Below are 56,991 nucleotides of genomic sequence, written 5' to 3' on the forward strand. Positions count from 1 at the left end.
GTCCGCCGAACACGGAAAACACCCTCAGTAGTTCAGTCAACGGGGCGTCCTCGAGGACCTTCTCGATCCGCTGCACCGCCCTGCCGCGGTCGCGGGTCAGCGCGGTGCGAGCGCGGGTGAGATCACGCAGCCGGCGGATCGGAGGCGGCGGCACCAGTGATCCTCGCAGCAGCCCGTGCGCGCCCAGGTCGGCCAGCCAGGCAGCGTCGGAGACGTCGGTTTTGCGGCCTGGCATGTTCCGAGCGTCGTGGGCGTTGACCAGCATCACCGGCAGCGTGTCCTCGAGCAGGTAGTAGTAGGGCTTCCAGTACTCGCCGGTGGCCTCCATCACCACACAGGTGACCTTCTCGGCCAGCAAATGCTCACACAACGCCAGGATCTGGTTGGTCATCGCACCCCAGGTCGTCACCGTCGCGTTCGTCGGCCTCCTCCCGGAGCCCTGGATCCGGACACATACCTTCGCGTCCTTCTTCGAAATGTCGATTCCCGCGCACCGCGGGTGCACCACTTCCATCACCGATCACTCCCTCGCCCTTCATGTGCGACACTGCCCGTTGCAGGCGTGCGCGTTGAGGGGAGGGCGGGATGAAAACAGAACTCTCCCACTCGTGCTCGAAGGCAACAATCCACGGTTCCCGCGGATGAAGATTGGCCCTCCGCCACCATGCTGACACGCAGGCTCACCGGCACCACAGACGGATCGGGGTCGACCACAACACGCACCCTGAAATCGTGCGCCTCCGCCGCGACGCAGGCCAGGGGTGCCCACCCGCCCAGGTGAGATCAACGCCCAGATTTTCCGTCCCCACGGAGGGGCCAGCGAAGCGCCCCTGAATTGCTGACACGGAGTTGTCCACTCAATCGCGTCGCCGGTGTGGCCGCGACTACGACCGCCCAGCAATAGCAGGGGACTCGGCCCGTCTTCGACCAGGGGACTCGCGATCCGGCCCCCGCGTTAGGGGGGACACCAGCGCATCGAGCCCCGCCGCGTCGGTCCTACATCGACCTTCCCGACGTCGCCGCGGTGCGCTCCACGCACCGAGCAACAGGGACATGGCTGAGGTCCGGTTCACGCGACTACGGGTCGAGTCGCCTGCCCCGTCCCCGCTTCACGACCTTCCGTATGCCCCTGTTTCTTGCAAGGCCTTTGGCTGCCCGGGCCGCGCGCATCGGGTCGCCCGATCGACGACTCGAGTCGCCGGCCCGCTCGCCTCCGGGACCTGGAATCTCGCTGGTCGGCGGGGGCATCGCCGGACGTGGACGGACGAGTTGGTCGGCCGGCACCATATGGGCGACGCGATCCATGCGACGTTGGATTGCCGAGACCTCACGGACGGTCCGTTCGACGACGCTGCGATCGATCGGCGAGATCTCGTCGCGGGCGAGGAGGTCGTCAGGCACTTCTCCGGCCTCAGCCTGCCGGAGTTGATGTTCGAGGCGCAGAAGCTGCAAGACCTCGAATGCCTCGATGAGCCGGTCGGCATCGCGTCCGGGCAGCAGTGCCGAGCCGGAGGCCGCTCGGAGACGTCCAATGGTCTGCAGTTCGGCGGAGCCGACACGGAGCGCCACCCAGCGGGCAATGTTGATGATCGGTGCGAGCCCGCGGGCCTTGACATCGAAGGCGTCGCCGCGGCCGGCGAGCTTGTCGCGCATGGTGGTCAGCTTGGCCCGGCGGGCGAGCGACTCGTACAGCAGCATCTCCACAGCGGCCGGGTGGCTGTTGAAGTCGGCGAATACGCGCGCCGGTTCGGGCAGACTCGGGTCGCCGAAGATCGGCCGCGCGTCGACGAGGATCGACGCCATGATCGTGCCCTGATTCTCACGCGGCCGCGCGAGCCACCCCCTGGCCGCAGCCCGCCACTGTGAGTGGGTCCGGGCAAAGCCTTCGTGCGAGGGGAAGGCGCGGTGGGCGTCGACGCTGATCCCGCATCGGGTGAGCACTTCGCCGACCACTGCGAATGCCTCCCGGTAGCGCGGTATTTCGCCGGCGTACTCGTCGTCGAAGGTCACGGCGGCATCGACATCGGAGGAGAGTACCGCCTCGCGGCGACCGTTGCTGCCGAGTGAGAGCCAGGTGAACGCCTCCATGGTGAGGTCTGTGTGGTCCTCGAAGACCAGGGTGACCGCGCGCCGGATGATGGCGTCGACGATGGTCGAGTTCACTGCGATGACACGGTCCGCGGCGAGCCCCCGCTCGAGGAGATCGCCGAGCACGGTGGGGACCCGGAGGGCGCGGACAACGAGATCGTCGACGGTTCGCGCCTTGCGGATCTGCTCCTTGATGCTGACACCGGCTGTGGTGGACGAGGACATGAAGTCCCGCTCGCCCACCACACCGGTCAGCGCGCCATCTTCGCTCGTGACGAGCAGGAACTGGGCCTCGTGATCGAGCATCTCGATCAGTGCGTCGGCCGATGACGTGCCCAGCGAGGTGGTCGTGGCCGGGTACGTCATCACCGCGTGCGCGGGCGAGTCCACCGGTAACCCCTCGGCGAGGATCCGGCGGCGCAACCCCTCGTCGGTGACGAGGCCGTATCGGCCGTCCCCGACGTCGACGGCGGCGCAGGGAAGGCCACGGCTGGTCATGTCGCGGGCGATGGCCATGGCAGGCGCATCGGCCGCGACGATCAGTGGCGCCTGGCGCACCAGATCCGCCATAACCGTGTAGGTCGGGGGACCGGATGCCAGCCGCCGCGCGTGGGAGATGTGTTCGGCGAGGAACCGCGCCCCGCCCCGAGAGGCGAAGGCGGGAATGATCACATCGGCGGGGAATCGGGCGATCTTCGCCGCCGACCGGGCGACGACCCGAGGCCCGATCGCCCTTTCGGTCAAGGCTGCGGAAAACCCGAGGGCTTCGCCGCGACCGAAGCTGTCGCCCGGTGGTTCGCCGATCCGGTCGGGATCGAGCCACAGATCGACTTCGCCCGAAACGACCACGAAGATGTCCGCAGGCACTTCCGCGAATGCGTCCACCACGAGGTCGCCGGCCGCGAAATTCTGCACGTTGGCGGACGCGACTGCGCGTGCACGGCCCTCGGGCGTCAGCGAGTCGAACGGACGGCAGCCCGCCAGGAGAGCCAACAGATCGGTGGTTTCGGCGCGCTGCGCTGACTCGTCCACAGACAAGAGTCGTCCTCTTCGTTCAGGTCGGTCCGAATGTACGGTGGCATTGTGGACTCTGGGGGCCGGGGCACCTCGCACGAAACAAACCCCCGGCCAAAGGATTACGCGGTGGCACGGTGTTCATATGCGATTCGTGGGGGCTCGGTTGCCGTCAGCACGAGAGACCGCCAGTTCCGCTGCGGATCGGCGCGATGCCCCGGGTCGATGCCGATGATTCGGCCGCCTTCGAGCAACGTCACCTCGTGGCGTTGCCGGGCATCGTAGAACGTCCTCTCGTCGGCGCAGTCGCCGTGGGAGCCGCTGTGGCCGTGCACCTGGCTGAACGGCATCGGGCGATCGCGCCAGCCCGGAAGTAGTTCGAGCTCGCGGTCGGCCCAGATCGGGCCTACCCGGGGGTTCGGTGGGCCGCCTCCGAGGATGCACCCGCCGTCGAACAGGGCGGTGTCTTCGTCCCGGGCTGTGGCGTTGATCCGGGCGGCCGACTCGGCGGCGGAGACGGCGCTGTCGAGCTGATGGCGCCAGAATGGTTCGGTGACGCCGGCGTGAGTGATGAGGAATTCTTCGTCCGTAGTGTGGACCGCGACGGCGGCGTGGGCGATGCCGTCGCGCCACCATCGCCGGACGGTCCGCCGGGAGCCGAAGCTCAGGCGTTCATTCCAGTCGAAGACCGGGGGGCGAAGGTAGTGTGCTTCGTGGTTGCCGATGAGTTGAATCCACCGCTCGGGCTGTTTGCGGAGGTATCGGTCGACGAGGCGGACGACGCCGTCGGAGTCCGGGCCGCGGTGAATGAGGTCACCCACCTGAACGACGACGAGGTCGTCGGGCAGCCGGCCGTTGTCGTCGGCGCCGAGGCGGCGGAGTTCTCGTGCGAGTTCCTCACGATGCCCACCGATATCGCCGATCACGGCGACACGAATACTCAAGTCGCAGCCCTTTCGCATCTGGTCGCCCGGGCATCCGTGGCGGTGTGTCCGCGGATGCCCGGGCGACGTCGTCGAAGTCTCGTCAGTGGCTGACGTTCTCGGCTAGTTCACTCAGAGGCTTTCCGCCGGTCTCGGGTGCCAGCCACTGTGACAGTGCCGCTCCGACGAACGTGATCGCCGCGGCGATCAGGATAGTGGTGGGCACACCCAGATTCTCGATCGAGATCGGAATGAGGAACAGACCGGCGGCCGCTCCTACCCGGCTTCCTGCTGCGGCGAACCCGGTACCGAGCCCTCGAACTTCGGTGGGGAACACCTCGCTCGGGTAGATGGCGGTCATCGCGGTGTATCCGGCATTCAGGAATGAGAAGAGGAGGAACAGTGCGAGCATGATCATCGGCGGCGCACCCGCCCACAGCCCGGCGATCACCAGCACGATCGCCGCGATCCATTGGGGTGGCACCGTGAGCGTTCGCCGCTTGACCCTGTCGACGACGAGGATGGTTGCGGTAACGCCCAACACGGCGAACACCGACAGGCTCACGCCTCCCAGGAGTCCGGTGAGCCCGAAATCCTTCAGAAGATTGTCTGCAAAGGTTGCGATCGCGAAGTACGGGGTGACGGCGCACGCCCAGAACCCCGCCGTGAACAGTGTGGACCGCCAGACCGACGGCGAGAACAACATGGCGATCGAGCCGGCCGGTCCGCCACTCTTGGCCTTGACCATATCGGTCATGTAGTCGGTGTCCAGATACTTGCCGACGATCCCCTTGGCCTGGTCTTGCTTGCCTTTGCTCCACAACCAGAGCGGCGATTCGGGCAGGCCGATGCGACCGATCAGGATGGCGACAGCGATCGGGGTGCTCGTCGCCAGCACGACATTCCAGCTCACCCCGGCCTTGTTGAGGTAGTACCCGACGATGTACGCGACGCAGAATCCGGCGTACCACGCGATGACGGTGCCCCCGAGCAACCGACCGCGCAGGTGCGGGGGTGCGAACTCCGCCAGCAGTGGCCAGCCGACGGCGTATTCGATGCCGACGGCGAGGCCCATCGCCAGCCGTACGAGGAACAGCTCGAGCGGCCCGTCGACGAAGAGTTGCGCGGCCGATGCCACGGCAAACAGGACTATGTCCCAGAACAGGAGCGGCTTGCGGCCCAGTTTGTCGGCGAGCCACCCTCCGATCGGAGATCCGATCATGATGCCGATCAGAGCCGAAGCCGCCTCCAGTCCGATCCAGGCCGTGGTCATGCCTACGACGCTCGTCTCGATCGTGTGGGTGACCGGTCCGATGATGCCGAGGATGTAGCCGTCGAGGAACATACCGCCGACCAGGACGGTGATCAGTCGGATCTGGAACTTCTTCCTGAAGGCCTCGGAAGTCTTGCCGCTTGCGCCCGAATCGGCTGTGGCATTTCGTGTCAATGGCATGGGAATCTCCTGGACGCGCACCAAGTATCGGACTGTGACATATGGAGATCTCCTTGTTACGTCAGCGGATCAATCAGCGCCCGGCTCGGCGCTGGCGGCGGACCTTGCGAGTCGGTTGCTTCACGCGCGGTTCGGGCGGAACTCGCAACCCGGCCATGGGTGCGCCCTCGCCTGTGGACGCGAGCGTTACGGCTCGACGCACCCGGCGACAGTGGCGGACATCACATTCGGGGTTGCATGAAAGCATGCGGCAGAGGAACCCGATTGGGGGAGTGGGGCGGACGATCCGATCTGCACTGAGTGAAAAGTAGATACTATTCAGGTGTGAGACGTGGCCCCCTGCAACTGACCGTCGCTCAGCGTGCCGAGTTGAGTCGCATGGCGACATCCCGCCGAACGACGCAAGACCAGGCCGCTCGCGCGAGGATCGTGTTGAGCTGCGCGGAAATGGGCGCGGCAGAGGTGGCACGCCGGAGCGACGTCACCGTTCGCACGGTCGGGAAATGGCGCAAGCGGTACGTCGAGTACGGCATCGACGGCCTGGCCGACGCGCCTCGAGCGGGCCGTCCGAGCGCTACCGGCGATATGGTGCACCGCACTCTGACGTGCGTGCTCGAGCCCCCTGGGGAAGGTCGTTGGACCACCCGAAGCATCGCCGAACACGTGGGGGTGAGCCAGTCGACCGTCTCCCGGATCCGGCGCGATCACTATCCGGCGGCGGGTTCCGCCGCCGATCCTGACCTGCCGCCCAATGCGGTTCTGGCGTACGTGCACCTCGAGCCGGGAAGCAGCGTGCTCGTCTTTCACAGTGGGCCGACGAAGTCGGGACGGACGCACCGGAGTGCGACGACAACGCGCGAGATTTCGGATGCGGTCGAGGTTCTGTTGTGCGGATCCATCTGCGCCGAGGACGTGCCGCGAGGAATGTCGATCGGTCCGGGTGAACGATTGCGCCACGCGCTTCAGTACGCGCCTCGGGACCGTGCGGTGACCGTGATACTCGACTTCGAGCCGGACAAGACGACAGCAGCGTGGGTGCGCCGGACCCGCAGCATCCGGACGGTGACCGTGGAGAGGCGCCGATGGCTGGAATTGCTGGCTCCCGTGGCATCTGCGATCGACGCACGTCAGCTTCCCGAACTGATCGACCTGGAACGGGCCATCCGCGAGTGGTATGAGGGCCCTCGCGGGGAATTTCACTGGACTCGGTGGGATCGAACTTCTGACTCAGATGCCAAAGTCGCATCGGCGGCGACGGAGGCCCGGCGGGAGACAGACGCGGCGATAGTGGTGGCGGGACTGTGTGAGGCGATTGCAGAGGGCGCCCTGCACGCCGGCCGGGTGATCAATGCGCGGACGATGACCTCGTGGACGGGGCTATCGGCAGGGACGCTCGTCGACGCACTGCGACACCTCGTGGAGGACGGTCTGGTCGACCAGGACCGTGCCGGCAACTTCTATGTGCCGACACCCGCCGAACGCGACGTGCTGGAGTCCTACACGGCGCGCGGCCTGCTCGGCACGGCGCTCGTGCGTCGTCTGGCGGCACGCGGCGGTGGAGTGCCAGACACCGTCGACGCCCTGTACCAACGCATCGGACGCAGCGCCATGGAGGACGAGCCACTGGTCACCGGGTCGCTGGATCTGGACCTTCAAGACGAACTGGCGCGCGCGGCGGACATGCCGCGTATCGAAGCGATGTTCACCCGTCTCACCCTGCAGATCCGCCTGTTCGCGGCCGCACTGGGGGTCACGTATCAACATCCCGTGGAGGGAATCATCACCGATGACGGCCGCGTCCTGGAGGCGATCGGGAATTCCGATCAGGATGCCGCGATAGCGGCGTGGCGCGAGAAGATCGACAACTGCATCAGATACATGGTGCCGCACCTCGGCCAACGCAGGCGCTGACCTGGTCAGATTGCGGCATCGGCGGAAGCAGTCCAGGTCAGCAGCATCACAGCACAGTCCTATGGTGGCTTTCGGGTCGGATTCCGTCGAGGACTCGCCGAGTTGGTGCTGGTCGCAACCGTCTGATCGCTGCGCACCCGCTCCCGGATCTGCGGCCTCGAGGCTGAACCGGATACGTGCGGCGACGGTTCACGGCACCGCCGGCGCGAGGTCCTTCCCTGCCGACAGTAGGCTGCGGGCGTGCAATGGCTGTTCATCCGCCACGGCCAAACCTCCGCCAACGTCCGGGGTGAACTCGCCACCCGGGTCCCGGGACCAGGTCTGACCCCGCTGGGACGACAGCAGGCGGCCGCGGTTCCCCGCGCGCTCGGCGGTCGCGGTGTCGACGCCATCTACGTCTCGTCGCAGGTGCGCACTCACGAGACGGCCGAGCCCTTGGCGCGGCGCGTGGGCTGCGTCCGGAGCAGCTCGCCGGGCTGCGGGAGATCGCGGCCGGCGCGCTGGAAGACCGTTCCGACCCGGACGCGATCGAGCAGTATCATGCCGTCTTCAGCTCCTGGGCCGCCGGTGACAACGCGCCGACCATGCCCGACGGGCCGGACGGGCATGCCTTCTTCGAGCGATTCGACGGTGCGGTTCGCGAAATCCTGCGTTCGGGCGCGGACACCGCCGTCGTCGTCAGCCACGGCGCCGCCATCCGTACGTGGGCGGGAGCCCGCGCCGGCAATCTGGACAGCGACTTCATCCGGGCTCACCCCCTCGCCAACACCGGTCTCGTCGAGATGCACGGCAGCTTCGACACGGGCTGGACGTGCGCGGCGTGGACAACCGACCCGATCGGCGGCGACAATCTCCTCGATTGACGCGCGGCCGACCCCACCGGCGAGGGTTTCGCCTGAGGCGGGCGAATCGCATCGTTCGTGCCGCTCCGGCGATTCATTTCGTCACGGGCTTGACCGCGAGGTGTGATGTGGCCGGTTGTAGGCTACTGAAGATCCTTCACGACAAGAGCGTCTACGTAGATCTCATACTGTCTGCCACTTGCGTGGCGGGTGTGGGAGATGGACGTGTGTCACGGCTACCCGTATCACCGTGTGGTGGTGTGGGTTTGACCGTGTCCCACACCGACGCTTGTGGTGCAGGAACATGCTGTTTCCGAGTCACCCCCGCCCGCGGTGTCACGGTGGGGAGGCTGCGGCGGACCCGGCGGTGCCGCGGCCGAGGTGGTGTCGGACTGGTCTTGTCCCGGGACCTGCGGACTGGTGTGTGCTCGGCGACCCGGATCGCGGGCAGCTGCCCCCGCCGCCGGGTGGCCTTGCTTCTGCCGAGGAGCGCGCGTTTGGCGAGGTTCACCCCGGCGACGTGGTCGCGGTTGCCGCCGACCCCGCAACCCGAACACCACGCAGTGTGATAGCCGCCGGGGCGTGCCAGTGGTGCGTCGCAGCCCGGACACAACGCGGACGATCCGCGGGCCGACACCGACACCACCGTGACACCGACAGCGGCGGCGGTGTGGGCGAGGGCGGCGACAGCCTTTCGGCGGGCGGACTGCGCGGCCCGGTTGTTGTTGACCTTTCCGTGTCCGCGGGTCTCGAGGGTGGTGAGGTCCTCGACCGCGATCACCTGCGCGCCCGCCGCCTCGGCGTAGTCGGTGACCTGGCGGGCGAAGTGGAATCCCAGTTCCCGGTTGATCTTGCCGCGCTTGACGCCCACCGCGGTGCGGTGGTCATTCAGGACGGTGATCTTCGTCTCCAGTCGGGCGCGGACCTCGGGTGGGGCGGTGGCGGCCAGCCGCGTCAACCGGGCCGCCTTCCGGTGCAGCATCTGCCCCTCGGCCTGCAGGCGTGCCAGTTTGGTCCCGAGGCCGCGGTCGTCGTAGGTGAAGCCCCGATAATCCGAGGACAACCCGTCCGGGTTCTCGGTGGTGATGGCGGCGGCACCGAGCGTGGATGGGGACCAATCCACCCCGACCGCGACGGTGGCCGATCCCAGGTCACCCTCGGGGACGAGCTCGGTCGCGGCGCAGCGCCACAACAAACCCCGGCGGTCGACAATTAGGGTCGGCAGATGCCAGTCGATGACAGTTCTGTCATGCAGGTGCCCGGGGATCGCGGCGGTCAGCCGGACCCGCCGCCACCGCGCCCGCCCCGCCGGGGCCGGGCAGGTCGGTAGCTTCACCGTCAACACCAACTCACGGTCTGTCGCGGTGATCTGCGCGAGCTGCCGGTCGGCGGCGGAGAGTCGGGCCATCGCCGCCATTCGGGGAGGTCCCTGCAGGTCGGTGATCCGCACTCGGGTCGGCTGCGCCCCGTCGGTGCGGCGGGCGTGTGCGGCGAGCTGGCGCCGTATGCCCCGAGCGAAACCCAATGGCACACAGTCGCCCGGTTCGGTCGGCGGCGCCAGAGTGCCGGTGACCGCGTCGAATCGCGCCGACAGTGCCGTGATCGCGGTGTCCCGGTAGGTCAGGGTCCGCAGGGTCGCAATCACCTGCGCGGTCACCATCCTGCTCACCCGCGACGGTACGTAGACCCCGTCCGGGTAGTGCGGGTGCCAGCCGAGGCGGGCGGCGGCGACATGACCCTGTGCGGGCAGCCGGCGACCCGCACCGTCCCGTCCGGCGGCGAGCACATCGAACGTGACCGGCTGCCACAGCCGCGCCACCAACTCGGTGCCGGCCGCGGCGACCAGGTCGAGGAGCCACCCCACCCGGGTATCGACGTCGTCGAGACCGATCGGTTCGCCGGTCGCCTCGTCGACCGCCACGTGGGCGCGGGTGGTGAACGCGAACTGCCGCGGCGCAGTCGATCCCGGCCCGCTCACGTCGGCCGACCCGGCGCCAGGCGCAACCCGGACCAACCCGGGCCGATCGGTCTTCCGAGAACAGCCGCCATCCCCGACAAGCTCATCGATCACGCCTCCCTTTCCCCGCCTCTGCCCCGTCACCTCTCGCAGGGCCTCGACCCTAACGCCGACCTCCGACAAGAACCGCTCGATTCGCGCCACCTGTGAACCGAGCCAATCGATCCCGCCACACCGCACCACCGGGTGTCGGCCCCCGGGCCGCGTCGTCGAGCATCCGGCCACGCCCCGCTCGCTGCTCCCCCGAGACACGAACCACTATACCGGCAGATCCGACGTACCGCACCAAGAGCCTTCTCCCACAACATTGTTTCCTGATCAGCCGGCGACACCTCTTGTCCTGCCGAGCCCGACACCCGAGGAAATGCGATGTCTCCGCCCTCTCCTCCTCTCCGCCGTCGCTCCCGCACAGCCGGACATAGTCCTGCCGAGAGGAGCCCCGGTCCGCGCGGCCACAGAGTTGGTGACCCAGACCCGCGCGGCGAGAAGGCAACCGGACCTCCGTCGGATCCCTTTGCGAACACCCCGAAGACCGCCGGCCCACGAATTCCGCAGTCACCAATTCGCGGTGACAGACAGTGTCAGAAACTGATAGAGAATATCGGATATATCAGCAACAGCTGAGAGCATGCCCGAGGCGCCGATATTGAGTGCGAGAACGGACGACGTCGGCGGTGCAGTGTTTCGCGCGGTGGCACTCCGCACGAGCGCAAACGCAGCAAAAAGAATCGTCGCGAGTGCCGCGGCGCGTACGCTCAGGATGGGCCACAGACCTGAGGACGCTTCCACCTGCGCGAGACAGAGGTACGGATGGCAATGCCAGCACTCGCGGCGAGACCGTCATAGACGGAGGCGCGCGAGGCAGAGCCGGACCCGTCGGTGCTCTCGTTCTCGGCCTGCTGGGTGCGGTGTGGTCGGCCTCCGGCTACACCGGGGCGTTCGGGCGGGCCATGAACCGCATGTACGAAGTCGAGGAGGGTCGTCCCGTGTGGAAGCTACGGCCCCTGATGCTGGCTGTGACCGTCGTCGGTCTGGTCCTGGTGGCCGCCGGTGCGGCAATGCTCGCCCTGAGCGGCCCCGTCGCACGCTCGGCGGGAGACGCGGTCGGACTCGGCGACACCGCCTTGACCGTGTGGAACATTGCCCGCTGGCCGTTCGTCCTCGGCATCGTGGTGGTAGCCGTGGCCATCCTCTATTACGTCACACCCAATGTGAGACAACCGAAGTTCCGTTGGATCAGCGCCGGCGCGTTCCTCGCCATCGTCACGTGGATCATCACGTCGGTCCTCTTCGGGCTCTACGTCGCCAACTTCGGCAGCTACAACAAGACATACGGCGCTCTGGCCGGAGTCATCGTGTTCCTCGTCTGGTTGTGGATCACCAATCTGGCGTTGCTCTTCGGCGCCGAACTGGACGCCGAACTCGAACGCGGACGGGAGTTGTAGGCCGGCATGCCGGCCGAGGACGAATAGCAGTTGCCGCCGCGAGATACCCGGGCTTCGGACAAGAACGCGGAGAAGTACGAGCAGTATGTCCAGCAGGGCAGGGCATTACGCGAGAGTGACGGTGACACCGCCGACGTCGATGCGGTGGAGCGGTAACCGGCGTTGGAATTGTCGGTCTGCATCACCCGGCTCGCCGGAATGCAGCGAGTGGAGGATGTCGCGCTTACCCACTCGGACGCGAGGTTCGTTCTCGACGTCGCCGGGCACGGCCGGTGGACCGTCACCGTCGACGACGGTATGGCCGAGGTGACCAGGGAGGTCGCCACCGATCCGACGTGCACGGTTCACACCGACGCCGACACCCTCGCCGCTCTGCTCGTCGGTCGTCGCCGCGGTGTAGACGCGTTCCTCGGCGCGGCGACCTCACAGCGCGCGGCAGCCTTGCGACCGTTCTCCAGAGAGGACAGGTAACGGCTACCTCCGTGCCGCGCCGATCAGACGGGTTCGACGTGCCGATCCGGTGGCATCCGCCAAGAGTGCCGCGGCGATGCCCGTAGAACTTCGCAGGCCGCTGGCCACACCGATCACGGCAGACCGGACAGTGCTCGACCGTTCCGCCGCCGGGGACGAGGGAGGCGGCCACGCCGAGCACGGTGCCGACGGCGATTCCGCCGAGTGCCCCGAACGCCGACCGCCGCGCCGCGGGGGCGTCTCCGCGCGCGGGAACCACGAAGCCCACTGCGGATGCAACGGATTCGACGGTCCTCTCCGGGACGGTGCTCGCGGGACGGCCCCGGATCGCCATGTCCAAGTGACGGCGTCGAGCATCGTGGTGCCTGCGGCGCCGGCGACGATGCCGGCTATGTATCCGGTCAGACAGTCGCGAGCACATACGAGAGCACGAATCCCGCAGTAGTGCTCAACGCGACTGTCGGACCGCCCTTCTCGTAGGCCTCGGGCATGAGGGTGTCTGCCAACGACGCCAGCACCGCGCCGGCAGCGAAGGCGAGCGGCAGCGAGATCGTCTCGGGTGCACTCGATGCGAGAAGACCGGCACCCAACACACGATGGGTGCATTGAACCTGCACTCGAGCCGAGCGAACGCGTTCGACGACGACTCGGTCAGTATCGGCGGCACCCTGGCCACCCATGCAGCCCTGAACATCATCGAACACGGACCCGACCCCGCGAAGTGAGCGACGGTGGGTCTCGGAAACGCGTTGTTCGCTGCCGTTTCTCCCGGGTCGTGGGTTCATCCGGTCAGAGATGGATTGCCCGGGCGGATTTTGGGGAAAGCGGTGAGTCAGGGCAGGTGCTCGACCGGTAGGGACATCGGTCCAGGTTCTGCGGGTTGACCAGCCAGCCCGCGGGACCGTTCCCCAGTCCACTCGCAGCGACGTCGCCACCACTAGCTGCGGTTCGCCCTCCCACCGCAACCGGTCCGCGGTCTCGCGCAGTGTGTCGCGCACATACCGGCGCAGCTGGTTGATCTGCTTGCGTGGTGGTGGGTCGGCGTCGAAGAAATATCGGGTCGGCCGGCCCGCGCCCAGCGGCAACGGCGGTGCACCCGCAGTCGCCTCGACGATCTGCAGCTGCGCCGAGTTCGAAGCGATGTCGAGTACCCCGAGCCGCCCACCGGGCGAGTACTCCGGACCTGCAGAGCGAACCATCGAGCGGCATCGTTTCCGTGCCTCCCAGGCCGCCATTCTCAGGCTCTGGGTGTTCGGATCCGCACGGGTGAGGAGTCCGGCGCCGGGACGCGCTCCCTGGGTCGGGCGGCCGCGTGGCGGGTTCGTCGGGTGTGGCGGGCGCGTTCGGTTTCGGACATGCCGCCCCAGATGCCGTGACTTTCGGCAGTGAGGGCGTGGGCGTGGCATTCGGTGAGGACGGGGCAGTCCTGACAGATGAGTTTGGCAGTGTGCTCGCGCTGGGCACGGACGCGGCCGCGTTCACCGTCAAGGGAGAAGAACACCTCGGTGTCGGTTCCCCGGCAGGAGGCGCGGCGCTGCCAGTTGCGGTCGATGTGGTGGTGCGAATGATCAGGCATTGCGAGAGGGGTCGCTTTCGGGGTCGAACAGTGACGCGATCCGCCGGCAAGAGCAGGGCACGTAAAGCTGCGGATGGGGACCTGGGCCGGTCGCCGACGGTGTGACCGAAGAGATCGATGTCGGAGCGTGGGTTGGTATGGCCTCCTTGCGGGATCGGATAGTCGTGCCGGGGATGGTCGGGAAGTGTTGTGCAACAGGCATCTTCGCTTCGTCGCGGTTCTACACCTGATGTCTGGGCAAGGGCAGTGGCAGACCGGGGCATGGACGGCGATCTGTACTGCACCGGGTCCGCAGTCGAAAACGAACGGTCTCGGCGCGTGATGCCATGGCTCGACATCGGGGTCAGGGGGCACCCTCCGCATCTCAAAGAGCTGGTGAAGGGGTGTGATGCTGATGCTATCGGCACACCGGTGGACGAACAGGAATCGCTCGACAGTAACTGGCATCACATCGGCCGCCTCGGCCGATGAGCATGAGCGCGCCGGTGCGGTGTGCTTGATGGCACCAACACGGGACACGGACTCGTGAACCGAGACGATCGAATGGGTACAAGTGTTGACATGAGATGGCCATTTTCCGCGTGGGTCGGTACCCGGACGCAGCGACGCCATGCGGGTGGCTGGGGTACCCGGCTGCGCAGGGGGCTACAGCACCCGGGCTTGGTGTCCGCTGTGAAGTGCACGGTGGCGGTGCTGACCGCCTGGTTGCTGGCCGATCGAGTGTTGCAGAGCCCGGAGGCTTTCCTTGCGCCCTACGCCGCCTTGTTCATCATCGGCACCACGGTCCGCAGCTCGGTGTCCGCCGCCGCACGTCAGGTCACGGTCGTGGTTCTCGGTGTGCTCGTTGCCGCGTTGGCGGCAGGCACCCTGCCTGAACTCGCCGCCATCGCAGGTGCGGTAGCAGTCGGGACGATCCTCGGCCGCAGCCGGTGGTTGGCGCCGGACGGGATGTGGGTAGCGATCACCGCCCTGTTGGTCGTGCTGTACGGATCGGCCACGAACGCAGCCCTGGTGCTTCATCGCGTCCTCGATGTCACCGTCGGTGTGCTCGTCGGCGTCGCGGTCAACGCGCTCGTGCTGCCTCCCGACCAGCTTTCGACGGCCCGCGATCTGATTCTGCAACGTGCTCATGAACTCTCGACGCTGCTTGCCGATCTTGCCCACGGCCTCCGGTCCGGCCGTCACGACAGTGACCGAGGACGGCAACGGTGTGGGATCTGCACAAGTCGACCGGCGCCGGGGTTGCGCTGCGCGAGGGCCGGGAAAGTCTGCGCGGCAACCTTCGTAGCCCCGGCTTGACCAAGGTAGGCGGATCGCAGGTCAACGGTTCTCGACGACACCCTGCTGCATGTGTCGGTGCTGGAAGTCGCGGTCGAGGCGCTCACCGGCACCGATGATCGGCCGGCAGGTCTCCCGGCGCCCATACTGGAGCAACTTCGGCACGAGGCGGCGGCACTGCTCGAGGCCTTCTCGGCCGCATTCGACGATCTCACCTGGGACCCGGCCCACCATCGAGAGCCCTACCTGCACGTCGTGCGGACCGCTCTGCCTGAAGCCCGCTCGTGCCTCGAGTCCTTCGAGGAATCAGTTCGACGACACCAACCCTTATCCGGTGCGTGGCCGGCGATCGCCTTGGCCGCGGATTGTTTGTGGGCCGCGCTTGCCGTGCTGGACATTTCCGACGAGCACTGACGCGCGCAACTTGGACCACGTTCGTCGCCGGGCGTCGCACCGATAGAATTGGGGATCCCTGCGCTACAAGAATTTTCGACACTCATGGCGACGGGGATGCCGCGCGACTCCGCTCGGCCGCACCGCAACGAGACAGGCGCAATAACCGGGGATTACCCACTCTGAAGTGCCGCCTGCTCTTCCGTCGAGCGGACCGGGCCGGAGCGGGCCGGACGCACCACGAGCCGGGGTCTCTGGATCAGGAAGAGGTCACGTCCACCGGGAGTCCGGCACGAACCCGGCACCTGCCGGTGGGTCGCTGCCGCCAGGCGACGCGGAGCCGGTGGCACCGCCTGGCGAAGGCCGCACGACCAGCACGAAGGAGAGTCGCGCATGCTCGGATGCAGGAGCTCGACAGGATTGTGTGGGTGCGCCCGAGGCTGGGCACTCTCGGACATGGGATCGAATGTAGGCAGCCCACCAGCTCTTCAGCCGCAGCTCTCGGCGGTCGTCTATTGCAACTGGTCGGTGACCGGGATGCCGCCCGACTCTCGTGTGAGGTATCCCGGATGTGCACCGAACTGCACCCGACCGGGGGCCGGCCGGTATACGGCGATGTGCTCGCGTGGGTTGTCGACGCCCCTGTCGGTGTGGTCATCGCGCGGCTGGGTGGCGCGGGTCCGGAGGAGACGTTGATCCTCGACGTTCGCTTCGCGGAAGGGCGGTACGTCGACGGCGACGCTTTGCCCCCGTCGGAGCGTTGGATGCTGCGGACGGTGTCGGCGTTCCTCGCCGAGGATCTGGTAGAGGGAGAGCGGTCGCTTACCGCCGCTGAACAATTCGACATCATCCTGCGCGCGGAAATCTTGGCAGACGCCCTGATCTGGCTGGACTTCGTTCTCGATGTCGACCTTCCCGACCCACCCGACATTGCCACCGCGCAGGAAAGGTGACGGCTCGCGCACCGCCCCGCCCTCAGCTCGAGCGAGGTGGTCGGTGGTGGGCGGTGAGCAACAAGTGGTCGAACCGGGTGCGCAGGCCGGTGTCGGGTTCGAGTTCGCCGAATCTGGCGACGACTCGTTCGGCCAGGGTGCGGAGCCGGGTATTCGTCTCCTGTGAGCGCCAGGTCAGGATGTCGAACGCACGATCGGCGGGGATACCGTAGACCAGCATCAGGGCCCCTTTTGCCTGCTCGATCGCCGCCCGCGATTGCTCGAGGGCGGCGACGGTTTCGTCGACGGAGTCTTTGACATCGTTTCGGTGGGAGTCGGTGATATCGATGTAGAAGCCGGTCGTGCCGATGACGGCGCCGCTGTCGTCGTGCATGCGGTCGCCGACGACCACGACCTGTCGGACCTTGCCCGTGGTGTCGATGATGCGGTGTTTGCTGCTGAACGGTTCGGCGTCGTTGATCATCCGGTCCAGAACGCGGGCTACGTGCGGGTGGTCCTCGGGGTGTTTGTGGGAGAGCAGCAGTTCGGTGGTCGGGGTCACCTCGCCGGGCCGGTAGCCGTGCATCTGGGCGACGGCGTCGGACCATTCCCACCGCTGCCCGTCCAGGTAGAAGCGGAAACTACCCACCCGCTGTGGCTCACCACCACCGAACACCTGCTCTGAATCCACGACTACTTTCTAGCGCAACGTCGCACGTCGCGCGGGTGCTATCAGACTCGAAACGTGAAAGATGCGAAATGGAACTGCCCAGTTCGCCCTGCCCGGCAGCTGGGCGCGGCTCTGCGGGTCTCCACGGTTCGTGGGGCCGCCCTGTGTCGCGAAGAGGACTCAATGCCCGTCCAGCGGGCTTGCAGTTGAATCCGGCACGGAACGACGGGTTGGACGCGGGATCGTCGGGTAAGCGGTCGTCATGAGCACAGTCACCGAGGCCATCGACGTGGCGGGGCAGGTCGGCGAGTTCGACACCACCATCACCGAGCAGCATGCGGACGAACGGGTGGCCTGGAATTCCGACTCCGGTCCCAACCACGCCGGGGTCATCAGCCTCCATCGACTCGACGACGAGAAGACGCGGGTGATGGCGCGGAGAGGTCGATCGATCCACCCCTGACTCGACAGCGTCTCGTGATGGTATTGCGCTGCAGTAGCTTCCGAGTAAATCGTGACAGCCCGGGCGGCGAAGGGTGCCGAGCATGCAGCGCTCGGCATTCACAGATCGGCGGAACGAATGGCGGAAACGGGGTGAACAAGGTGAGCGCCCGGCCGCAGAGCACCACCGAGTTGCGGGTCGAGGCGACCCGGGATCAGTTGCCGATCGTTCGGGCGGTCGCGCGGACGTTGGCCCACCGGCGCGGCTTCCTGCTCACCGAGATCGCGGACATCACCCGCGCGGTCGACGAGGTGGGTGCCGCGCTGATCGACGCGGCGACGCTCGGTTCTCCGCTGCGCTGTTCGTTCGAGGTGTCGGGGTCTGCCTTCCTGCTGACCACGGCGGTCACCACGCGCCGAGGCCTTCCGCGGTACCCCGGTGCGAGGTGGCGGTCACTGGAGGCACTGACGGACCGCGTGCTGACCACCGACCTCCTGGGGGAGTCGTCGGGCGAGCGCGAAGTTGTGGTGGCGTTCATCAAACAGCGCCGCGGACGCCGCTGAGACGACCGTTGCCGCACGATACGTGGATCGATGGTCCTTGCGGGTCAGCCGGTCGCGACGACCCTCGACGTCTTCAACGTCGGATCGGTGGCATCGGGCGCAGTCGGGCGCTGAAGCCGAGGACTTCCGTGCCGCGAACTCGGCCAGGTGGACGGTGCCTCCGCCGCGCGAAGCGATGCCTGTCCGGCCGGCTACGGCGCTGCCGCAGCAGACACTGATGCGTCCGGCTCGGTCCCGAGTCAGCGGCTCGGGATCGAGATCGGCACCGGCATGTGCAGGGCCAGTTGGGCTTCGGTGGTGACGTCGAGTCGAACGGTCCTGATCGGTGCGAGCGAGCGCACGTCGTCGGCCATGCGGCCCTGCCCGATCCGGAGGTCGATGTTGCGGGGGAGGTACGTGCTTCCGGTCGACAGCACGTTGGTCTGGCTCAGGGTCGAATGCCACGAACCGTTGATCGAGGTGTACGAGGTCAGCGCGCTGACGCGCGCGCCGGTCGGATGGGATGTCTGCGCCGGTGTGGCGACCGACAGCGCCACGTCGGTCTCGCGGTGGTCGTTGGCCACGGTTGCGGTGGTTCGGTCGGCGTCGATGTGGACGTCGAGATCGGTGACCCACTTGGGGAATCCGTAGCCGTCGTGGCCGCGCACCTGAGCGATCTCGGTGCTCACCGGAAGTGACAGCACATAGGACGTGAGGTGGTCGTTCTGGAGGGCGGCTGCGAGGTCGACGAATCCGAGTCGACCGTGTCGCGCGGGCCGGACGGCGATTCCGACGGCGGCCTCGGTGTAGAAGTCGATGTCGCACACGTCGTAACGGAAGAACATCAGCGAGGCCAACCCGAGTCCTGGCGCGACCTCCAGCGGCGCCAACTCCCGGGGCAGGCGGGCGCGGATGGCGCGGGTGGGGGCCAGCATCGTGAGCCGGGCGGTCGAGATGCGGTAGTAGAAGTTCGGGGTGAGCGTCTCACCGATCGCGGAGTCGACCGTGGTCTTGGGGAGGCGTCGGAAGAAATCGACGCTGCGGACGCGAGGATCGCGGGCGACGTCGTCGAGGTCGGTGTTCATCCGGTACCTGTCGTACAGACCGTCTTTCGGGACAGTGACCGTGCGGCCGCCCAGGTCGACCTCGACCGTGTTCTCGTGTGTCGATGGCATCGGCGCAACTCCCTTGCTCGCATGTGAACAGTGCTAACACCAAAGCTAACGGGGGATGTAAGCACTGTCAACAAGTGGCGGGGCGCCCGCTCGGCGGCCTCGGCGCCGTCAGTCGCCGGAGTGTGAGGGAGTGGCGTCCGGAGTCGACGCGCCGAGCACCGCATTCACTGCCGCGCGGACCCGGTCGGCGACGGCCTTGTCGGGCGAAGCCTCGAACTTGCCGTCGAGATGCAGGAACGCCAAACCGTGCACCAACGCCCACATCGCTGTCGCCATCCCGTCCGGATCGGAATTCGGAACAGCCTGCCGCACGACGGATGTGAGGTACTCGGTGATGGCCGACGCCGCGGCCACGCGCTCGGGACTGTTCGGGTCGCACGGCTCGGCGAACATCACTCGGAACAGTCCCGGCCGAGTCAGCGCGAACTGGACGTAGGCGATGGCGACGGCGGTCAGGTCCTCGGCCGTGGTGGGCGCGGGATGCGCTGCGGCCAGGTGTTCGGCCAGTTCGCGGTAGCCGACGGCGGCGACGGCGGACACCAGTGCCGTGCGATCGGCGAAGTGGCGGTACGGCGCGGCGGTGGACACGCCGGCACGACGAGCCGCGGCGCGCAGCGAGAGCTCGCTCGCCCCGTCTTCTTCGAGGAGATCCATCGCGGCGCGCACCAGTGCGCTGGGGAGATCGCCGTGGTGATACGAGGTGGACGAAGTGGGCATGCTTTCAACCTAACGCGTGTTGACAGTGCTTACATGCAACGTCTATGTTAGCACCGCATACCGTGTAAGCACCGCTAACACATCGATCGAAGGGACGTGCACATGACACGGGGATCGGCATCGGAAGACTTGTTCTCGCCCATCGAACTGCAATCTGGGCAGGTGTTGGGCAACAGAATCGCGAAAGCAGCCATGGAAGAGGGGCTGGCGGGGCAGGCGCAGCTACCCGACGACCGCCTGATCAGCCTGTATCGACGGTGGGGGATCGGCGGAGCCGGCCTTCTGATCACCGGAAATGTGATGGTGCACGCCGAAGCGCTGACCGGGCCCGGTGGTGTCGTCCTCGACGCCGAAACGCCGCTGGAGCCGTTCGAGGCGTGGGCACAGGCCGGCAAGGTCGCCGGCGCGGCCATGTGGATGCAGATCAGCCACCCCGGCAGGCAGGTGGAGGCGGCGATGCCCGGGGTGGTCTGGGGACCGTCGGACGTCGCAGTCGACGTCGGCCGGCATTCCAAGCGATTCGGCCGCCCGGTCGCGATGACCGCCGAGCAGATCGGTGACACCATCACCCGGTTCGCCACCACCGCGCACCGAGCCGAGCAGGCCGGATTCGACGGCGTGGAGGTCCACGCCGCGCACGGCTACCTGCTCTCGCAATTCCTGTCTCCGTTGGTCAATACGCGCACAGACGAATGGGGCGGCTCGCTGGAGAACCGCGCGCGGCTGCTGCTCGAGGTGGTCCGCGGCATCCGCGCCGTCGTGTCGCCGACCTTTGCCGTCGCGGTGAAGCTGAACTCCGCAGACTTCCAGCGAGGCGGCTTCGACGCCGACGACGCCCGCCAGGTGATCGCCATGCTCGAACCGCTCGGAGTCGACCTCGTCGAAATCTCCGGGGGCAGTTACGAAAGCCCTGCCATGTCCGGCCGCCCCGCCGACGGACGCACCGCGGCCCGCGAAGCCTACTTCCTCGATCTCGCGGCAGATCTGGCCGCAACCAGTGCGGTGCCGCTCATGCTGACCGGCGGGATCTCCCGCCGAGACACCGCTGAACGAGTCCTGGCCAACAACGTCGCGGTGATCGGCATCGGAACAGCACTTGCCGCGACTCCGGACCTGCCGCACCGCTGGCGCGAGCGCCTGCCGGCCGCCGGCACCCTGAGGCCGGTGACCTGGTCGGACAAGCCGCTGGCGTCACTCGCCGGCATGGCCATGGTCCGGTACCAGATGCGCAGGATGGCCGCTGGGCAGAATCCCGCGCTCGGCGTCCGACCCGCCGTCGCGCTGTTGGTCGATCAGCTGCTGAAGCGCCGTGCGCTGCGCCGCTACTCACGTTGGCTCGCGTCGACGCAGCGAGCCGAAACCGGCAGCCTCGGTGCCGCACTGCGGGTGTGACGCGAGGCAGATTCACACACCGTGTGCCACGAACGATTGGCTCGCGAGGCGAGACGAGGCACGATCACATCAGGAGGAACGTGATGACGAAAGTTCTGTTCGTAATCTCGGCAGCCGACCGCTGGACGCTCAGCGACGGCACCGTGCACCCCTCGGGGTACTGGGCCGAGGAGGTCGCGGTGCCCCACCGCATCTTCTCCGGCGCAGGCTGGGACGTCACCGTCGCGACCCCGGGCGGCAAGGCCCCGACGCTCGATCAACTCAGCCTCGGGATCTCCGGTGGAATGCCCTGGAAGCGTCGGGACGTGAAGCGCTACCTCGACAGCATCGAAGATGTGCTCGCGAGCCCCGCCGCGCTGGACTCCGTCGACCCGGAAGAATTCGATGTGGTGTTCTATCCCGGCGGCCACGGCCCCATGGAGGACCTCGCCTACGACACGACCTCCGGTGCGCTGCTCGCCCATCGACTCGCGTCCGGCAGGCCGCTCGCCCTGCTCTGCCACGCACCGGCGGCGATTCTCGCCGCGACCGACGCCGACAGCACCTCACCCTTCGCCGGCTACCGAATGACCGGGTTGTCCAACCGCGAGGAACTGCTCAACAGGTTCGCGAAAAAGGCACCGTGGCTGCTCGAGGACAAGCTGAAAGAGGCGGGCGTCGACTACTCCAAAGGCCTCCTTCCGCTGCGGCCGCACATCGTGGTCGACAGGAACCTCTACACGGGACAGAACCCACAGTCCTCGGACGAACTCGCCAACCGACTCGTCGCCGACGTCGGGAAGTTCTGACTCCCGGCCGCGCGTTGCGGGGCTTTGGAATGCGAAATTAGTTGCGGTGCATAAGTCTTGCACCCCGACCGAAGAAGCGGGCGACGCAGCGTCGAATGCGCAGAAATAGGGGGTCCGAATCCGATCCCGGGCTAATAGGTGAACCCAACAGGCTCTATCGGGTGAACACGCCGTGGAGCCGATGACGGGAATCGAACCCGCGTATTCAGCTTGGGAAGCTGATGTTCTGCCATTGAACTACATCGGCGCGCACGATATTGGGCGCCCGTAGGCAGGCCCAACACCCTGCGGCGGAAACATTATCAGATGGTGATCCGGACTACGCGGGCACACGCGCGGAGTGTCATACGAGGGGTTTGCCGGTCCGCATTCTGCGTCGGAGGTCGCGCATGAGCAGGACGTAGGGGAGTTCGCGGATGGTGACGGGGAGGCGTCGGCTGACGGCGCCGATGGTGCTCATGGTCCGGTCGAAGCGTCGCTGATCCTTGGCGGTCCAGGTGAGGTGCATCTGGTCGCGGAAGAGCGGTGGCAGGAAGCCGGTGGTGAAGAACAGGTTGAGCCGGCCGAACAGGCGCGACACGACGGCGGGCATGAATTCGACCTTGGCGACGGACACCAGGTATTCGCGGATGGTGTCGTCGATCGACACGTCGGCGAGGGCTTTGTTCCAGTAGTCCTCGAAGGCGGCGCGGGTGGCGGGCCACATCTCCTTCGGCACCTGCAGGGTGGTGCCGAAGGTGGCGCCCTGCTGGTAGAAGTATTCGCTCTCGGTGGCGGTGAGTTCGCCGTGCATGGAGCGGTGGACGTCCTCGAATCCGCGGTAGATGCAGGCGGCTACCCACAGCTGCAGTTCGGGATCGAATGCGTCGTATTGCACGGGGCTGTCCGGCCCCGACTGCACCTTGGCGTGGACGCGGTTGACGCCGTTGCGGAACGCTTCTTTCTCCTCGTCGGTGCCGCGGGCCGCCACGACGAGGTAGGTGAGGGTGGTCCGGGTTCGTTTGATGGGGTGCCGGAAGATCTGTCCGCTTTCGACGCGGCTTTCCACGACGCCGTATCCGACGGCGGGGTGGGAGAGCTGCATGATCACGTTTGCTGCGCCGGCGAGCAGGCCGGCGCCGTCCATGACCAGTTCGAGTCGGTCCGGCACCTCGAGAGATGTCGACATGTGCACTCCTGTCGCAAGCGGTGAATTTCCTATCTGAATACGACCGTACTCACATATATGTGGCGAGTCCAGAGGCAAGTGCGAAGATGTGTCCATGGCAATCGCGTCGGACAGGGTGTACGGCGGCCAGGAGGGTGACCAGCGTCGATCGGAACGACGCGGCCAGCTTATCGAGGCCGGACTCGACCTGCTCGGCAGCGCGGACGGCGACCACGCCCTGACCGTGCGCGGAGTCTGCAAGCAGGCCGGACTCGCCACCCGCTACTTCTACGAGAGCTTCCCCGACCGCGACGCGCTGACCGTCGCCGTCTACGACCACGTCGTGGAACGCATCGCCACCAGCACCTTGGACGCCGTGACGCACGCCGGGCCGGGGGAGCGGGAGATCGTCCGGGCCGGGGTCCGCAACATCGTGCGGGAGGTTGCCGAGGATCCGCGGCACGGCCGGCTGATGTTCTCGGTGGCGCAGTCGAGCGCGGTGCTGGCGCAGCGTCGCCTCGACAGCTCGCGACTGTTCGCGGGCCTGGTCACGAGGCAGACGGTCGGGTACTACGAGGTGGCCGAGAGCCCGCGCCTCGACCTCGCCGCGCACTTCATGGTCGGCGGCCTCGCCCAGACCCTGACGGCATGGCTGAACGGGACCGTGACGCTCCCCGAGGAGGAGCTGGTGGATACCTGCACCGAACTGCTGCTCTCGATGGCCATCCACACCCGTTAACCTCTACCTGTGCTCCTCTCCGATCGCGATCTCCGTACCGCAATTTCCACTGGACGTCTGGGCATCGACCCGTTCGACGATTCGATGGTCCAGCCCTCGAGCGTGGATGTGCGCCTCGACAGCCTGTTCCGGGTGTTCAACAACACCCGCTACACGCACATCGACCCAGCTCAGCGGCAGGACGAGCTGACCACGCTGGTGGAGCCGGCGGAGGGGGAGCCGTTCGTTCTGCACCCCGGCGAGTTCGTCCTCGGTTCCACGCTGGAAGTGTGCTCGCTGCCCGACGACCTGGCGGGACGCCTCGAGGGCAAGTCCTCGCTCGGCCGCCTCGGACTGCTCACGCACTCGACGGCCGGATTCATCGACCCGGGTTTCAACGGGCACATCACGCTGGAACTCTCCAATGTCGCGAACCTGCCCATCACCCTGTGGCCGGGGATGAAGATCGGCCAGCTGTGCCTGCTGCGGCTGTCGAGCGCGGCGGAGCACCCGTACGGCAGCTCGGCCGTCGGCTCCAAGTACCAGGGCCAGCGCGGTCCGACGCCGTCGAAGGCCTACCTCAACTTCGCGCAGCGCTGAGCGTCGGCGGCCCCGCCGAAAAACTGCAAACCGAGTGGTCCGCTACTCGTGTGTATTGCGGCGAGTAAGAGAAGACTGGGATTCGAAGCCGCCCTCTCCTGGGCGTTCGATCCCGGAGGCCGCCATGAAAGACGTCGTCGTGTTGTTGCCCGGTATCGGCGGGTCGGTCCTCGCGCGTGACGGCAAGGACGTGTGGGCACCGACACCGGGCGTGGTGCTGGCGAGTGTGCTCTCGCTGGGCAGGAACATCAAAACACTGAAACTCGACGGCGACGCCCCGGATGTCGACGACCTCGGCGACGGCGTCGTGGCCACCCGGCTGGTGCCGGACTTCCACTTCGTTCCCGGCCTGGACTGGAAGATCGACGGCTACACGAAGTTCCGCGACGACGTGGTCCGCCGATTCGGGGCCGTTCCCGGCGACAACTATTTCGAACTGCCCTACGACTGGCGGCGCGACAACCGGGTGGCGGCCCGCGCGCTGGCCCGGCGATCCCACGACTGGCTGGCGCGGTGGCGCGAGACGTCGGGCAACGCGGACGCCAAGCTCGTGCTGGTGTGCCACTCCATGGGCGGCATCGTCGCCCGACTGTTCCTCGAACTGCTGGACGGGTGGCGCGACACCCGCACCCTCGTCACGTTCGGCACCCCGTACTCGGGTTCGGTCAATGCGCTCGATTTCCTCGTCAACGGATTCCGCAAGGGCTGGGGCCCGTTCACCGTGGACCTCGGTGCGCTGATCGGGTCGTTCACGTCCGCCTACCAGTTGCTGCCGTCGTATCGGTGCATGGCGGGTGACGACGGGTCGTGGCGCGCACTCGACGACACGACGCTCGACTGGTCGGGCACGGGACTCGACGCCGGCCGGATGGGCGCGGCGGTGCGACTGCACCGGGACCTGCGCGACGCCGTCGACGCGCGGCTGAAGTCGGGAACCGTGGGCTACGACATCCGTCCGGTGATCGGCGACTTCCAGCCCACCAAATGGGCCGCCCGGCTATCCGGGTCGAAGGTCGAGACGATGACCGTCCGCGGGCCCGGTGAGAGCGGCGGCGACGGCACCGTGCCGAAGCTGTCGGCCACCCCGCACGAACTCATGACGGGATGGAAGAACGCGGCGTTCTTCAGCCAGCGGCACGGATCCCTGCAGAACGACGACCCGGTGCTCGACCATGTGGGCGGGATCCTGACCACCGCAGTTCTCGCGCCCCCGAACGTGTTTCCGGCGGTGAACGAATCGGTGGCGCTGGAGGTCGACGACGTGACGACGGCCGAGCCGCTGGTGATCCGCGCGCGAACCGGTGCCGGGGGCGCTCGGCTGGTCGCGTCGGTCGAGCCCGTCGCAGGCGGTCCGAGCCGGCAGCACCCGTTGTCGCCGGCCGTCGACGGCTGGCAGCAGGCAGTCCTCGACGGATTATCCGCCCAGGATTACCGGATCACCGTGCGCGCGCCCGGGGTGCACCCGGTCACCGACGTCGCGAGTGTCGTCGACCTCGACGAGATCGCCCGGTCCGTCGACGCCTAGGAGCGCGGAAATATGAGACCCGCAACCGGTTTCGAGGAACTGGAGATCAGCGTGCTCCGGGCGGGCGACCACGTGTGGCTGTCGGCGCAGTCCTGGATGGGCTCGGTGTTCGCGGTGCGGCGAGAGATCCCGGAATGGAAACTGCCGAACGACGTCACGGGAAAGACGATCGACGCGCCGTCCGGATGGCTGACCGACACCGTCCGGCACGCGCGCACCGACGCCGCGGCCCACGCGCTCGACGTCGGGAAAGTGCTGACGGACCTGGTGTTCGGGATCCCCGACATCGAAACGCTGCTGCAGCAGAGCCGGGGAATCGCCGGGCGGGCGGGAACTCAGCTGCTCGTGCGGATCCTCGCCGCGCCGCAGGAAGTGTGCGCCTGGCCGTGGGAGTTGCTGCTGGATCCGCAACGCCCCGACCAGTTCCTCGCCATGGCACGCGACGTCCACGTGGTGCGGTCCGGACGGTCGCGCACCTACCCGATCCGGCACACGCCGATCGAGCCGCCGCTCAATCTCCTGCTGGTGATGTCGAGTCCGCTGCGGGAGGGCCCGGAGGATTCCGAGGCCCCGTTCGACCTGTATGCCGAGAAACGCAGCCTGCTGTCGGAACTGCGGCCCCTGGTCGATCGTGGTCTGCTCCGGGTGGTGGTCGAGGACCGTCCGTCCGTCGAACGTCTTCGCAGTCGAATGGGCATGCAGAGACGAGGGTTTCACCTCTTCCACTATCTCGGCCACGCCAATCCGGACGGTCTGAAGATGGAGCGGCGCAACGGCCGCGGGATGCTGCTGCCGAGCCAGGAGTTCGCGTTGCTGTTGCAGCAGCTGCCGGACCTCCGGCTGGCGGTGTTCGCGGGGTGCGAGACGGCCCGCGCGCCGGACGGGGCCACCGACGACGACCCGTGGCCGGGACCGCTGTCCTCGGCCGACATCTGCGTGCGTGATGCGTGCCCGATGGTGATCGGCATGCAGGCGGTGCTGCCGTTCCGGACGGAGCGACTGCTGACGCGCTTCTTCTACGAGGCGCTGACCGCCGGCCAGCCCGTCGCGGAGGCGTTGCGGCTGGCGCGGCTCGCCATCAACGGCGACGAGAACAGCGGCGACCCCCTGCTCGACTGGGCGGTGCCCTGCCTGTTCGTCGGCGGGAGCGAGCCCGGCGCGATCATCGACCCGGACGCGAAGGCACGGCCGGAACCCTCGCCCCGGCGGATCTCGCGGCGGATCGGGATCCGCCAGGGCGAACTCCGCTTCATCTCCCGCCTCGCGGAGCTGCGCGAGGGTGTGGACGTGCTGTCCGGGCGGACGTCCGCCCGGTTGCTGCACGTGGTCGGGATGCCCTCCACCGGAAAGACCGCCCTCCTGGACCGCGTGCTCGAGGAGCTCGAACCGCAGATCGCACATCTGTTCGTCAGCGCGAAACGGCTGCTCGCGAAACCCGACCCGCTCCGCGAACTGTCCCGGATCGTCGCCGAGTTGATGGACGACGCCGGGGTCCGCGCCGCCCGGCCCGGCAGGCTCAGCGCCGCTGACTGGTGGGAGCGACTACTCGACGACCTCACCGAAGTCCCCACCGCGATCGTCGTCGACGACGGCGACCTCCTTGTCGGCGACGCCCCCGGCGCCTCGGACCTCCTCGACGCCCTGGTCCTGCTGACGCAGCGTCGGGGCGACGCACGGCTCGCCGTGGCGACCACCGGGGAACTCGCCGAACTGACCGAGTCGCTCCGCGCCGCGGAAGTGCGCACGATCCGCCTCGACGCCCTGTCCTGGCCCGAAGTGTGGCAATGGATCCGGCGCAATCTGCCCTCGCTGACGCGCTACCCGGAGCAGGACCTCTCCCGGCTCTACACCGACGTGCGGCACCTGGAACTGTGGGAGCAGCTGGCGGATCTCGCCGCCCAGGACGGCACCTTCGAACCGCGAGACCTGCCGCTGCTCGTCCGGCAACTCGGTGTCGGTGCCGCGAAGGCGGCACCGCCGGTGTCGAACGGGTCCGACTTCTTCGGCGCCGGCCCCGGGGCACCCGAGCCCGAGGCGGCCGCCGCGGCGCCGGTGCGGCACGCACTGCGGTTGGCGGTGGCGGGACCGTTCACCGCCGGTCGCCGTGAGGAGATCGCGGTGGCCGTCACGCAGTGCGCCATCCGGCACGACGTTCCGGGCCGGGTGGTGGCCGGCGAGACGGGGCAGGGCGAATCGGCGCTGGCCGAACTCCTGCCCCAGGAGCTGGCCTTCGCGCACGGTGTCCCGTCCGAGCGCGACGTCTGCCGGTGGATGGAGGACGCCGGCCTCGCCGACGCGGACATCCTGGTGTTCGACTACGGCAACGCGGTCCCGTCCGACGCGCAGAACGCCGTCATCGCACGCCTGGTCCGCGACGGACGACTCGTGATCGTCTCGGGTGACCACTCCGACGACCCGGAGTATCCCGCGTGGAGTGCGGACGCATTCGCCGTCGGTGCCGTCGAGGACGACGGCACCCTCACTCACGAAACCCCGTACTTCCCCGACGCGGGCAAACCCGACGTCTACGCGCCGCGGACGATCACCGGGACGACGTGCGAGCGGCTCGTCGACCGACCGGAAATGGAGGGCACGACCTTCGCCGCGCTGTACGTGGCCGTCGCGGCGATGCTGGTCTGGGCGACCGACCGCGACCTGGCCGCGCGGGACGTCCGGGCGCTGCTGGTCGAGACGGCGACACCGATATCGACTTCGCGGGGTGACACCGCGAAGCAACTCGACGTCGAAGCGGCACTGGACAGAGCGCGGCGGGAGGTCGTCGTCGCAGCACTCGGATCGGACGCACTCGAACTCGGGCAGCTGCTCGCGGAAATCCCGATCCGCCCGGAACTGGCGGTTCCGCTGCTCGACGCCCTGGTGGCCGACGGCACCCGCATTCGGCGGGTCGTCCGGAACGGCGTCGAACAGTACGAACGCGCCGGCGCCGCGGTCGGACCGAGAAACGAGTAGTCGGCTACGCATGACCGGTCCGCCCGCGGCGCGAAGGCTGGCAGGCACAGCACCGAGCCGCCGCCTACGTGAGGACCGAGTCATGACCATCGTCGACAACATCGGAGACGGGCAGTCGCCGCGCGTGACGCCTGCGGGAACGTTCGAGGCGGAACGGCAACGACAACACGATGCGGCAGAACTGCGTGCGCGGGAACGAGCACCCCAGCGCGGCGAGCACGTGGAGGCGCTCAACGGTCCCGGCGGGGTTGCCGCGGCGGACACGCCCGAACGGATCGCGAAGCGGGTGGACCGGCTCGGTCGCTACTACGGCGAGGACGGCTGGGCGTCGGACCCCCTCCCGGATCGGATTCTCGAGAAGATCGTGGGCACAGCCGATTTCGTCGGCGCCCGCTACCTCGATGCCGGCGTCGCCGCCGCCCGGTCCATCGGACGGGTGAACATCCGCGACGCGCGGGGAACCCTGCAGGGCTACGGCACCGGTTTCCTCGTCTCACCTGCCCTGCTGCTGACCAACCACCACGTGCTGCCGGACGCCGACACCGCCCGCAGCAGCGTGATCGAGTTCGACTACCAGGACGGCGTCGACGGAAAACCGCGGCCCGTGCAGATGTTTCCGCTCGATCCGGGGCGGTTCTACCTCGCCGACCGGGAACGCGATTTCGCGCTGGTCGCGGTCGGGGCCGAGCCCGGGACGCTCGCACAGTTCGGTTTCAGCCCGCTGATCCAGGCGGAGGGCAAGGCCGTGATCGGTGAGTTCGTGACCATCGTGCAGCATCCCCGCGGCGAGAAGAAGCAGATCGCGCTGCGAGAGAACCGCATCGTCGACATTCCCGAACGGTTCCTGCACTACTCGGCCGACACCGAACCCGGATCGTCGGGTTCACCGGTCTTCAACGACCAGTGGGAGGTGGTCGCCCTGCACCACGCGAGTGTGCGGGCGCCGCAGCACACCGACTTCGGTGGAGTCCTCAACGAGGGGGTGCGAATCAGCCGCATACTCGAATACGTGCGTGCGCAGAACCTGACCCCGCAGTGGCGGGACCTCGTCGACGAGGTCCTCGGCGCCGAGCGAACGGCGCCGGCGGTCCGCCCGGTGCTCGAACAGGAACGGGAGGTGACCGTCCGGGTTCCCCTCGAGATCACAGTGCGTCTCGGATCCGTCGAGTCAGCGGCCGCCGCGCCGGAAGCGATCTCGATCGATCCGAACTACGGCACCCGCGGTGGGTACGACGAGAACTTCCTGCGGGTGCCGCTACCCCTTCCGCGGCCCGGGACACCGTCGGTCACGTCACCGGAGTTGAAATATCACCACTTCAGCGTCGTGATGCACCGCGAGCGGGCGCTGGCACTGTTCACCGCCGTGAACATCGACGGACAGCAGTCGCAGAGCCCCCGGCGCGACAGCGACAGATGGATTCTCGACCCCCGGCTTCCCGCCGATCAGCAGACGGGGGAGGACATGTACCGCGACAATCCGCTCGACCGGGGGCACCTCGTGCGCCGACTCGACCCGGCCTGGGGCCCGCTGGCCAAGGCGGCGAACGACGACACGTTCCACTTCACCAATTGCACTCCGCAACACCACAGTTTCAACGCGGGACAGACGCTGTGGCTGGGACTCGAGGACTACGTCCTGAAGAACGCGGACAACGCCGATCTCTCCGTCTCCGTGGTGACCGGGCCCGTTCTCGCTCCGGACGACCCGAAGTATCGCGGTGTGGCGCTGCCACGGCAGTTCTGGAAGACGGTCGCGATGGTGAAGCAGGACGGCAGCCTCTCGGTCACCGGATACCTGCTCAGCCAGGCCGCCCTGCTCGACGAGTTCGCCGAGGGGGAGGAAGCGTTCTCCTACGGCGCATACCGCACGTTCCAGGTGCCCGTCCGGCGGATCGCTCGGTTGACCGGTCTGGGCCTGGATCCCTACATCGCGGCCGACCCGCTCGAACGGATCGAGGCGAGCAGTCTGCCCCGCGAACTGATCCGCCCCCAAGACCTGATCCTCTGAAACCGGAAGGAAACCCGACGACATGAGCATCAACGAATCAGCGGCCGATCTGCCGACCCGCCGCACGTGCGGGGCGATGGACGTGCACCGCCGGCTGCTGACCGAGTCGGAGTCGTATCGCATCGCCCGCTCGGAGATCGAGAACCAGAGCATCGAACTCGAGCCGCTGCAGTCGATCGCCGCCCGCGGACCGGTGCGGATTCCGGTCGTCGTGCACGTGGTGTCGACGACCGCGGCGCAGGACATCTCCGACGCGCAGATCGAGAGCCAGATCGCGGTGCTCAACAAGGACTTCCGCGCCACCAACGACGACATCGACACCGTTCCACCCGTGTTCGAGCACCTGATCGGCGACGCCGGGATCGAGTTCTTCCTCGCCGACACCGACCCGGACGGACGGCCGTCGAACGGAATCACCCGCACCACAACCGAAGTCGATTCGTTCGACCAGAACGACGGCGTGAAGTCCGCGGAGACGGGCGGCGCCGACCCGTGGCCGACGCAGAGATACCTCAACATCTGGGTCTGCGCGCTCGGCGGTGGCCTGCTCGGCTACGCGCAGTTCCCCGGCGGTCCCGTCGCCACCGACGGCGTCGTGATCACGCACACCGCGTTCGGCACGACGGGCACCGCGCGGGCTCCGTTCAACCTGGGGCGCACCGCGACCCACGAGATCGGGCACTACCTCAACCTCTTCCACATCTGGGGCGACGACGGCACCGGGTGCCGGGGCTCCGACGAGGTCGCCGACACCCCCAATCAGGGCGGGCAGAACGTCGGGATGCCACGCTTCCCGCACATCAGTTGCGGGAACGGCCCCCACGGCGACCTGTTCATGGATTACATGGACTACACGGACGACGCGGGGATGGTGATGTTCACCCGGGGGCAGGGCGCCCGGATGGGCGCGTGCCTGGACGGCGTCCGGAAGGCGCTGTGGACCGGACGGGCCGCGAGTCCGGCCGTCTCCGCACTGGTCGCACCGGGCGCCGCGGGACGCTGGCGGCATTCCTTCGAGGAGGACCACGACGGTGTCCGGGTGTACCGGCCCGCCGGATTCGACTTCCCCCGGGCGAGGGGGCGGGGCGGTATCGAATTCCGGCCGGACGGCTCGTTCGTCGACTGGGCGATCGGCCGGGGCGACGCCGACGAACCACGGGAGGGAACCTGGGTGCCCGCGGACGACGACGGGAGGCTCGAGGTGACCACGGCGGCGGGCGACACGCGCACCGTTCGGGTGGTCCGGTTCGACGAGGACCGCCTCGAATTGGACGTCGGTGACTAGCGGCCGGTGGTACCTGCGGAGATATAATTCTCGGACCTGGTATTCACACTCAGTGACGCGGTTCCGCCGTACTCGGGGAGACGGATTGGCGCGCCCCGAAAGGAATTCCGATGTCTACTCGAAAAGTGCTGGGTCGGCTGGGAGCAGTGCTCGCCGTCGCGGGCGCATTGTCGTTCGCGGTGCCCGGCGCCGCCTCCGCCGCGCCGTTCGTCCCCGGCTCGATGTCGACGTGCGCTCCCGGTGCCTGGCTCACGTTCAACGCGGAACGCGTCGGACCCGACCGGATCCGGTACACCACCGCCGCGCCGTTCGCGCAGTGGAACGGCGCCGTTGTGCAGTTCACGAACCTCACCACCGGGTTCCGGGGTATCGCGTTCGTCAACGACCCCGTACCGGCCGCCGTGGGATTCGGGCCGGTGCTGAGTGAGGTCGCCGGGCTGTTGCCGTGCTTCGTCAGCGCGGGCGTCACGATGTCATAGCCGCCGTCAGCTGGGGTCGGAGCCGCGGATTGCCGCCAACCACACGGCGACGGCCGCGGCCACACACGTCGCGCCGGCGAACGCGGGAAGCCCGCCGCCCGCGACGTACACCCACAGTGCCCCGGCGAACGGCGCCGCCACCGCGAACTGAGCGTCGAGGAGAAGTCTGCGGGCGGGCCGGACCGCGACCCGGGCGCGCACCGGACCGTCCGGATCCGGACGCGACGGGTTGTCGATCAACCGGCCGGGCGGCTCCGAACGACGCGCTCGACCGGAGGGGAGCAGGCAACGGCCCTCCCACACCACCACAGTGCGACGGCCCGCGTCGTGCACCGTCGCCGCGGTCGGCGTCAGCAGGGTGACCAGAGCGGGATCGAAGAACACCGGAATCCACAGCGAACCCGGTTCCTCACGGACCTCGATCCAGGATCTGCTGGTCAGTCGGTGTTGCTGGCGAACCCGGTGCACCATGGCCGGCCGACCCGGCTCCGAGCGCGTGCGGGTGGCCGCGAACCACGTGTAGCCGGTGACCCCGAGCACCGCCGCCGCCACGACGACCAGGGCGCTGAACTGATCGGCGTCGGCGACGACGGCGAACCCGCCGCACACCAGCAGCGCGCCCACGGCGACGGCCACCGGGTAGCGCACGGCCGCGAACCCGCTAATTCAGGAAACCGATCTTGGTGTAGTCGTAGGACGCGAGACCGGCGGCACCGAAGTTCGCCAGGTTGTCGCGCACCGCGACGTTGCCCGGCGCCTGCATCAGCGGCAGCGAGAACCCCTCCTCGAACACCGCGGTGTCGACTTCGTTGGCCAGTTCGATCGCCTTCTGCGGGTCGAGTTCCGAGATCGTCCGCTCGATCAGCGCGTTCAGTTCGGGCGAACCGATCCGGCCGTAATTGCCCTGCAGATCGTCGGGGTTGTACGCGTAGATCTGCGGCAGACCGCTGAGCGGGAACGGATCACCCACCCAGGAGAATTGGGCGAGGTCGAAGTCGCCGGGCTGGATGACGTCGGTGAAGAACCCGGTGCCGCCCCGGGTGTCGATGTTGAGTTTGGCGCCGATCTGCGCGAGGTTCTGCTGCACGATCTGCGCGATCTGGACCCAGGTGGTCGACTGGTACATCACGTCGCGGATCTCGAGCCTGCGCCCGTCCTTCTCCCGGAACTCGCCGTTCAGTTTCCAGCCGAGCTCGTCGAGCCGCCGCGCGGCCTCCTCCGGGTCGTAGGCGACGGCCGCGCTGTTGTCCTGGTAGCCCTGCTGACCGCTGAGGTAAACGTGGTTGTTCAGCGGCTTCGGGTCGTCGACCAGACCGTTCTGGATCGCGGTCGCGATGCCCTGCCGGTCGATGCCCTTGGACAGCGCCACCCGCAATTCCGGATCCGCGAGGATCGATCCGTCCGCGCCGTTGAACGTGATGTGCGAGAACTGGGTTCCCGGCGCCCGGCGGATCGCGATGCCGTCCGATCCCTCCGCCGTCTTCACCTCGTCGATCGTGCCCAGCCCGGACGCGTCGATCTCGTTGTTCTGCAGCGCGGGAATTCGCGCGGAGTCGTCGAGCACGCTGTACGTGATGGTGTCGAGTTTCGGGGTGTTGCCCCACCACGCGGGGTTGCGACCCAACGTGATCCGGTTCTGCGCCCGGTCGATCGACGCGATCCGGAACGGTCCCGACGTCAGCGAGATCCCGTCGCGCAGGCTCGTGTTGAACGCCTCGGGGGTCGCGGTGGCCGACTTCGGGTAGAGCATCGAATTGCCCGCGAACTGGCCCCGCCACTCGGCGTACGGCTCGGCGAACGTGATCACCGCCTGACGGTCGTCGACGCCGCGCTCTACCCGGTCCACCCGCTCGAATCCGGACGTGTTCGCGATCAGGAATTCCTTGTTCTTCCCGCTGAGCGCCGCGGCCTGGGACTGGATGTCCTCCCACGTGATCGGGGTGCCGTCGGACCACACCGCCTTCGGGTCGATCGTGTACGTGACCTGCTGCGGGTCGGTGCCGGTGAGCGCGACGTCGACGAAGTAGTCGTGGTTCACCGACAGCGCCCCCGAGGCGTCGGTGCCGAACGCGCGGGGCATCATCGGCTTCAGCATGCCGCCGATCTCGGAGTCGTTGCCGTCGTTGGACAGCGTGTTGAAGTTCGGGGGGAAACCCGACAACGCCAACCGCAAATTTCCGCCGTCGCGCAGTTCGCTGGGGTCGTGCGGGTTGATGTCGTTGGTGGTGCCGATCGACCCGGATCCGGTCCCGGTGCCGCCGGTGTCCGAACCCCCGCAGCCGACGAGAACGAGGCCGACGGCCAGGAACGATACCGCGAGGCGGGTGCGCGCCGAACGAATCCTCATGGATGTGCCCTTCCTCGAAGGTCGCTGACCCTAGTGTGCCAAATCGGTCGGATCCGGTACGGGTATTGCCGCGAGCAGTGCCCGGGTGTACTCGTGCTGCGGATCCTCGAAAATCGTCTGCGCGGCCCCCGACTCGACGATCCTGCCCCGGTACATCACCGCGACGTCGTGCGCGATGTTGCGGACCACCGACAGGTCGTGGGAGACGAACAGGTACGACATGCCCCGCTGCTCCTGGAGGTCGCGCAGGAGGTTGAGCACCCCGGCCTGGATGGAGACGTCGAGCGAAGACACCGGTTCGTCCAGGAACAGCAGTTCCGGATCGAGCGCGAGCGCCCGGGCGATGCTGATCCGCTGTTTCTGACCGCCCGAGAAATCGGCCGGATACCGGTCGGCGTGCTCGCGTCGCAACCCGACCAGGTCGAGCAGTTCCGGTACCCGGCGGCCGATCTCCTCGCGCCCGCGGCCGTCCAGCCGCAGCGGCTCGGCGAGCACGTCGAACACCGGCAGCCGAGGGTCCAGGGACGCCGTCGGATCCTGGAAGACGACGGCCATCTTCCGCCGGAGAGCGCGCCTGCGATGGGCGCTCAGCGCCGCGACGTCGGCACCCAGCACCTCGATCGACCCGGATTCCGGCGCGGACAGGTCGAGGACCTGCGTCAACGTCGTCGATTTGCCCGAGCCGGATTCGCCCACCAACGCCAGCGTGCGACCCGCACGAAGGTCGAACGTGATGCCGTCGACCGCCCGGATCTCGCCGCGCTTGCGGCGGAACACCAGACCGCTGGTGATCGGATACGTCTTCACCAGATCGGTCACCTGCAGCACCACCCGGTGCTCGGGTTGCGTCCTCGCAGTGGGGGCGGGGGCCGGATGATCCCGCCGATACGCCGTGAAGAGGTCGCGGGTGCCGCTCTCGTCGACGCGGATGCACGCCGCCCGGTGGGCCGGTCCGGTCGCGACGAGTTCCGGTTCGGCGAGCAGGCAGGCGTCCACGGCGAGCGGGCAGCGCGGCGCGAACGTGCAACCCGGTGGCAGCGAATGCGGTGCCGGCGGGGCGCCGGCGATCGAGACCAGGCGGCTCCGGATCGGCGCGTCCATCCGTGGTACGGATACGAGTAGTCCTGCAGTGTAAGGCATTCGGGGTTCGGCGAACAGTTCCCGCACCGGAGCGGACTCCACCACCCGGCCCGCGTACATCACCACCACGCGGTCGGCGAGGGTCGCCGCGATGCCCATGTCGTGGGTGATCATCACGACGCCGGCGCCGGTGAGATCACGCGCCTTGCGCAGCAGGTTCAGGATCTGTGCCTGCACGGTCACGTCGAGGGCGGTGGTCGGTTCGTCGCAGATGATCAGCGCGGGATCGTTGGCGATCGCGATGGCGATCACCACGCGCTGGCGCATGCCGCCGGAGAACTCGTGAGGAAAAGCCTTGGCGCGCACCGCAGGATCGGGGATCCCGACCAGATCGAGGAGGCCGACGGCGCGCTGCTCGGCGTCCTTCCTGCTGCTCGCCCGGCCGTGAACGAGCAACGCCTCGGCGATCTGGTCACCGACCCGGTACACCGGCGTCAACGCGGACAGCGGGTCCTGGAACACCATGCTGACCGTCTTCCCGCGCAGCGCCGACAGTTCCCGGTCTTCCATGCCCAGCAACTCACGGCCCTGCAACCGGATCGAGCCGGTGACGCGCGCGTGCTCGGGCAGCAGACCCATCACGGCGAGGGACGCCACCGACTTGCCCGAGCCCGACTCACCCACGATGGCGAGCACCTCGCCGTCGGAGACGGTGTAGCCGACATCGCGGACCGCCTCGATCCGGCCTTCCTCGCTGGGAAAACTGACGCGTAGGTTCTCGATGTCGAGCAGCGGTTGCCCGGTCACCGCTTCGCCTTCTTCCTGCTCTTGCGCGACCGGGCGCGCTTCGAGGTGGGGTCGACCGCGTCGCGGAGACCGTCGCCCACCAGGTTGGCCGACAGCACGGTGATCACCAGCAGTCCGCCCGCGAACATGAACAGCCACGGGTAGGTGAGGGCGGATTCGGTACCGTCGGCGATCAGCGACCCGAGAGAGATGTCCGGTTTCTGCACGCCGAACCCGAGGAAGCTGAGCCCGGTCTCGGCGAGGATCGCGGCACCGACGTTCAGGGTTGCGTCGATGATCAGAATCGACGCGATGTTCGGGACGATGTGGCTGATGATGATCTTGTGCGTCGGCGCCCCCATGTACCGGGCGGCCTGCACGAATTCCCGCTCGCGCAGACTCAGCGTCATCCCGCGGACCATCCGGGCGGTGATCATCCAGCCGAACACCGCCAGCAGCAGGATCAGCAGGACGATCGAACTCGACGACTTCAGCCGGGGGGTGAACACGGCGATGATGATGAAGCTGGGAACGACGAGCAGCAGATCGACCAGCCACATGATCACCCGATCCGGCCAGCCGCCGACATACCCGGCCAGCGCACCGACGAGCGCCGCGATGGCGGTGGAGAAGAGCGCGACGCAGATGCCGATGATCAGCGACTTCTGCAGCCCGCGCAACGTCTGGGCGAGAACGTCCTGCCCGATCTGGTTGGTGCCGAACGGATGTTCGGCACTGGGCGGCCGCAGCAGCGCGGTGTAGTCGAGCTGCTGATAGTCGTAGGGGAGCAGGTACGGTCCCACGAAACTGGCGACGAACAGCAACAGCAGGACGCACACCCCGGCGATGGCGGGTTTGTTCCGGAGAAACCGCCGAAACAACAGGGTCCGGCGACCGACGGCCGACACCGCCGCATCGGTGGACGCGATCTGGATCTCGGTCACCCGACACGCACCCTCGGGTCCAGCGCCGCATACACGACGTCCGAGAGCAGCCCCGACAACAGCACGATCAGCCCGGTGAACGACGTGATCGCGACGACGATGTTGGTGTCCTGGTTGTCGATGCCGATCACGATCCACTCGCCGATGCCGTGCCAGCCGAAGATCTTCTCGGTGAACGTGGCCCCGACGACCAGCGCCCCGAACCCATAGGCGAACAGGGTCGCCATCGGGATCAGCGCCGTCCGGAGTCCGTGCTTGAGCAGTGCCGACCGCCGGGTCAGCCCCTTCGCCCGCGCGGTCCGGATGAAGTCGCTCCCCAGAACGTCGAGCATCGCGTTGCGCTGATATCGGCTGTACCCGGCGATGCTGCCCAACGCCAGCGCGATGGTCGGCAGCACCAGATGCTGCACCCGGTCGACGAACTGCGGCCAGAACCCGGTGATCGTGCTGGCCGAGGATTCCCCGGTGTACAGGAAGATCTGGCTGCCGGTGGCCGAGTTGATCTGGAGAGCACCGTATTTCAGCAGGGTTGCCACCAGGAACACGGGCGCGCTGAGGATCAGCAGCGACACGACGGTGCTGAAATAGTCGCTGAACTTGTACTGCCGGATCGCCCCGGCGGCGCCGATCAGCACCCCCAGCACCGCGCCGATGACGGAACCGAGAATCAGCAATCGCATGCTCACCAGGATCCGGCGGCCCAACTCGTCCGACACCGGCTGACCCGTGATGGTGGTGCCGAAATCGCCGTGCACGACGCCGCCCAGCCAGTTCGCGTACCGCACCGGGATCGGGTCGTCCAGGTGCAGTTCCGCGGCCTTCGCGTCGATCACCGATTGCGGCGGCCGGGGGTTGCGTTGTTCCAGGCTGTCGAGCGGGCGGAACGTGAGCGAGGTGAGGCTGAACGTCAGAAACGACGCCAGCAGCAACAGCACCACGTAATTGAGCGCACGTCGTAGCAGGAATCCGGTCATCGGCACCCTTCGCAACTAGGGCTCAACGCTACGAAGTATAGGAGCGCGCCGCCGTCGGTCGGCCCGACTCGGCGAAACGGGTGCCGCATCCGAGATCGCCGCCCGGCATGTCGCGTCGTCGCTTGTTAGCGTTGGCGGTGTGACAATTCGTGCCGGTGCCGTCGAACCGGTGACGCGGCGCACGGCACACCGCACCAGGTACGACGAGTACGCGGTGACGGTCCCGCGGTCCGGTGATCGTGCGGTGGTCGCGGTGCCGCGCGGGGCGACACCGTCGGCAGTCGCGTACTACCTGCACGGGCGGACGGGGGACGAGAGGTCGATCGACGACCGCGCCGGACTGCGGGACGGCCTGTTGGACGCCGGATACGTGGTCGCGAGCCCGTACCTGCACGGCGACCTATGGGGTAACCGGTCGGCGCAGGACGCCGTGGTGGCGCTGGACGAGTGGGTGTCCCGGCGGTGGCCGGTGCTGCGGCGGTTCCTGATCGGCGAATCGATGGGCGGCAACGCCGCCGCCAACGCCGTGCGCCTGCGCGAGGTGCCGTGGGACGGTGCGGTGTTCATCGCCCCGTCGCTGTCGCTGCGCGCGGTGTGGGAGCGGGGCGAGCACGGACGCGACACCGTACGGGAGGCGTTCGACCTGTCCGCGGACGGGCACGACCTCGAACCGAAGACCGAGGGGTGGGACGCCGTCCGGCACCGGCCGGGAGATTATGTGGGAGTGCCCATTCGGGTGTACGCGTCGCGGGAGGACGAGGTCGCGAACATCACCGGTGTCACGGGGCCGTGGGTCGAGATGATCCGCCGCGGCTCGGACTCGGCCGAGTTCGTCGAGGTGAGCGGCCCACACGTGTCGGAAGACCACTTCCGGGCCGCGGAGATCGTGGCGTTCTTCGGGACGATCCGGTGAACGCGGGGAGGCCTTCGCTGCGAAGGCCTCCCCGCCCGTTCACGCCTCGGTGCGGTGCGTGGTGTCGAGACGGAAGATGTTGGTGAAGAAGTCCTTGACTGCCTGGATCTTCTCGTTGGTCAGGTCGATGGCGTGGCGACGCGATTCTTCGAGCGCGGTGGGCATGGAGGCTTCCTTTCGTCGGGGGGGCACAGCATGGCGATCGACAGTCTGCCCCAACATGCTGACGCCCGCATGACGAACAGGTGTCGCGCATGCAACTCGAACAGCAAGCGGGGGAGCGTGTTCGGTTAACCTGGCACGATGACGACGAGCAGCGCAGACGGCCGGGTCGCGATCACCTACTGCACCCAGTGCCAATGGTTGTTGCGTGCAGCATGGATGGCGCAGGAACTACTCGGCACGTTCGGGCAGGAACTCGGCGAGGTCGCACTCGTCCCCGGCACCGGCGGGATCTTCCGCATCACCGTCGACGACGACCTGATCTGGGACCGCAAGGAGCAGGGCGGCTTCCCCGACATCACCGTCCTCAAGCAGTTGGTCCGCGACCGGGTGGCACCCGAGCGCGACCTCGGGCACAGCGACCGGAAGGCCCCCTGACGTCAGATCCCGACCGCACGCTCCAGCACGCGCAGTTCGTGTCCGAGCCGGGCCGGGATCGACTTCAGGTCGGGCACGGCGCTGCGGCAGCCGGTGACACCGAACGAGATGATGTCGTCGTTGCTGGTGCACGTGATGTTCAGGCCCTGGCCGTCGACCGGCACCGACAGCGGGTAGATCGCGTCGAGCCGCGCACCGTTCCAGTACAGCGGTGAGCTGGGGCCGGGAACGTTGGAGATGATGAGGTTGAACGGCGGGCGCACCCGCGAGTTGTGCCCGAACAGCATGCTCGCGCCGATCGGTGCCGCCCCGAGCGCGCTCATCGCGAGGATCTGCGTGGCGGTCATCGAGCCGTAGGCTTCCTTGCCCTCGCGCATGGAGGTCCGGATGGTCTCGAGCCGATCCGCCGGCTCGCGCAGGTGGGTGCCGAGGTTGCACATGAGCACCCCGATGTTGTTGCCGGTCGCCGCCTCGCGCTGACTCTTCAGCGACACCGGCACCATCGCGATCAGCGGGTCGGCGGGCAGGGCGTTCTGATCTTCGAGGTAACTACGGAGCGCCCCCGAGGACATCGCGAGCACGACGTCGTTGATGGTGCTGTCGGACAGCTTGGCGACCAGGCGGAGGCGTTCGAGCGGCCACGACTGCGCCGCGAACTGACGGGCGCCGGTGATCGGCACGTTGAACGGGGTCTTCGGTGCGGACAGCGCGAGCGGTCCGCCCTGGTCGCGGAAGGCGCGGGAGACGGTGCCGGCCAGCGCGGGCACGAGACCGGCGACCTCACCGACCGTCTCGCGGGCGGTGCGGATGGTGGAACCGGCGAGACCCGACAGGCTGAACCCCTTCGACGGCGTCCGCTGCGGGCGCGGGCCGCGCGGCTGCCACGGAGCGGGCACGTCCCGATCGTCGGAGTTCTCGCTGAGCGCGTTGCGCAGCATCTTCATGGCGGTGACGCCGTCGGCGACCGCGTGGTGGATCTTGGTGTAGACGGCGAACCGTCCGTCGCTCAGTCCCTCGATCAGGTGCATCTCCCACAGCGGGCGGCTGCGGTCGAGCAGCGATCCGTGCAGCCGTGAGCACAGGGCCATCAGCTCGGCCTCGCCGCCGGGGGCGGGCAGCGCGTCGTGCCGGATGTGGTGGCCGAGGTCGATGTCGTCGACGGTCTCCCAGCTCCACTGGCCGAGCGAGGAGAAGGACCGGCGGGCCCGCTTGGCGAGCCGGGGTGTGACGATGCCGTCGCCCTCGGCGAGCGCGCGGTCGAGCATCGCGCGCATGTCGTAGGTGTCGGCGCCTTCCGGGAGCTGGAAGATCTCCACGCCGCCGACATGCATCGGGTGCTCTCGGGACTCGCCGAGAAGGAACATCGAGTCGAGGGGGGACATGGGGAGCGGCATCTATTGCCCTTTCCATCCCGTAGACGACTTCCCGGATCGCAGGAGGGCTCGTCTGTGGTCTGAGGTAAACGGGAGATGGTGACGTTCCGTTTGTCAGGGACCACCACCGGATAACTAATTGATATGGGACGGGTCACGAAAGCGTGACGCTCGTATTTCTACAGGTTTCGGGTGAGCCATGCCACTAGACAAGCGTCCAGTTCGGCGGGTGTCATTCGCGTGATCGACACCGAACATGAACTCCGTGTGAACAACCCAAATTTGTGCACTCAGTGCGGAATTCGTCGGCGGCAAAGCTGCCTAGGGCCGAAAGTCCCTACTCGGTAAGAATTGTGGCATGACCAAGCCATGGGCAATTGTTGAACATGTGTCGTTCGAAGGGCCGGCGCTCGTCGGAACTCTGCTGGCAGAGCGGGGAATTCGATTTATCGAGTACCCCACGTACCGAGCGTCGGAACTTCCGGCCGTTCGCGACATCGGCGGCCTCGTGGTGATGGGCGGTCCGATGGGCGCACTCGACGACGTTACCCACCCGCAACTTCCGCGAGAGCGAAACTTCATCAAAGAAATTGTGGAGGCCGGTCTCCCGATGATCGGGATCTGCCTCGGCGCGCAACTTCTCGCGGCCTCGTTCGGCAGTCCGATCCGCCGCGGGCCGAGCCCGGAGAACGGTGCCGGGACGGTGACGGTGTCCGACGACGGAACGCGCGATCCCGTGTTCGGTGCCGTCGGCGCCGAGGTGCCCGTCGTCCACTGGCACGGCGACACCTTCGACCTCCCGGACGGCGCGGTCCGGTTGGCGAGCAGTCGCCTCTACGAGAATCAGGCGTTCGCCATCGGACGCCGCGCCTACGGTCTGCAGTTCCACGTCGAACTCACCCGCGAGCAACTGCCCGTGATGCAGGCCCACATGCCACCCGGTACCGCGCCGTCGGGGGAACACATGGACGCCGTGGAGGCGGCCGGACGGATCATGATCGGTTCGTTCCTCGACCTCGCCGAGAGCTGACAGAATCGGGCGCGCGGGCGCCGATGAGTTTTGCGCACCGCCGTGGTCTGTATCGATGACTTCCGCACTGGGCGGAACCCGAGAAGGAGAATCACATGTCCCGGATGCTCTTCGTGAACCTGCCGATCAAGAACCTCGACGCGACCAAGCAGTTCTTCGGCGGACTCGGCTTCGAGTTCAACGCCACGTTCAGCGACGATTCCTGCACCGCCATGGTGATCAACGAGTCCACGTCCGTGATGCTCCTCGTCGAGTCCCGGTTCAAGGACTTCATCGAAGGCGGCATCTGCGACACCTCGAAGGCCGTCGAGGCGCTGCTGTGTATCTCGGCCGACAGCCGCGAGGAGGTCGACAGCCTGGTCGACAAGGCCCTCGCCTCCGGTGGTTCGGCGTGGGGCAAGCTCCAGGACGAGGGCTTCATGTACGGCCGCGCGTTCCGTGACCTGGACGGCCACGTCTGGGAGGTCATGTGGATGGATCCGGCCGCCGTGCCGGCGTAGGAGTCAGGCGGGCGGGGTCTCCGGCAGTCCGAACTTCTCGAACAGATCGACGTCGAAGAAGCAGACGACGTGGGAGACCCCGTCGGCCGTCACGTCCAGGACGTGCAGCTGAAACGGACGATGGACCCCGTCCTCCCCGCGCATGTACAGGCCGAGCGCCGGCTGTCCGTTCGACACCGTCGGCACCAGTCGCATGTCGCCTCGACCCCTGGCCGGGCATTTCTCGCTGACCAGGGTGCCGATCGCGGTCCCGCCGCGGTACCAGCCCTCGAACGGCGGCATCTCCCAGACGGCGTCCTTGGTGAACAGTTCGACGATCCCGTCGATGTCGTAGTTCTCGAACGCGGCCACGTAGCGGTCGAGCAGTTCGCGTTCCTCGGGGGACTCCGGTTCGACGAGCGTGTCCGCCGACGGCGTGGCCAGTTCGAGTTGCGTCCGGGCACGTTGCAGCAGGCTGTTGACCGCCGTCGTGGTGGTGCCGAGGGCCGTCGCGACTTCCGACGCCTTCCACTGCAACACGTCGCGCAGGACGAGAACAGCGCGCTGACGTGCAGGAAGATGCTGAAGGGCCGCGATGAACGCCAGCCGCACCGACTCGCGCGACGTCACGACGGTGGCGGGATCGCCGGCGTCGTCGTCGATGAGGCGGTTGGGGAGCGGCCCGAGCCACGGCACCTCGTGTCGTTCGACGAGTTCGGCGGTCGGGTCGGAGTCGGGAGCACCCAGCCCGCTCGGCAGCGGACGCTTCGACCTGTTCTGCAACGCCGTCAGGCAGGTGTTGGTGGCGATCTTGTACAGCCACGTCCGCAGCGACGCCTGCTGCTGGTAGCCCTCGTATCCACGCCACGCCCGGATGAACGTCTCCTGCATCTGGTCTTCGGCGTCGTGAAGTGAGCCCATCATGCGATAACAATGGGCGAGCAACTCGCGCCGGTAAGGGTCGGCGAGTGCGAGGAATTTCCCGTCGAGCGACTGCGCAGCCGTCATGGTTGGAGCTTACTGCGGCCATCCGACAGATGTCGGGCCCTCGCGCTCACCGACCCGGTGTTCAGCCCCAGTTCACCATCGGCTGACCCGTCTCGAGCAGCGTCTTCATTCCGCTCAGCACCTCGTTCCAGCCGCCGCCCGCGCCCTCGGGTTCGCGCCTGCCCGCGACCATCTCCGCCAACCCCGGCGCGTTGGTGAGGTCGTGTGTGACAGTCAGTTTCGCGACTCCGGGCCTGCTCGACTGCACGATCTCGTAGGTCAGCGTGGTGAAACCCTCCACGTTGTCGGCGTCCATCAGCATCCGCCACGTCTGGACCAGTTTCTTCGGCGGATCGGATTCGATCACCTCGCCGTCGACGATCACGTCCGGAACGCCGGGGTATTCCTTCATCGCGTCGTCCGCGCGCGTGCGGAACGACCCGCCCGCGCGGAGGTCGTAGTCGACGAGGCCGCCGTACCCGTACTGCTGCGACCACTCGGGTTTCGTGATGGCCTCCCAGATGGCCTCCGGGGTCGCCTTGATGTAGACGGCGTAGATCTGGATCGTGTCGGCGGTAGTCATTTCTCTTCCTCCAGTTCGGATTTCAGCTGAGCGAGCGCCGAGGTGTGACGCTCGGTGTACTTGTCGATCCACCGGTTGTGGATCAGCTGTATCGGCACAGGATTGAGGTAATGCAGTTTCTCCCGGCCGGCGCGGCGCGTGACGACGAGTCCCGCGTCTTCGAGCACACGCAGATGCTTCATGACGCCGAATCGCGTCATCTCGACGTGCGACTCGAGTTCGGTGAGCGTCTGACCATCCTGGGCGAACAATCGGTCGAGTATCAGGCGGCGGGTCGGATCGGCCAGCGCCTTGAAGACGTGATCGTCGTCCATGCACCCGAGAATAGGTGACCATTTGGTCACGTGTCAACGGTTGTGCGGCTTCGCCGCCCGTGAGTACTTGTTAACCGCGGGCGGTTAACAAGTACTCACGGGCGAAGTTCGCACTTGGTTCACGCGCCCGCCACGGTGCGTCCACGAAGCCGGGCACCGCGGTACCTACCGTCCTGAGGATCCGGTACGTCACCATGGAGGTTTCACACTGTGTCCACTGCACCACTCAACCGCCGCGGATTCCTCGGTCGCACCGCGCTCACCGGCCTCGGTGTGGCGCTCGCCGGAAGCGTCGACGCCCTCGTTCGCCCGGCGTTCGCGTCCGCGGCACCGGGACAGGCGATCGGTTATGGACCGCTCGTGCCGGACCCGAACCGCATTCTGTCGCTCCCGGTGGGCTTTTCGTACACCGTCGTCGCCCGGTCGGGTGAGACGCAGTTGGACGGTGGTGTACCGGTGCCGAGCGACCCCGACGCGATCGGGGTGTTCGAGCGACCCGGCGGTTCCACGCTCGTCACCAACCACGAGATCGGCAGCGACGAACCCTTCGGCGTGCCGGCCCTCGACGGATTGACGTACGACACTGGGGCGCGCGGCGGTACCACCACGACTGCAGTCCGTGCCGACGGCGCACGGCAGGGCCAGTACGTCAGCGTCGCGGGCACCGTGAACAACTGTGCGGGCGGCATCACCCCGTGGGGGACCTGGTTGACCTGCGAGGAGACGGAGGCTCGCGCGGGGGAGGGCGGGTTCCTGCTCGACCATGGCTACGTCTTCGAGGTGGACCCCGCGAGCCAGGAGGCAAACAAGGGCAAAAGTCCTGTGCCGCTGAAGTTCCTGGGCCGATACGCGCACGAGGCCGTGGCGGTGGATCCGGCGTCGAGCACCATCTACCTCACGGAGGACGCGTCCGGGCCGAACGGCCTGTACTACCGGTGGACGCCGCCGCAGGGCTTCCGGGGCGGGCCGAACGCGCTGCGCGAACTCGCCCAGTCTCCGGGCGGCGACACCGCAGGCGCACTCCAGGCGATGGCCTGCTTCCAGCGCGGAACGCACGTCCCGGACCTGTCGCAGGCCACCGAGCCGGGCACCGTGTACTCCGTGCAGTGGGTCGGTGTGCCGGACCGCGACGCGACGAGCACGTCGGTGCGCAAGCAGTTCGGGAACGACGCCGTCACCCGGAGCCGCAAGCTGGAGGGGCAGTGGTGGGGCGACGGCGGCGCCTACTTCGTCGCGAGCTACGCACGGACCAGCGACGGCAGCGTCGCCGAGCACGACGGCCAGGTGTGGTTCTTCGACCCGGCGAAACAGACGGTCACGCTGAAGACGCTGTTCGGTGTCAATCCCGATCCGGCTGTCGACACCGGGAACTACGACGGGCCCGACAACATCACGGTCTCGCCGTACGGCGGTGTGATTCTCGCGGAGGACGGCGAAGGAATCAGCCACCTCGTGGGTGTCACGGCGGAGAGGGAGCCGTTCGCGATGGCTCGGAACGAGTTGAACGACAGCGAATTCTGCGGTCCGGCATTCAGCGCCGACGGGAGGGTCCTGTTCGCGAACATTCAGTCACCGGGGCTGACACTGGCGATCACCGGTCCGTGGCACCGTCCCCTGCCGTGAGTACTTATTAACCACGGGCGGTTAAGAAGTACTCACAGGCCGGAGGCAAAAACCCAGCCACGGAGGGCGAGGAACCGCAGGCCGCCGACGACGGCGCTGACGGCGACGACGAGCGCGACCTGCACGAGGCCGTCGGCGCCGGGGAAGAGCGTGTGCAGGACGGCGAGCGCGAGGGAGCTGACGGCCAGCCCGATCAGGGCGAGGGTCCCGCCCTCCCACTGCGCGACGAACCAGCGGACGCGATCCGCGGCGCGGAAGGTGAGCCGGCGGTGGAGTTCGTTGGCCAACATCGAACTCGTCACCACGCCGACCAGGTTGGCGACGAACGACCCGTACACGTCGAGGGTGAAGAACGCGAGAGCGTAGAGCACATTGCTCGCCGTGCCCACCAGGGTGAACCGGGTCAACTGAGCGAACACGCCGCCGGCCCGCCCACGTAGAGGGGGATACGTGGGCGAGCCGACGGCGTCGTGGAACTGAACGATCATCTCATTCAGCGGATGAGGGCACCGTTGCCGGTGTCCGTCACGTGGCCGCCACCGAGGACGCCGGCCACTTGCTCTTCACTCAGTCCCAGCTCGCGCAGGCGATCCCAGACCTCGTCGAATTCGACGAGCTTGGCATTGAGATCGTTACGCAGCCGGTTGACCTCGTCGCGGATCTTCTCCGCTTCGTCGATCGCTTCCAGCGTCCGCTCCGGCTGGGGCAGGAGCATGGACAGGAGACGGTCCCGGGCGTCGGCGCTCAGCCCGGCGAAGGGCTGATGCTGATCGGCGGGAGCCTCGTGCCTGCCGCCGCGGACGTCGGACGACTGGATCGGCGCCGTGTCGGATTCGAGTGCGTACTCCGGGACGGGGGCGTACTCGGGTTCCTGGACGGGCTCCTGCTCGCTCGACAGGTCGATGGTGCGACGCAGCGGGCGGTTGGGGATCAGGATGACGGCGATCAGGGTGACGACGGCGACGACGGCGGCGATCAGGAAGATCCGCCCGGTGGCGTCACCGTATGCGGCGCGGATGACTTCCCGGACGGGGGCGGGCATGGACGTCAGGTCCAGGCTTCCGCCGCCGCTGCTCGATCCGGTCGGGATGCGGAGTTTTGCGAAACCCTCGGCCGACAGGTCGGCGACGCGGGTGGCCAGCACCGAACCGAGAACCGAGACGCCGATCGCGCCACCGAAGGTCCGGAAGAAGGCGACCGAGCTGGACGCCGCACCGATGTTCTGGACGCTGACGGTGTTCTGCACCGCGAGGACCAGGTTCTGCATCAGCATGCCCATGCCGAGACCGACGATCGCGATGTACGTGCCGACGAGGGTCAGGTTGGTTTCGTGATCGATGGTGCCGAGCAGTCCGAAGCCGATGATCATGAGGACGGCGCCGCCGACGACGAACGGCTTCCACTTGCCGAAGCGGGTGATGAGCTGTCCGGATCCGACCGTGCCGAGGAGCATGCCGGCGACCATCGGGATGGTGAGCACTCCGGCCATGGTGGGGGTGTAGCCACGCGAGGTCTGGAAGTACTGGCCGAGGAACGTGGTGGAGCCGAACATTCCGACACCGACGGCGACGGACGCGATGATCGCGAGTCCGGTGGTCTTCTCCGTGACGATCTTGAGCGGGATGATCGGCGACTTGGCCCTGGCCTCGACGAGGATCGTCGCGGCCAGCAGGAGCACACCGGATCCGACGTACAGGGCGGTCTCACGGGAGAACCACTCGTAGTAGCCCGCCTTGCCGGCGAACGAGACCCAGATCAGCAGGATCGACACACCGGCGGTCAGCAGGAGGGCGCCGAGCCAGTCGATGGAGACGTCGTCCTTCTTCTCGGTCGCGAGGTGCAGTGTGCGCTGCAGCAGGAACAGTGCGATGACGGCGAGCGGGACGCACACGAAGAAGCACCAGCGCCAGCCGAGGGGGCTGTCGACGATGACACCGCCGAGGATCGGGCCGCCCGACATCGACACGGCCATGACGGCGCCCATGTAGCCGGAGTAACGGCCGCGTTCCCGGGGCGAGACGATGGTGCCGATGATGGCGACGACGAGCGCCGTCAGGCCACCCATGCCGATGCCCTGGATGACACGCGCGGTCAGCAGGATCGGCACGTTGTGCGCGAATCCTGCGATCACCGAACCGATGACGAAGATGACGATCGCGCTCTGGACCAGGACCTTCTTGTTGAACAGGTCGGCGAGCTTGCCCCAGATGGGGGTCGAGGCGGCATTGGCGAGCAGTGCACTGGTGATCACCCAGGCGTACGCGGTCTGGGTGCCCTTCAGGTCGCCGATGATCGTCGGGAGTGCGGTGGCGACGATCGTGCTGCTCAGCAGGGCGGTGAACAGCGCTGCGAGCAGACCCGTGAGGGCTTCGAGGATTTGGCGGTGCGTCATGGCCGTCGTTTCTTCAACCGGCGGCCGAGTCTGTGTTTCGGTCATACGCTTTGTGTTCCAATCGGGTTCGAACTCGTGACGATTCGGTGTTCTGGATCGACGAGTGTTTCCTTCAGGTGCCGGATGGAGTCGAGGGCAGTTGCTGCCTCGGTCTCGTTCCACCCCGTCAGCAACTTCTGCATTCGTGCGGCACGTCGGGTTCTCACGTGCTTGACGTACGCCATTCCCTCCTCCGAGACGCGTATTCGGAATGCGCGTCCGTCGGCGGGGTCCGGGTGGCGGCTGACGTAGCCGAACTCCACCAGATCGGTGATCTGGCGACTGAGTGACGACTGGCCGACGCACAACTCGGTGGCCAATTCGTTCTGCCGGCATTCCCCCCGGGCCGCGAGGACGAGAAGGACCCCCGTCAGCGCGCGTGGAATGTGGCCGTCGGCTTCGGACATCAGGGCGTCGCGAAGCACTCGGCCGAAGAGGAAGACCTCGTCGATGAGCGCTTCGGTGGTGCCCAGAGATACGGAAGGCACTGACGTGATGGACATGGCAACCCCTGAAGGACGACTTACTTGATGCAAGCAACTATATACATCGTTAGTGCAAGCAAGTAAGCCATTTCGGTGTCTGGTGCATCACAAGGCGAAGTGACTTATTATCTGCGTATGAATGCAGATAAGCGCATTTGCCGGCGCAGGCTCGACGAAGACCAGGTAGGGCTGGTGGTCGAGGTCTTCCGCATGCTGGCCGATTCCACCCGGGTACAGGTGCTGTGGCAGCTGGTGGGCGGCGAACTGTCGGTGAACGAGCTGGCCGAACGGGTCGGGAAGCCGGCGCCGTCCGTCTCGCAGCACCTCGCGAAGCTCCGGATGGCCCGCCTCGTGCACACGCGGCGGGAGGGCACGTCCATCTACTACAGCGTCGCCAACGAGCACGTGCAGCAGCTGGTGACCGACGCCGTGTTCAACGCCGAGCACGCAGGCCCCGGCATCCCCGGGCACCATCGCGCGTCGGGGGACCTGCAGGTTCTCCACGAGGGTACGGATCTGGCGGCAGAGGAAGGTGCCTCGTGAACGGCCACGGCCACGGCCACGGTCACGGCCACAGCCACGGACACGGGCACGGGCATTCGGGCGGCGTCCGCGGGGCGATCCGCGAGATCTTCGCCCCGCACAGCCACGACTCCGCGGACAGCGTCGACGACGCGCTCGAGGCCAGCGAGATCGGCATCCGGGCGGTGAAGATCAGCCTGGTGGTGCTGGGTGTCACCGCCCTGGCCCAGGTGGTCGTGGTGGTGCTGTCCGGTTCGGTCGCGCTCGCCGCCGACACGGTCCACAACTTCTCGGATGCGCTGACGGCGGTCCCGCTGTGGATCGCGTTCGCCCTCGGACGGCGGGCCGCCACGCGGCGGTTCACGTACGGCTACGGCCGGGCCGAAGACCTCGCCGGGTTGTTCGTCGTGGTGATGATCGCGTTGTCCGCGGTCGTCGCGGGCGTGGAGGCCACCCGGCGCCTGCTCGATCCCGTGCCCATCCAGCATCTCGGGTGGGTGGCGGTCGCGGGAATCATCGGTTTCGCCGGCAACGAGTGGGTGGCGCTGTACCGCATCCGGATCGGCCGCCGGATCGGCTCCGCGGCCCTCATGGCCGACGGACTGCACGCGCGCACCGACGGATTCACCTCTCTCGCCGTGGTATTGGGCGCCGGTGGTGTCGCGGCCGGTATTCCCCTCGCCGATCCCGTGGTGGGTCTGGTGATCACGGCCGCGATCCTGCTGGTGCTGCGGACCGCCGCCCGCGACGTGTTCCGGCGGCTGATGGACGGCGTCGACCCCGGACTCGTCGACGCCGCCGAACAGGCCCTCGCCGCCGAACCGGGAGTGGTCGGGGTGCGGAGCGTGAAGATGCGCTGGATCGGGCACCGCCTGCACGCGGACGCCGAACTCGACGTCGACCCCTCGACCAGCCTCAGCGACGCACACCGCGTCGCGCACACCGCGGAACACACGCTGACCCACGCGGTGCCGAAGCTGAGCACCGCCCTCATCCACGCCTACCCGGCGCACGACGTGGAGGCGGCGGGCCGGGCGGGGTGATCCGCCGCTACCGCGGGTCGGGGCCGGTGGCGACCGGACGTCCGGGATCGGACGACCACTGCGACCAGGACCCCGGGTACAGGGCGGCGTCGATGCCCGCGAGCGCGAGGGCCGCGACCTGATGGGCCGCCGTCACACCCGATCCGCAGTAGACGCCGACCGGACGTCCGGGCTCGGCACCCACCGCGGCGAACCGTGCGCGCAGCGCCTCGGCGGGCGCGAACCGGCCGTCGGGTCCGAGGTTCTCGGACGTCGGGGCGCTGTGGGCACCGGGAATGTGCCCGGCGCGGGGGTCGACGGGTTCGGTCGCTCCCGAATACCGCTCGGCGGCGCGGGCATCGAGAAGGTGACCGCGGGCGGCGAATTCGGCCGCCTCGTCCGCGGTCAGCGTCGCCAGGTGGCCCGCGGTGAGCACGACGTCGCCGGGGACTCGCGCCTGTTCGTCGCCGGATCGGACGGGCCGGCCCGCCGACGTCCACGCGCCGAGGCCGCCGTCGAGCATGCTCACGTCGGCGACGCCCGCCCAGCGCAGCAGCCACCATGCCCGCGCGGCGGCGAGGTTCCCCGTCGCGTCGTAGACCACGACCGTGCTGTCCGCCCGGACACCCCACCGGCGCGCGGCGTCCTGGAGGTCCGTCACCGCCGGTAGCGGATGCCTGCCGAGTTCCGGGCGTCCCAGTGCGGCGAGTTCGGTGTCGAGGTCGACGAACACGGCCCCGGGAATGTGCGCGTCGAGATAGTGCTGCCTGCCCTCGGTGTCGCCGAGGGCCCACCGCACGTCCAGCAGGACCGGGGGAGCGTCGCTGCGCACCAGCACCGCCAACTCGTCGATCGTCACCACAGGGCTCATCGCACGTGTCCTTCCCGCGCCGGATTCGGAACCCGACCACTCTCGCACACGGGGGATTCGGTGTGCCGCGGAGACGAGAACCTGGCACCCTGACACGCATGACGGGACGTCGCACGACGGCGCTGCTGCTTGTGGCCGCGCTGTTCGGGCTGGCCGGGTGCGGAACGGCCGAACCGGCGCAGGCGCCGCCGCCGGTGCCGCGGGTGCAGGCGTCCGCGTCCGGGCTGACCCTCGACGGCCGGCCGTGGTGGCCCCCCGCCGGGCTGAACGCCTTTGACGTCCTCTCGGCCGTGAACGACCGAGATTCCCCTCGGGACTCGCGTCCCGAGGTTCCTGTTTCACCGACAGTCGCCTCCCCACACGTCATGTGCGAGGTGGTCTCACACCGTCTCCGCAGGCTGTCACCGTCAGTCCGACGGCCAAAATGTTCTTCGCCGCGTTCACATCCCGGTCGTGGACGGCGCCGCATCGGCACGTCCACTCCCGCACGTTCAGTGGCATCGTCGACGCGACCTCCCCGCACGCCGAGCAGGTCTTCGACGACGGATAGAACCAGTCGATCGCCACCACCCGGCGCCCGTACCAGTCGGCCTTGTACTCGAGCATAGTTCGGAACTCGGACCAACTCGCATCCGAGATCGCCCGAGACAACGACCGATTCTTGACCATGTTCCGCACGCTCAGATCCTCGATGGCGATCACTTGATTTTCGCGCACCAGTCGAGTGGAGAGTGTGTGCAGATAATCGCGCCGCCGATCGGCAATCCGACCATAGATCTTCGCGACCTTCAGTCGGGCCTTGGCCCGGTTACGCGACCCCTTCCGCCTCTTGGCGAGCACCCGTTGCGCCTTCGCCAGCCGCTCACGATCCGTGCGCTCATGACGCGGGTTGGTGATCTTCTCCCCCGTCGAGAGCGTGTACAGGCTGGTGATCCCGGCGTCGAGCCCGACCACCCGATCGGTCGACTCGAGTTCGGGAATGGTGTCCTCGACGAGGATCGAAATGTGGTACTGACCGCGAGCATTGCGCGAGACCGTCACCTGCGACGGCACAGCCCCGTCCGGTAGCGGCCTCGACCACCGAATATCCAGGGGTTCGGACTGCTTGGCCAACCGGACCTGCCCGCTACGGTAGGTGAAGCAGTTCGCGAAGTAGGTCGCCGAATCCTTCGACTGCCCCTTCTTCTTGAATTGCGGGTAGCGGGCTTGCCCGCGCCAGAACCTCTCGAACGCACCCTGCAACTGCCGCAGCGACTCCTGCAACGGCCCCTTCGACGGCTCCGCCAACCACTCCGTCTCAGCATCCCGCTTCCATCCGGTGAGCATCTTCGAGGTATCCGCATAGGTCACCCGCCGCTGCTCCTGCGACCACGCCCGGGACCGCTCGGCCAACGCCCGGTTGTAGACATACCGGGTGCACCCGAACGTCCGAGCAAGCTGTTCCGCCTGCACCGCAGTCGGATAGAAACGGTACTTGAACGCCCGCTTCACCGCCCTCCCCGCCATGACCGAAGACACTAGCCCCACGGTCCGACAAATCCAGATCGGCTATCCCGGACCTGAAGGACCGGGTTTGCGCCGAAAGACTCACGGATCAACTGGCCACCGACTCGTCCGTCACCCGTGGTGCGGCGCGGAGGTGGACGTGGACGGGTTTGCGGGTTTTTCGGGACCCTGCCGGAGGGGTCGCTCACCCGGTTCAACGCGTTCCAGTGCACAAAATTGAACCGAGACTCCACTCGTCTCGTCCGAGGGCCGCTTCGGCCCCGCAGCATGGGAGAGTGGCGCGTCGGTACGATCCCAAGGCTGCCGACGCGCAGACCAGTTCCCCTCCTATGGTCAGATATCAGCCCCGACGGACGGGTGCCCGCCCGTACGGTTGCCGTACGGGGGTGGTGTTCGGCGGATCCGGGATCGGTCGTGTCACCGGGAAGGTGTCGAGAGTGAACCGGTTTCCGTGATGAGCGAGCTCGACCGGTTCGCCGGACAGCAGGCGGTAGGTTGCGGTTCTGGCGCGGATGTCCACGTGGATCTGGCTGCCCCGCACCGTCATCCGGAAGGACAGGTTGACCAGCTGTGGTGGTATCCGCGGTGCGAAGGAGATGTCGCCGTCGTGGTCGCGCATGCCGCCGAATCCTGCCACACACGCCATCCACGTCCCGGCGAGTGATGCGATGTGCAAACCGTTCTCCACGTTGGAGTGGAGGTCGTGGAGGTCGGTCAGAGCGGCCTCGGCGAGGTAGTCGTAGGCGAGTTGGAGTTGACCGACCTCGGCGGCCATCACGGACTGCACGCACGCCGACAGGGACGAGTCCCGAACGGTAAGGGCCTCGTAGTAGGCGAAATTGGCGATCTTCTGTTCGTCGGTGAAGGCATCACCCCGCAGATACATTGCCAGCACCAGGTCGGCCTGCTTCACCACCTGCTTGCGGTAGAGGTCGAAGTACGGGTAATGGAGCAGCAGCGGATAGTGCTCGGGCGGTGTGCCTTCGAAGTCCCACTCGTCGTGGTGCGTGAAGGCGTCGGATTGCTGGTGCACGCCGAGTGCGTCGTCGAACGGTATGCGCATGTGCTCGGCGGCATCGCGCCACAGTGCCGCTTCTTCGTCGTCGACGCCGAGTTCGCGCGCCAGCCCGGGACGTTTCTCGCACGCGACCGCGGCGTCGTGCAGATTCTTCTGCGCCATGAGATTGGTGAACACGTTGTTGTCGGCAACGGCCGTGTACTCGTCCGGTCCGGTGACGCCGTCGATTCGGAACTCGCCCTGCGCATCGTGATGGCCGAGAGAAGTCCACAGCCGGGCGGTCTCCACGAGCAGTTCGACGCCGCATTCGGCTTCGAAATCCTCGTCCCCGGTGGCGGCCAGGTACCGGGACGTGGCGGCGGCGACGTCGGCTCCCACATGGAAGGCCGCGGTTCCCGCGGGCCAATAGCCGGAGCATTCTTCGCCGTTGATCGAGCGCCACGGGAACACGGCGCCGGCCTGCCCCAGCTGCACCGCGCGGTTCTTCGCCTTGTCAAGTGTGGAATGCCGCCAGCGCAGTGCGTCGCGTGCCGAGTCCGGAACCGTGTATGTGAGCAGGGGGAGCACGAACGTCTCGGTGTCCCAGAACGCGTGCCCGTCGTAGCCGGGCCCGGTCAGGCCTTTCGCCGGGATCGCGCGTGTCTCACCGCGAGCACCCGCCTGCAGCACGTGGAACAGCGCGAACCGCACCGCCTGCTGAAGTTCTGCGTCGCCGTCGATCTCGACGTCCGCCGTCGCCCAGAAAACGTCGAGGTACTCGCGCTGCCGTTTCAGCAGGGTTTCCCAGCCGGTTTCGAGCGCTCCGGCGAGCGCCCCCTCCACCTGGCCGCGCAGGGCCGGAGTCGATCGTTGCGCCGACCACCCGTAGGCCAGGTACTTCGTCACCTTCAGGCGTTCACCTTGCGGAACGTCGACCGCCACGGTGAGGCGGGCCAGATCCTCCTCCGTCTCGATGCTGCACCGCCCGTTGGCGGGGTAGTCGACCTCGTGGTCCATACCCGCGGCCATCCGCAGTCCCGAGGCTCTCGTGTGGTGGGCGAGTACCGCGCGGAAGTCGTGGGCGGCGGCGAAATCGGGCACCAGCGGACGGTCCAGGGCGGCCGCCACTCTCGGGTCGTCCGTGCGGGCCGGGATCTGTTCGTTGGCGAGCAGATCCGACTGCAGGACGAGTTCGATGTCGCCGTCGAGTGGCTCGACCTCGTAGTGGATGGCGGCGACCGCGCGCGAGGTGAAGGAGACGAGCCGTTCCGAATGGATACGGACCCGGCGTCCGGTCGGCGACGTCCATTCGGTCGTGCGGCGCAGCGTCCCCGAGCGGAAGTCGAGGACTCGCTCGTGCGCCGGTGCGCTGCCGTACCGCATGTCCATCGGCTCGTCTTCCACGAGCAGGCGGATGATGCTGCCGTCGGTCACGTTGACGACGGTCTGCCCGTCCTCGGGGTAGCCGTAGCCGGCCTCGGCATACGGCAGGGGGCGTTGCTCGTAGAACCCGTTGAGGTAGGTGCCGGGCAGACCGCGCGGTTCACCCTCCTCGAACGTGCCACGAATCCCGATGTGCCCGTTGGACAGTGCGAAGGTGGATTCGGTGGCGTGCAGTGCCTCCAGATCCAGTCCGCGCCATTTGAGCTGCCACGGCGAGATCTCGTAGCCCTTGTCGTCCATGCTCACCTCTCGAGGAGTTCGGCCAGGTCGTTCACCACCACGTCGGCGCCGTGCTGACGAAGCGCGTCGGCCTGATCGCCCCGGTTCACCCCGACGACGTATCCGAATTCGCCTGCGCGCCCCGATTCCACCCCGGACAGGGCGTCCTCGAACACGGCGGCCTGGTCGGGGTGCACGTTGAGTGCGCGGGCGGCCGCGAGATAGGAATCCGGTGCCGGTTTTCCGCGGAGACCCTGTTCCCGGATTACCACTCCGTCGATGCGGACGTGGACGTAGCGGCTGAGGTCGGCGGCGTCGAGTACGGCCTTCCCGTTCGCGGAGGAGGTGACCACAGCGATCTTCAGGCCGGCGTCGTAGGCCGCGCTGATGTAGCGGACCGAACCGGGGTAGGGGGTGGGACCCTCCTCGTCGATGACCTTCAGCAGCAGCCGGTTCTTGCTGTTCCCGACGCCGTTCACGGTCTCGGCGCCGGGCGGGTCGTCCGGCGACCCCTCCGGCAACGTGATGCTGCGGGAGGTGAGGAAGGTCCGGACCCCGTCGGCGCGGGGGCGTCCGTCGACGTAGTCGTAGTAGTCCTGATCGGTGAACGGGTGGAAGTTCGCGCCCTCCCGGTGCTTCAGGAACTCGTCGAATGTGCGTT

General features: G+C 67.5%; 52 protein-coding genes, 1 tRNA gene and 3 pseudogenes (1 of these 56 only partly in view). 27 read left to right on the forward strand and 29 right to left on the reverse strand.

Annotation, left to right across the window (positions count from 1 at the left end; genetic code table 11):
- From P3H15_RS27670 to P3H15_RS27685, 4 genes are all read right to left on the reverse strand, one after another.
- Positions 1-514 (reverse strand): transposase (locus P3H15_RS27670; RefSeq protein ID WP_276140165.1); only part of this gene is annotated, 514 nt, incomplete at its 3' end.
- Between the two features lie 563 nt (positions 515-1,077).
- On the reverse strand, positions 1,078-3,120 hold the full coding sequence (locus P3H15_RS27675) for a putative nucleotidyltransferase substrate binding domain-containing protein (RefSeq protein ID WP_276140225.1): 2,043 nt from the start codon (positions 3,118-3,120) through the stop codon (positions 1,078-1,080).
- 104 nt (positions 3,121-3,224) lie between these two features.
- Positions 3,225-4,046, reverse strand: coding sequence for a metallophosphoesterase (locus tag P3H15_RS27680; RefSeq protein WP_276140166.1), 822 nt, complete (start codon positions 4,044-4,046; stop codon positions 3,225-3,227).
- Between the two features lie 82 nt (positions 4,047-4,128).
- Entirely contained in the window at positions 4,129-5,478 is a 1,350-nt protein-coding gene (locus P3H15_RS27685; protein WP_276140167.1) for an MFS transporter, read from the reverse strand.
- A 378-nt stretch (positions 5,479-5,856) separates the two neighbouring features.
- Here P3H15_RS27685 and P3H15_RS27690 point away from each other — a divergent pair, with 378 nt between their 5' ends.
- Both P3H15_RS27690 and P3H15_RS27695 read left to right on the forward strand, forming a co-directional pair.
- Positions 5,857-7,389: a helix-turn-helix domain-containing protein gene (locus tag P3H15_RS27690; RefSeq protein ID WP_276140226.1), complete on the forward strand. Its 1,533-nt coding sequence runs from the start codon at positions 5,857-5,859 to the stop codon at positions 7,387-7,389.
- A gap of 240 nt (positions 7,390-7,629) precedes the next feature.
- Positions 7,630-8,252 (forward strand): annotated as a pseudogene (locus tag P3H15_RS27695) (histidine phosphatase family protein).
- Positions 8,253-8,403: 151 nt separating this feature from the next.
- On the opposite strand, the gene P3H15_RS27700 reads toward P3H15_RS27695, so the two are convergent.
- On the reverse strand, positions 8,404-10,209 hold the full coding sequence (locus P3H15_RS27700; protein ID WP_276140168.1) for a zinc ribbon domain-containing protein: 1,806 nt from the start codon (positions 10,207-10,209) through the stop codon (positions 8,404-8,406).
- Positions 10,210-11,129: 920 nt separating this feature from the next.
- Between P3H15_RS27700 and P3H15_RS27705 the strand changes: the two are divergent.
- A pseudogene (locus P3H15_RS27705) lies at positions 11,130-11,849 on the forward strand (YihY/virulence factor BrkB family protein); the annotation flags it as partial.
- A gap of 6 nt (positions 11,850-11,855) precedes the next feature.
- Positions 11,856-12,164 carry a hypothetical protein gene (locus P3H15_RS27710; RefSeq protein ID WP_276140169.1) on the forward strand — a complete coding sequence of 103 codons (309 nt, stop codon included), beginning with the start codon at positions 11,856-11,858 and terminating at the stop codon, positions 12,162-12,164.
- Positions 12,165-12,565: 401 nt separating this feature from the next.
- Here the strand turns inward: P3H15_RS27710 and P3H15_RS27715 are convergent, their stop codons facing one another.
- Positions 12,566-12,754 (reverse strand): hypothetical protein, encoded by a 189-nt coding sequence (locus tag P3H15_RS27715; protein ID WP_276140170.1) that lies wholly within the window; start codon positions 12,752-12,754, stop codon positions 12,566-12,568.
- A gap of 6 nt (positions 12,755-12,760) precedes the next feature.
- Here P3H15_RS27715 and P3H15_RS27720 point away from each other — a divergent pair, with 6 nt between their 5' ends.
- Positions 12,761-12,889, forward strand: coding sequence for a hypothetical protein (locus P3H15_RS27720; protein WP_276140171.1), 129 nt, complete (start codon positions 12,761-12,763; stop codon positions 12,887-12,889).
- Between the two features lie 512 nt (positions 12,890-13,401).
- Here the strand turns inward: P3H15_RS27720 and P3H15_RS27725 are convergent.
- Positions 13,402-13,740, reverse strand: coding sequence for a WhiB family transcriptional regulator (locus P3H15_RS27725; protein ID WP_276140172.1), 339 nt, complete (start codon positions 13,738-13,740; stop codon positions 13,402-13,404).
- Between the two features lie 261 nt (positions 13,741-14,001).
- Here P3H15_RS27725 and P3H15_RS27730 point away from each other — a divergent pair, with 261 nt between their 5' ends.
- The 4 genes from P3H15_RS27730 (at position 14,002) to P3H15_RS27745 (ending at position 16,364) form a co-directional block, all read left to right on the forward strand.
- The gene (locus P3H15_RS27730) at positions 14,002-14,211 is read left to right on the forward strand and encodes a hypothetical protein (RefSeq protein WP_276140173.1); all 210 of its coding nucleotides are present in this window, start codon (positions 14,002-14,004) and stop codon (positions 14,209-14,211) included.
- 192 nt (positions 14,212-14,403) lie between these two features.
- Positions 14,404-15,039, forward strand: a complete 636-nt coding sequence (locus P3H15_RS27735; RefSeq protein WP_276140174.1) for an aromatic acid exporter family protein — start codon at positions 14,404-14,406, stop codon at positions 15,037-15,039.
- A gap of 51 nt (positions 15,040-15,090) precedes the next feature.
- Positions 15,091-15,432: a hypothetical protein gene (locus P3H15_RS27740; protein WP_276140175.1), complete on the forward strand. Its 342-nt coding sequence runs from the start codon at positions 15,091-15,093 to the stop codon at positions 15,430-15,432.
- A 548-nt stretch (positions 15,433-15,980) separates the two neighbouring features.
- On the forward strand, positions 15,981-16,364 hold the full coding sequence (locus P3H15_RS27745; protein ID WP_276140176.1) for a hypothetical protein: 384 nt from the start codon (positions 15,981-15,983) through the stop codon (positions 16,362-16,364).
- Positions 16,365-16,386: 22 nt separating this feature from the next.
- Here the strand turns inward: P3H15_RS27745 and P3H15_RS27750 are convergent, their stop codons facing one another.
- The gene (locus tag P3H15_RS27750) at positions 16,387-17,034 is read right to left on the reverse strand and encodes a PAS and ANTAR domain-containing protein (RefSeq protein ID WP_276140177.1); all 648 of its coding nucleotides are present in this window, start codon (positions 17,032-17,034) and stop codon (positions 16,387-16,389) included.
- Positions 17,035-17,296: 262 nt separating this feature from the next.
- On the opposite strand from P3H15_RS27750, the pseudogene P3H15_RS27755 reads away from it, so the two are divergent.
- Both P3H15_RS27755 and P3H15_RS27760 read left to right on the forward strand, forming a co-directional pair.
- Positions 17,297-17,452, forward strand: a pseudogene (locus tag P3H15_RS27755) (cyclase); the annotation flags it as partial.
- Between the two features lie 155 nt (positions 17,453-17,607).
- Positions 17,608-18,018, forward strand: a complete 411-nt coding sequence (locus P3H15_RS27760) for an anti-sigma factor (protein WP_276140178.1) — start codon at positions 17,608-17,610, stop codon at positions 18,016-18,018.
- Between the two features lie 239 nt (positions 18,019-18,257).
- Here the strand turns inward: P3H15_RS27760 and P3H15_RS27765 are convergent, their stop codons facing one another.
- Positions 18,258-19,172, reverse strand: coding sequence for an acetoacetate decarboxylase family protein (locus P3H15_RS27765; RefSeq protein ID WP_276140179.1), 915 nt, complete (start codon positions 19,170-19,172; stop codon positions 18,258-18,260).
- A gap of 108 nt (positions 19,173-19,280) precedes the next feature.
- Positions 19,281-19,889, reverse strand: coding sequence for a TetR/AcrR family transcriptional regulator (locus P3H15_RS27770; protein ID WP_276140180.1), 609 nt, complete (start codon positions 19,887-19,889; stop codon positions 19,281-19,283).
- A 102-nt stretch (positions 19,890-19,991) separates the two neighbouring features.
- Here P3H15_RS27770 and P3H15_RS27775 point away from each other — a divergent pair, with 102 nt between their 5' ends.
- On the forward strand, positions 19,992-21,281 hold the full coding sequence (locus P3H15_RS27775; RefSeq protein ID WP_276140181.1) for an NADH:flavin oxidoreductase/NADH oxidase family protein: 1,290 nt from the start codon (positions 19,992-19,994) through the stop codon (positions 21,279-21,281).
- Between the two features lie 83 nt (positions 21,282-21,364).
- Positions 21,365-22,069 carry a type 1 glutamine amidotransferase domain-containing protein gene (locus P3H15_RS27780; RefSeq protein WP_276140182.1) on the forward strand — a complete coding sequence of 235 codons (705 nt, stop codon included), beginning with the start codon at positions 21,365-21,367 and terminating at the stop codon, positions 22,067-22,069.
- A gap of 173 nt (positions 22,070-22,242) precedes the next feature.
- Here P3H15_RS27780 and P3H15_RS27785 read toward each other — a convergent pair.
- A tRNA-Gly gene (locus P3H15_RS27785) sits at positions 22,243-22,316 on the reverse strand.
- A 96-nt stretch (positions 22,317-22,412) separates the two neighbouring features.
- The gene (locus P3H15_RS27790) at positions 22,413-23,237 is read right to left on the reverse strand and encodes an oxygenase MpaB family protein (protein ID WP_276140183.1); all 825 of its coding nucleotides are present in this window, start codon (positions 23,235-23,237) and stop codon (positions 22,413-22,415) included.
- A gap of 94 nt (positions 23,238-23,331) precedes the next feature.
- On the opposite strand from P3H15_RS27790, the gene P3H15_RS27795 reads away from it, so the two are divergent.
- From P3H15_RS27795 to P3H15_RS27825, 7 genes are all read left to right on the forward strand, one after another.
- A complete protein-coding gene (locus P3H15_RS27795; protein WP_276140184.1) occupies positions 23,332-23,955 on the forward strand; it encodes a TetR/AcrR family transcriptional regulator in 624 nt (207 codons plus the stop codon).
- Between the two features lie 9 nt (positions 23,956-23,964).
- Positions 23,965-24,534, forward strand: a complete 570-nt coding sequence (gene dcd, locus P3H15_RS27800) for a dCTP deaminase (RefSeq protein ID WP_072937534.1) — start codon at positions 23,965-23,967, stop codon at positions 24,532-24,534.
- A 124-nt stretch (positions 24,535-24,658) separates the two neighbouring features.
- Positions 24,659-26,059, forward strand: a complete 1,401-nt coding sequence (locus P3H15_RS27805; protein ID WP_276140185.1) for a hypothetical protein — start codon at positions 24,659-24,661, stop codon at positions 26,057-26,059.
- A 12-nt stretch (positions 26,060-26,071) separates the two neighbouring features.
- Positions 26,072-29,029: a CHAT domain-containing protein gene (locus P3H15_RS27810; protein WP_276140186.1), complete on the forward strand. Its 2,958-nt coding sequence runs from the start codon at positions 26,072-26,074 to the stop codon at positions 29,027-29,029.
- Positions 29,030-29,111: 82 nt separating this feature from the next.
- A complete protein-coding gene (locus P3H15_RS27815) occupies positions 29,112-31,037 on the forward strand; it encodes a DNA/RNA non-specific endonuclease (protein WP_276140187.1) in 1,926 nt (641 codons plus the stop codon).
- Between the two features lie 22 nt (positions 31,038-31,059).
- Positions 31,060-32,322, forward strand: a complete 1,263-nt coding sequence (locus P3H15_RS27820; RefSeq protein WP_276140188.1) for a zinc metalloprotease — start codon at positions 31,060-31,062, stop codon at positions 32,320-32,322.
- Between the two features lie 110 nt (positions 32,323-32,432).
- The gene (locus tag P3H15_RS27825; RefSeq protein ID WP_276140189.1) at positions 32,433-32,801 is read left to right on the forward strand and encodes a hypothetical protein; all 369 of its coding nucleotides are present in this window, start codon (positions 32,433-32,435) and stop codon (positions 32,799-32,801) included.
- Between the two features lie 6 nt (positions 32,802-32,807).
- Here P3H15_RS27825 and P3H15_RS27830 read toward each other — a convergent pair whose 3' ends face one another.
- From P3H15_RS27830 to P3H15_RS27850, 5 genes are read right to left on the reverse strand one after another with little or no spacing between them, the layout of a single operon-like run.
- Positions 32,808-33,413, reverse strand: coding sequence for a hypothetical protein (locus P3H15_RS27830; RefSeq protein ID WP_276140227.1), 606 nt, complete (start codon positions 33,411-33,413; stop codon positions 32,808-32,810).
- Between the two features lie 49 nt (positions 33,414-33,462).
- Positions 33,463-35,148, reverse strand: coding sequence for an ABC transporter family substrate-binding protein (locus P3H15_RS27835; protein ID WP_276140190.1), 1,686 nt, complete (start codon positions 35,146-35,148; stop codon positions 33,463-33,465).
- A 30-nt stretch (positions 35,149-35,178) separates the two neighbouring features.
- Positions 35,179-37,035 (reverse strand): ABC transporter ATP-binding protein, encoded by a 1,857-nt coding sequence (locus P3H15_RS27840; protein ID WP_276140191.1) that lies wholly within the window; start codon positions 37,033-37,035, stop codon positions 35,179-35,181.
- Entirely contained in the window at positions 37,032-37,958 is a 927-nt protein-coding gene (locus tag P3H15_RS27845; protein WP_276140192.1) for an ABC transporter permease, read from the reverse strand. Before P3H15_RS27845 ends, P3H15_RS27840 begins: the two co-directional genes overlap by 4 nt.
- Entirely contained in the window at positions 37,955-38,932 is a 978-nt protein-coding gene (locus P3H15_RS27850) for an ABC transporter permease (protein WP_276140193.1), read from the reverse strand. Before P3H15_RS27850 ends, P3H15_RS27845 begins: the two co-directional genes overlap by 4 nt.
- A gap of 139 nt (positions 38,933-39,071) precedes the next feature.
- Between P3H15_RS27850 and P3H15_RS27855 the strand changes: the two genes are divergently transcribed.
- Positions 39,072-39,845, forward strand: coding sequence for an alpha/beta hydrolase (locus P3H15_RS27855; protein WP_276140194.1), 774 nt, complete (start codon positions 39,072-39,074; stop codon positions 39,843-39,845).
- Positions 39,846-39,884: 39 nt separating this feature from the next.
- Here the strand turns inward: P3H15_RS27855 and P3H15_RS27860 are convergent, their stop codons facing one another.
- Complete coding sequence (locus P3H15_RS27860; protein WP_255314952.1) at positions 39,885-40,010, reverse strand: hypothetical protein; 126 nt, start codon at positions 40,008-40,010, stop codon at positions 39,885-39,887.
- A gap of 138 nt (positions 40,011-40,148) precedes the next feature.
- Between P3H15_RS27860 and P3H15_RS27865 the strand changes: the two genes are divergently transcribed.
- Positions 40,149-40,445: a SelT/SelW/SelH family protein gene (locus P3H15_RS27865; RefSeq protein WP_276140195.1), complete on the forward strand. Its 297-nt coding sequence runs from the start codon at positions 40,149-40,151 to the stop codon at positions 40,443-40,445.
- Between the two features lie 2 nt (positions 40,446-40,447).
- Here the strand turns inward: P3H15_RS27865 and P3H15_RS27870 are convergent, their stop codons facing one another.
- Positions 40,448-41,839, reverse strand: coding sequence for a wax ester/triacylglycerol synthase family O-acyltransferase (locus P3H15_RS27870; RefSeq protein ID WP_276140196.1), 1,392 nt, complete (start codon positions 41,837-41,839; stop codon positions 40,448-40,450).
- 337 nt (positions 41,840-42,176) lie between these two features.
- Between P3H15_RS27870 and P3H15_RS27875 the strand changes: the two genes are divergently transcribed.
- Together P3H15_RS27875 and P3H15_RS27880 are read left to right on the forward strand one after the other, a co-directional pair.
- The gene (locus P3H15_RS27875; protein ID WP_276140197.1) at positions 42,177-42,848 is read left to right on the forward strand and encodes a type 1 glutamine amidotransferase; all 672 of its coding nucleotides are present in this window, start codon (positions 42,177-42,179) and stop codon (positions 42,846-42,848) included.
- Positions 42,849-42,943: 95 nt separating this feature from the next.
- The gene (locus P3H15_RS27880; protein ID WP_015889204.1) at positions 42,944-43,348 is read left to right on the forward strand and encodes a VOC family protein; all 405 of its coding nucleotides are present in this window, start codon (positions 42,944-42,946) and stop codon (positions 43,346-43,348) included.
- A 3-nt stretch (positions 43,349-43,351) separates the two neighbouring features.
- On the opposite strand, the gene P3H15_RS27885 is transcribed toward P3H15_RS27880, so the two are convergent.
- The 3 genes from P3H15_RS27885 to P3H15_RS27895 form a co-directional block, all read right to left on the reverse strand.
- Positions 43,352-44,335, reverse strand: a complete 984-nt coding sequence (locus P3H15_RS27885; RefSeq protein ID WP_276140198.1) for a sigma-70 family RNA polymerase sigma factor — start codon at positions 44,333-44,335, stop codon at positions 43,352-43,354.
- Positions 44,336-44,396: 61 nt separating this feature from the next.
- Positions 44,397-44,897, reverse strand: coding sequence for an SRPBCC family protein (locus P3H15_RS27890; protein WP_276140199.1), 501 nt, complete (start codon positions 44,895-44,897; stop codon positions 44,397-44,399).
- Positions 44,894-45,211, reverse strand: coding sequence for a helix-turn-helix transcriptional regulator (locus P3H15_RS27895; protein WP_276140200.1), 318 nt, complete (start codon positions 45,209-45,211; stop codon positions 44,894-44,896). Before P3H15_RS27895 ends, P3H15_RS27890 begins: the two co-directional genes overlap by 4 nt.
- A gap of 210 nt (positions 45,212-45,421) precedes the next feature.
- On the opposite strand from P3H15_RS27895, the gene P3H15_RS27900 reads away from it, so the two are divergent.
- Complete coding sequence (locus P3H15_RS27900) at positions 45,422-46,834, forward strand: alkaline phosphatase PhoX (protein ID WP_276140201.1); 1,413 nt, start codon at positions 45,422-45,424, stop codon at positions 46,832-46,834.
- 32 nt (positions 46,835-46,866) lie between these two features.
- On the opposite strand, the gene P3H15_RS27905 is transcribed toward P3H15_RS27900, so the two are convergent.
- From P3H15_RS27905 to P3H15_RS27915, 3 genes are read right to left on the reverse strand one after another with little or no spacing between them, the layout of a single operon-like run.
- Positions 46,867-47,322, reverse strand: coding sequence for a GtrA family protein (locus tag P3H15_RS27905; protein ID WP_276140202.1), 456 nt, complete (start codon positions 47,320-47,322; stop codon positions 46,867-46,869).
- Positions 47,323-47,327: 5 nt separating this feature from the next.
- The gene (locus P3H15_RS27910) at positions 47,328-49,271 is read right to left on the reverse strand and encodes an MDR family MFS transporter (protein ID WP_276140203.1); all 1,944 of its coding nucleotides are present in this window, start codon (positions 49,269-49,271) and stop codon (positions 47,328-47,330) included.
- Positions 49,268-49,768: a MarR family winged helix-turn-helix transcriptional regulator gene (locus P3H15_RS27915; protein ID WP_276140204.1), complete on the reverse strand. Its 501-nt coding sequence runs from the start codon at positions 49,766-49,768 to the stop codon at positions 49,268-49,270. The genes P3H15_RS27910 and P3H15_RS27915 overlap by 4 nt, the downstream gene beginning before the upstream one ends.
- Positions 49,769-49,885: 117 nt before the next feature.
- Here P3H15_RS27915 and P3H15_RS27920 point away from each other — a divergent pair, with 117 nt between their 5' ends.
- Both P3H15_RS27920 and P3H15_RS27925 read left to right on the forward strand, forming a co-directional pair.
- Positions 49,886-50,293: a metalloregulator ArsR/SmtB family transcription factor gene (locus P3H15_RS27920; RefSeq protein ID WP_276140205.1), complete on the forward strand. Its 408-nt coding sequence runs from the start codon at positions 49,886-49,888 to the stop codon at positions 50,291-50,293.
- Complete coding sequence (locus P3H15_RS27925) at positions 50,290-51,315, forward strand: cation diffusion facilitator family transporter (protein WP_276140206.1); 1,026 nt, start codon at positions 50,290-50,292, stop codon at positions 51,313-51,315. Before P3H15_RS27920 ends, P3H15_RS27925 begins: the two co-directional genes overlap by 4 nt.
- 7 nt (positions 51,316-51,322) lie before the next feature.
- Here P3H15_RS27925 and P3H15_RS27930 read toward each other — a convergent pair whose 3' ends face one another.
- The 4 genes from P3H15_RS27930 to P3H15_RS27945 all read right to left on the reverse strand — a co-directional run.
- Positions 51,323-52,156: a sulfurtransferase gene (locus P3H15_RS27930; RefSeq protein ID WP_276140228.1), complete on the reverse strand. Its 834-nt coding sequence runs from the start codon at positions 52,154-52,156 to the stop codon at positions 51,323-51,325.
- Between the two features lie 372 nt (positions 52,157-52,528).
- Positions 52,529-53,671, reverse strand: coding sequence for an RNA-guided endonuclease TnpB family protein (locus tag P3H15_RS27935; protein WP_276140207.1), 1,143 nt, complete (start codon positions 53,669-53,671; stop codon positions 52,529-52,531).
- Positions 53,672-54,011: 340 nt separating this feature from the next.
- A complete protein-coding gene (locus P3H15_RS27940; RefSeq protein ID WP_276140229.1) occupies positions 54,012-56,351 on the reverse strand; it encodes a glycoside hydrolase family 65 protein in 2,340 nt (779 codons plus the stop codon).
- Positions 56,352-56,353: 2 nt separating this feature from the next.
- Positions 56,354-56,991: the 3' portion of an HAD family phosphatase gene (locus tag P3H15_RS27945; protein WP_276140230.1), read on the reverse strand. 88 nt of this gene lie beyond the right edge of the window; only the last 638 of its 726 coding nucleotides appear in the window; its start codon lies off the right edge, out of view; it ends in the stop codon at positions 56,354-56,356.

It is taken from the genome of Rhodococcus sp. T2V (genome assembly GCF_029269925.1).
In the GTDB taxonomy this organism is placed as follows: domain Bacteria; phylum Actinomycetota; class Actinomycetes; order Mycobacteriales; family Mycobacteriaceae; genus Rhodococcus_F; species Rhodococcus_F koreensis.

What these genes read in the sequence shown, in the direction of transcription:
- P3H15_RS27825 (WP_276140189.1), top strand. Translation starts at nt 32,433, where the DNA reads ATGTCTACTCGAAAAGTGCTGGGTCGGCTGGGAGCAGTGCTCGCCGTC.
- P3H15_RS27835 (WP_276140190.1), bottom strand. Translation starts at nt 35,148, where the DNA reads ATGAGGATTCGTTCGGCGCGCACCCGCCTCGCGGTATCGTTCCTGGCC.
- P3H15_RS27875 (WP_276140197.1), top strand. Translation starts at nt 42,177, where the DNA reads ATGACCAAGCCATGGGCAATTGTTGAACATGTGTCGTTCGAAGGGCCG.
- P3H15_RS27745 (WP_276140176.1), top strand. Translation starts at nt 15,981, where the DNA reads ATGTGCACCGAACTGCACCCGACCGGGGGCCGGCCGGTATACGGCGAT.
- P3H15_RS27915 (WP_276140204.1), bottom strand. Translation starts at nt 49,768, where the DNA reads ATGTCCATCACGTCAGTGCCTTCCGTATCTCTGGGCACCACCGAAGCG.
- P3H15_RS27935 (WP_276140207.1), bottom strand. Translation starts at nt 53,671, where the DNA reads ATGGCGGGGAGGGCGGTGAAGCGGGCGTTCAAGTACCGTTTCTATCCG.
- P3H15_RS27690 (WP_276140226.1), top strand. Translation starts at nt 5,857, where the DNA reads ATGGCGACATCCCGCCGAACGACGCAAGACCAGGCCGCTCGCGCGAGG.
- P3H15_RS27895 (WP_276140200.1), bottom strand. Translation starts at nt 45,211, where the DNA reads ATGGACGACGATCACGTCTTCAAGGCGCTGGCCGATCCGACCCGCCGC.
- P3H15_RS27920 (WP_276140205.1), top strand. Translation starts at nt 49,886, where the DNA reads ATGAATGCAGATAAGCGCATTTGCCGGCGCAGGCTCGACGAAGACCAG.
- P3H15_RS27850 (WP_276140193.1), bottom strand. Translation starts at nt 38,932, where the DNA reads ATGACCGGATTCCTGCTACGACGTGCGCTCAATTACGTGGTGCTGTTG.
- P3H15_RS27940 (WP_276140229.1), bottom strand. Translation starts at nt 56,351, where the DNA reads ATGGACGACAAGGGCTACGAGATCTCGCCGTGGCAGCTCAAATGGCGC.
- P3H15_RS27770 (WP_276140180.1), bottom strand. Translation starts at nt 19,889, where the DNA reads ATGCCCACTTCGTCCACCTCGTATCACCACGGCGATCTCCCCAGCGCA.
- P3H15_RS27725 (WP_276140172.1), bottom strand. Translation starts at nt 13,740, where the DNA reads ATGCCTGATCATTCGCACCACCACATCGACCGCAACTGGCAGCGCCGC.
- P3H15_RS27730 (WP_276140173.1), top strand. Translation starts at nt 14,002, where the DNA reads ATGGACGGCGATCTGTACTGCACCGGGTCCGCAGTCGAAAACGAACGG.
- P3H15_RS27805 (WP_276140185.1), top strand. Translation starts at nt 24,659, where the DNA reads ATGAAAGACGTCGTCGTGTTGTTGCCCGGTATCGGCGGGTCGGTCCTC.
- P3H15_RS27890 (WP_276140199.1), bottom strand. Translation starts at nt 44,897, where the DNA reads ATGACTACCGCCGACACGATCCAGATCTACGCCGTCTACATCAAGGCG.
- P3H15_RS27720 (WP_276140171.1), top strand. Translation starts at nt 12,761, where the DNA reads ATGGGTGCATTGAACCTGCACTCGAGCCGAGCGAACGCGTTCGACGAC.
- P3H15_RS27795 (WP_276140184.1), top strand. Translation starts at nt 23,332, where the DNA reads ATGGCAATCGCGTCGGACAGGGTGTACGGCGGCCAGGAGGGTGACCAG.
- P3H15_RS27820 (WP_276140188.1), top strand. Translation starts at nt 31,060, where the DNA reads ATGAGCATCAACGAATCAGCGGCCGATCTGCCGACCCGCCGCACGTGC.
- P3H15_RS27815 (WP_276140187.1), top strand. Translation starts at nt 29,112, where the DNA reads ATGACCATCGTCGACAACATCGGAGACGGGCAGTCGCCGCGCGTGACG.
- P3H15_RS27810 (WP_276140186.1), top strand. Translation starts at nt 26,072, where the DNA reads ATGAGACCCGCAACCGGTTTCGAGGAACTGGAGATCAGCGTGCTCCGG.
- P3H15_RS27880 (WP_015889204.1), top strand. Translation starts at nt 42,944, where the DNA reads ATGTCCCGGATGCTCTTCGTGAACCTGCCGATCAAGAACCTCGACGCG.
- P3H15_RS27790 (WP_276140183.1), bottom strand. Translation starts at nt 23,237, where the DNA reads ATGTCGACATCTCTCGAGGTGCCGGACCGACTCGAACTGGTCATGGAC.
- P3H15_RS27885 (WP_276140198.1), bottom strand. Translation starts at nt 44,335, where the DNA reads ATGACGGCTGCGCAGTCGCTCGACGGGAAATTCCTCGCACTCGCCGAC.
- P3H15_RS27685 (WP_276140167.1), bottom strand. Translation starts at nt 5,478, where the DNA reads ATGCCATTGACACGAAATGCCACAGCCGATTCGGGCGCAAGCGGCAAG.
- P3H15_RS27905 (WP_276140202.1), bottom strand. Translation starts at nt 47,322, where the DNA reads ATGATCGTTCAGTTCCACGACGCCGTCGGCTCGCCCACGTATCCCCCT.
- P3H15_RS27860 (WP_255314952.1), bottom strand. Translation starts at nt 40,010, where the DNA reads ATGCCCACCGCGCTCGAAGAATCGCGTCGCCACGCCATCGACCTGACC.
- P3H15_RS27910 (WP_276140203.1), bottom strand. Translation starts at nt 49,271, where the DNA reads ATGACCGAAACACAGACTCGGCCGCCGGTTGAAGAAACGACGGCCATG.
- P3H15_RS27765 (WP_276140179.1), bottom strand. Translation starts at nt 19,172, where the DNA reads ATGCCATCGACACACGAGAACACGGTCGAGGTCGACCTGGGCGGCCGC.
- P3H15_RS27870 (WP_276140196.1), bottom strand. Translation starts at nt 41,839, where the DNA reads ATGCCGCTCCCCATGTCCCCCCTCGACTCGATGTTCCTTCTCGGCGAG.
- P3H15_RS27865 (WP_276140195.1), top strand. Translation starts at nt 40,149, where the DNA reads ATGACGACGAGCAGCGCAGACGGCCGGGTCGCGATCACCTACTGCACC.
- P3H15_RS27780 (WP_276140182.1), top strand. Translation starts at nt 21,365, where the DNA reads ATGACGAAAGTTCTGTTCGTAATCTCGGCAGCCGACCGCTGGACGCTC.
- P3H15_RS27775 (WP_276140181.1), top strand. Translation starts at nt 19,992, where the DNA reads ATGACACGGGGATCGGCATCGGAAGACTTGTTCTCGCCCATCGAACTG.